The organism is Roseateles sp. GW823-FHT07B05 (genome assembly GCF_058794515.1).
On sequence record NZ_JBXAGX010000001.1, the window covers coordinates 561,226 to 615,430 of the forward strand.

At 69.8% G+C, this 54,205-nt stretch carries 55 protein-coding genes (2 of these 55 running past the window's edge); 27 read left to right on the forward strand and 28 right to left on the reverse strand.

Annotated features, from left to right (window positions below; all coding sequences use genetic code 11):
- Both AC1Q7O_RS02210 and AC1Q7O_RS02215 read left to right on the forward strand, forming a co-directional pair.
- Positions 1-1,870 carry the 3' portion of an alpha/beta fold hydrolase gene (locus AC1Q7O_RS02210; protein ID WP_492662658.1) on the forward strand. Its footprint begins 344 nt before the window's first position, so the window shows 1,870 of its 2,214 coding nt (coding positions 345-2,214); its start codon lies beyond the left edge, outside the window; it ends in the stop codon at positions 1,868-1,870.
- Positions 1,867-2,211 (forward strand): translation initiation factor Sui1, encoded by a 345-nt coding sequence (locus AC1Q7O_RS02215; protein WP_492658622.1) that lies wholly within the window; start codon positions 1,867-1,869, stop codon positions 2,209-2,211. The genes AC1Q7O_RS02210 and AC1Q7O_RS02215 overlap by 4 nt, the downstream gene beginning before the upstream one ends.
- Here AC1Q7O_RS02215 and AC1Q7O_RS02220 read toward each other — a convergent pair.
- From AC1Q7O_RS02220 to AC1Q7O_RS02245, 6 genes are all read right to left on the reverse strand, one after another.
- Positions 2,208-2,678, reverse strand: coding sequence for a DUF2269 family protein (locus AC1Q7O_RS02220; RefSeq protein ID WP_492658621.1), 471 nt, complete (start codon positions 2,676-2,678; stop codon positions 2,208-2,210). The genes AC1Q7O_RS02215 and AC1Q7O_RS02220 overlap by 4 nt on opposite strands.
- Positions 2,675-3,040 (reverse strand): DoxX-like family protein, encoded by a 366-nt coding sequence (locus AC1Q7O_RS02225; RefSeq protein ID WP_492658620.1) that lies wholly within the window; start codon positions 3,038-3,040, stop codon positions 2,675-2,677. The genes AC1Q7O_RS02220 and AC1Q7O_RS02225 overlap by 4 nt, the downstream gene beginning before the upstream one ends.
- Positions 3,037-3,855, reverse strand: coding sequence for an NAD-dependent epimerase/dehydratase family protein (locus AC1Q7O_RS02230; RefSeq protein ID WP_492658619.1), 819 nt, complete (start codon positions 3,853-3,855; stop codon positions 3,037-3,039). Before AC1Q7O_RS02230 ends, AC1Q7O_RS02225 begins: the two co-directional genes overlap by 4 nt.
- A gap of 3 nt (positions 3,856-3,858) precedes the next feature.
- Positions 3,859-4,248, reverse strand: a complete 390-nt coding sequence (locus AC1Q7O_RS02235) for a hypothetical protein (RefSeq protein WP_492658618.1) — start codon at positions 4,246-4,248, stop codon at positions 3,859-3,861.
- Between the two features lie 19 nt (positions 4,249-4,267).
- Positions 4,268-4,690 (reverse strand): thiol-disulfide oxidoreductase DCC family protein, encoded by a 423-nt coding sequence (locus AC1Q7O_RS02240; RefSeq protein WP_492658617.1) that lies wholly within the window; start codon positions 4,688-4,690, stop codon positions 4,268-4,270.
- A 71-nt stretch (positions 4,691-4,761) separates the two neighbouring features.
- Positions 4,762-5,343 (reverse strand): GbsR/MarR family transcriptional regulator, encoded by a 582-nt coding sequence (locus AC1Q7O_RS02245; RefSeq protein WP_492658616.1) that lies wholly within the window; start codon positions 5,341-5,343, stop codon positions 4,762-4,764.
- 104 nt (positions 5,344-5,447) lie between these two features.
- Between AC1Q7O_RS02245 and AC1Q7O_RS02250 the strand changes: the two genes are divergently transcribed.
- The 10 genes from AC1Q7O_RS02250 to ntrC all read left to right on the forward strand — a co-directional run bounded on the left by AC1Q7O_RS02250 (position 5,448) and on the right by ntrC (position 15,578).
- Complete coding sequence (locus tag AC1Q7O_RS02250; protein WP_492658615.1) at positions 5,448-6,269, forward strand: TIGR00266 family protein; 822 nt, start codon at positions 5,448-5,450, stop codon at positions 6,267-6,269.
- Between the two features lie 111 nt (positions 6,270-6,380).
- A complete protein-coding gene (locus tag AC1Q7O_RS02255; protein WP_492658614.1) occupies positions 6,381-7,367 on the forward strand; it encodes a YncE family protein in 987 nt (328 codons plus the stop codon).
- Positions 7,364-8,140 (forward strand): polysaccharide deacetylase family protein, encoded by a 777-nt coding sequence (locus tag AC1Q7O_RS02260; protein ID WP_492658613.1) that lies wholly within the window; start codon positions 7,364-7,366, stop codon positions 8,138-8,140. The genes AC1Q7O_RS02255 and AC1Q7O_RS02260 overlap by 4 nt, the downstream gene beginning before the upstream one ends.
- Positions 8,140-9,099, forward strand: coding sequence for a sterol desaturase family protein (locus AC1Q7O_RS02265; protein ID WP_492658661.1), 960 nt, complete (start codon positions 8,140-8,142; stop codon positions 9,097-9,099). Before AC1Q7O_RS02260 ends, AC1Q7O_RS02265 begins: the two co-directional genes overlap by 1 nt.
- 48 nt (positions 9,100-9,147) lie before the next feature.
- Positions 9,148-9,981: an EI24 domain-containing protein gene (locus AC1Q7O_RS02270; protein WP_492658612.1), complete on the forward strand. Its 834-nt coding sequence runs from the start codon at positions 9,148-9,150 to the stop codon at positions 9,979-9,981.
- Between the two features lie 5 nt (positions 9,982-9,986).
- A complete protein-coding gene (locus AC1Q7O_RS02275) occupies positions 9,987-10,778 on the forward strand; it encodes a competence/damage-inducible protein A (RefSeq protein WP_492658611.1) in 792 nt (263 codons plus the stop codon).
- A 162-nt stretch (positions 10,779-10,940) separates the two neighbouring features.
- On the forward strand, positions 10,941-12,356 hold the full coding sequence (gene glnA / locus AC1Q7O_RS02280) for a type I glutamate--ammonia ligase (RefSeq protein WP_492658610.1): 1,416 nt from the start codon (positions 10,941-10,943) through the stop codon (positions 12,354-12,356).
- A 111-nt stretch (positions 12,357-12,467) separates the two neighbouring features.
- On the forward strand, positions 12,468-12,950 hold the full coding sequence (locus AC1Q7O_RS02285) for a hypothetical protein (protein ID WP_492658609.1): 483 nt from the start codon (positions 12,468-12,470) through the stop codon (positions 12,948-12,950).
- Positions 12,951-12,973: 23 nt separating this feature from the next.
- Positions 12,974-14,071: a nitrogen regulation protein NR(II) gene (glnL, locus tag AC1Q7O_RS02290; RefSeq protein WP_492658608.1), complete on the forward strand. Its 1,098-nt coding sequence runs from the start codon at positions 12,974-12,976 to the stop codon at positions 14,069-14,071.
- A 34-nt stretch (positions 14,072-14,105) separates the two neighbouring features.
- Positions 14,106-15,578 carry a nitrogen regulation protein NR(I) gene (ntrC, locus tag AC1Q7O_RS02295; RefSeq protein WP_492658607.1) on the forward strand — a complete coding sequence of 491 codons (1,473 nt, stop codon included), beginning with the start codon at positions 14,106-14,108 and terminating at the stop codon, positions 15,576-15,578.
- A 64-nt stretch (positions 15,579-15,642) separates the two neighbouring features.
- On the opposite strand, the gene AC1Q7O_RS02300 is transcribed toward ntrC, so the two are convergent.
- The 6 genes from AC1Q7O_RS02300 to AC1Q7O_RS02325 form a co-directional block, all read right to left on the reverse strand.
- Positions 15,643-15,933, reverse strand: a complete 291-nt coding sequence (locus AC1Q7O_RS02300; RefSeq protein WP_492658606.1) for a hypothetical protein — start codon at positions 15,931-15,933, stop codon at positions 15,643-15,645.
- Between the two features lie 40 nt (positions 15,934-15,973).
- Positions 15,974-17,695 (reverse strand): bifunctional protein-serine/threonine kinase/phosphatase, encoded by a 1,722-nt coding sequence (locus AC1Q7O_RS02305; RefSeq protein WP_492658605.1) that lies wholly within the window; start codon positions 17,693-17,695, stop codon positions 15,974-15,976.
- Entirely contained in the window at positions 17,692-18,507 is an 816-nt protein-coding gene (locus tag AC1Q7O_RS02310) for a formate/nitrite transporter family protein (protein WP_492658604.1), read from the reverse strand. The genes AC1Q7O_RS02305 and AC1Q7O_RS02310 overlap by 4 nt, the downstream gene beginning before the upstream one ends.
- 156 nt (positions 18,508-18,663) lie before the next feature.
- Positions 18,664-18,996 (reverse strand): nitrite reductase small subunit NirD, encoded by a 333-nt coding sequence (gene nirD, locus AC1Q7O_RS02315; RefSeq protein WP_492658603.1) that lies wholly within the window; start codon positions 18,994-18,996, stop codon positions 18,664-18,666.
- Positions 18,997-19,016: 20 nt separating this feature from the next.
- The gene (gene nirB / locus AC1Q7O_RS02320) at positions 19,017-21,542 is read right to left on the reverse strand and encodes a nitrite reductase large subunit NirB (protein ID WP_492658602.1); all 2,526 of its coding nucleotides are present in this window, start codon (positions 21,540-21,542) and stop codon (positions 19,017-19,019) included.
- Between the two features lie 306 nt (positions 21,543-21,848).
- Complete coding sequence (locus AC1Q7O_RS02325) at positions 21,849-22,805, reverse strand: MBL fold metallo-hydrolase (protein ID WP_492658601.1); 957 nt, start codon at positions 22,803-22,805, stop codon at positions 21,849-21,851.
- A gap of 46 nt (positions 22,806-22,851) precedes the next feature.
- Between AC1Q7O_RS02325 and def the strand changes: the two genes are divergently transcribed.
- Together def and AC1Q7O_RS02335 are read left to right on the forward strand one after the other, a co-directional pair.
- On the forward strand, positions 22,852-23,391 hold the full coding sequence (gene def / locus AC1Q7O_RS02330; protein ID WP_492658600.1) for a peptide deformylase: 540 nt from the start codon (positions 22,852-22,854) through the stop codon (positions 23,389-23,391).
- Between the two features lie 76 nt (positions 23,392-23,467).
- Positions 23,468-25,369, forward strand: coding sequence for a DUF6600 domain-containing protein (locus tag AC1Q7O_RS02335; protein ID WP_492658599.1), 1,902 nt, complete (start codon positions 23,468-23,470; stop codon positions 25,367-25,369).
- An 18-nt stretch (positions 25,370-25,387) separates the two neighbouring features.
- Here AC1Q7O_RS02335 and AC1Q7O_RS02340 read toward each other — a convergent pair whose 3' ends face one another.
- Positions 25,388-25,981: an arylesterase gene (locus AC1Q7O_RS02340; RefSeq protein WP_492658598.1), complete on the reverse strand. Its 594-nt coding sequence runs from the start codon at positions 25,979-25,981 to the stop codon at positions 25,388-25,390.
- A 49-nt stretch (positions 25,982-26,030) separates the two neighbouring features.
- Between AC1Q7O_RS02340 and AC1Q7O_RS02345 the strand changes: the two genes are divergently transcribed.
- The gene (locus tag AC1Q7O_RS02345) at positions 26,031-26,702 is read left to right on the forward strand and encodes an ABC transporter ATP-binding protein (RefSeq protein WP_492658597.1); all 672 of its coding nucleotides are present in this window, start codon (positions 26,031-26,033) and stop codon (positions 26,700-26,702) included.
- Here AC1Q7O_RS02345 and AC1Q7O_RS02350 read toward each other — a convergent pair.
- From AC1Q7O_RS02350 to AC1Q7O_RS02375, 6 genes are all read right to left on the reverse strand, one after another.
- A complete protein-coding gene (locus AC1Q7O_RS02350) occupies positions 26,699-27,925 on the reverse strand; it encodes a cystathionine gamma-synthase family protein (protein ID WP_492658596.1) in 1,227 nt (408 codons plus the stop codon). The two genes, AC1Q7O_RS02345 and AC1Q7O_RS02350, sit on opposite strands and share 4 nt — an antisense overlap.
- A gap of 70 nt (positions 27,926-27,995) precedes the next feature.
- Positions 27,996-28,787, reverse strand: a complete 792-nt coding sequence (locus tag AC1Q7O_RS02355; RefSeq protein WP_492658595.1) for a peptidylprolyl isomerase — start codon at positions 28,785-28,787, stop codon at positions 27,996-27,998.
- A gap of 69 nt (positions 28,788-28,856) precedes the next feature.
- Positions 28,857-29,120 (reverse strand): BolA family protein, encoded by a 264-nt coding sequence (locus AC1Q7O_RS02360; protein ID WP_394511562.1) that lies wholly within the window; start codon positions 29,118-29,120, stop codon positions 28,857-28,859.
- The gene (locus AC1Q7O_RS02365; protein ID WP_492658594.1) at positions 29,117-29,746 is read right to left on the reverse strand and encodes a septation protein A; all 630 of its coding nucleotides are present in this window, start codon (positions 29,744-29,746) and stop codon (positions 29,117-29,119) included. The genes AC1Q7O_RS02360 and AC1Q7O_RS02365 overlap by 4 nt, the downstream gene beginning before the upstream one ends.
- Positions 29,747-29,802: 56 nt before the next feature.
- On the reverse strand, positions 29,803-30,204 hold the full coding sequence (gene msrB / locus AC1Q7O_RS02370) for a peptide-methionine (R)-S-oxide reductase MsrB (protein ID WP_492658593.1): 402 nt from the start codon (positions 30,202-30,204) through the stop codon (positions 29,803-29,805).
- 159 nt (positions 30,205-30,363) lie between these two features.
- On the reverse strand, positions 30,364-31,824 hold the full coding sequence (locus AC1Q7O_RS02375; RefSeq protein ID WP_492658592.1) for a protein adenylyltransferase SelO: 1,461 nt from the start codon (positions 31,822-31,824) through the stop codon (positions 30,364-30,366).
- 134 nt (positions 31,825-31,958) lie between these two features.
- On the opposite strand from AC1Q7O_RS02375, the gene AC1Q7O_RS02380 reads away from it, so the two are divergent.
- From AC1Q7O_RS02380 to AC1Q7O_RS02405, 6 genes are all read left to right on the forward strand, one after another.
- Positions 31,959-33,605, forward strand: coding sequence for a 3-(methylthio)propionyl-CoA ligase (locus AC1Q7O_RS02380; RefSeq protein ID WP_492658591.1), 1,647 nt, complete (start codon positions 31,959-31,961; stop codon positions 33,603-33,605).
- A 55-nt stretch (positions 33,606-33,660) separates the two neighbouring features.
- Positions 33,661-34,914, forward strand: coding sequence for a branched-chain amino acid ABC transporter substrate-binding protein (locus tag AC1Q7O_RS02385; RefSeq protein WP_492658590.1), 1,254 nt, complete (start codon positions 33,661-33,663; stop codon positions 34,912-34,914).
- A 71-nt stretch (positions 34,915-34,985) separates the two neighbouring features.
- The gene (locus AC1Q7O_RS02390) at positions 34,986-36,011 is read left to right on the forward strand and encodes a branched-chain amino acid ABC transporter permease (protein ID WP_492658660.1); all 1,026 of its coding nucleotides are present in this window, start codon (positions 34,986-34,988) and stop codon (positions 36,009-36,011) included.
- A 1-nt stretch (position 36,012) separates the two neighbouring features.
- A complete protein-coding gene (locus AC1Q7O_RS02395) occupies positions 36,013-37,311 on the forward strand; it encodes a branched-chain amino acid ABC transporter permease (protein WP_492658589.1) in 1,299 nt (432 codons plus the stop codon).
- The gene (locus tag AC1Q7O_RS02400; protein WP_492658588.1) at positions 37,308-38,081 is read left to right on the forward strand and encodes an ABC transporter ATP-binding protein; all 774 of its coding nucleotides are present in this window, start codon (positions 37,308-37,310) and stop codon (positions 38,079-38,081) included. Before AC1Q7O_RS02395 ends, AC1Q7O_RS02400 begins: the two co-directional genes overlap by 4 nt.
- A complete protein-coding gene (locus AC1Q7O_RS02405) occupies positions 38,078-38,788 on the forward strand; it encodes an ABC transporter ATP-binding protein (protein WP_492658587.1) in 711 nt (236 codons plus the stop codon). The genes AC1Q7O_RS02400 and AC1Q7O_RS02405 overlap by 4 nt, the downstream gene beginning before the upstream one ends.
- Positions 38,789-39,017: 229 nt before the next feature.
- Here AC1Q7O_RS02405 and AC1Q7O_RS02410 read toward each other — a convergent pair whose 3' ends face one another.
- Entirely contained in the window at positions 39,018-39,524 is a 507-nt protein-coding gene (locus AC1Q7O_RS02410; protein WP_492658586.1) for a diguanylate cyclase domain-containing protein, read from the reverse strand.
- Between the two features lie 245 nt (positions 39,525-39,769).
- Between AC1Q7O_RS02410 and AC1Q7O_RS02415 the strand changes: the two genes are divergently transcribed.
- Genes AC1Q7O_RS02415 through AC1Q7O_RS02425 form a run of 3 tightly spaced genes read left to right on the forward strand, consistent with a single transcriptional unit; the run spans position 39,770 to position 43,517 of the window.
- Entirely contained in the window at positions 39,770-40,324 is a 555-nt protein-coding gene (locus AC1Q7O_RS02415) for an ECF-type sigma factor (RefSeq protein WP_492658585.1), read from the forward strand.
- Position 40,325: 1 nt separating this feature from the next.
- Complete coding sequence (locus tag AC1Q7O_RS02420) at positions 40,326-43,046, forward strand: protein kinase domain-containing protein (RefSeq protein WP_492658584.1); 2,721 nt, start codon at positions 40,326-40,328, stop codon at positions 43,044-43,046.
- Between the two features lie 39 nt (positions 43,047-43,085).
- A complete protein-coding gene (locus AC1Q7O_RS02425) occupies positions 43,086-43,517 on the forward strand; it encodes a DP-EP family protein (protein ID WP_492658583.1) in 432 nt (143 codons plus the stop codon).
- Positions 43,518-43,535: 18 nt separating this feature from the next.
- On the opposite strand, the gene AC1Q7O_RS02430 is transcribed toward AC1Q7O_RS02425, so the two are convergent.
- Positions 43,536-44,378 (reverse strand): J domain-containing protein, encoded by an 843-nt coding sequence (locus AC1Q7O_RS02430; protein ID WP_492658582.1) that lies wholly within the window; start codon positions 44,376-44,378, stop codon positions 43,536-43,538.
- A 94-nt stretch (positions 44,379-44,472) separates the two neighbouring features.
- Positions 44,473-46,647 (reverse strand): sodium-translocating pyrophosphatase, encoded by a 2,175-nt coding sequence (locus AC1Q7O_RS02435; RefSeq protein WP_492658581.1) that lies wholly within the window; start codon positions 46,645-46,647, stop codon positions 44,473-44,475.
- A 153-nt stretch (positions 46,648-46,800) separates the two neighbouring features.
- Between AC1Q7O_RS02435 and ppa the strand changes: the two genes are divergently transcribed.
- The gene (ppa, locus tag AC1Q7O_RS02440; RefSeq protein ID WP_492658580.1) at positions 46,801-47,340 is read left to right on the forward strand and encodes an inorganic diphosphatase; all 540 of its coding nucleotides are present in this window, start codon (positions 46,801-46,803) and stop codon (positions 47,338-47,340) included.
- Between the two features lie 16 nt (positions 47,341-47,356).
- On the opposite strand, the gene AC1Q7O_RS02445 is transcribed toward ppa, so the two are convergent.
- Complete coding sequence (locus AC1Q7O_RS02445; RefSeq protein WP_492658579.1) at positions 47,357-48,520, reverse strand: GNAT family N-acetyltransferase; 1,164 nt, start codon at positions 48,518-48,520, stop codon at positions 47,357-47,359.
- Between the two features lie 103 nt (positions 48,521-48,623).
- On the opposite strand from AC1Q7O_RS02445, the gene AC1Q7O_RS02450 reads away from it, so the two are divergent.
- Entirely contained in the window at positions 48,624-50,618 is a 1,995-nt protein-coding gene (locus tag AC1Q7O_RS02450; RefSeq protein ID WP_492658578.1) for an NAD(+) synthase, read from the forward strand.
- 33 nt (positions 50,619-50,651) lie between these two features.
- The gene (locus AC1Q7O_RS02455) at positions 50,652-50,990 is read left to right on the forward strand and encodes a P-II family nitrogen regulator (RefSeq protein WP_268151514.1); all 339 of its coding nucleotides are present in this window, start codon (positions 50,652-50,654) and stop codon (positions 50,988-50,990) included.
- A 138-nt stretch (positions 50,991-51,128) separates the two neighbouring features.
- Here AC1Q7O_RS02455 and AC1Q7O_RS02460 read toward each other — a convergent pair whose 3' ends face one another.
- From AC1Q7O_RS02460 to AC1Q7O_RS02480, 5 genes are all read right to left on the reverse strand, one after another.
- Complete coding sequence (locus tag AC1Q7O_RS02460) at positions 51,129-51,740, reverse strand: LysE family translocator (RefSeq protein ID WP_492658577.1); 612 nt, start codon at positions 51,738-51,740, stop codon at positions 51,129-51,131.
- A gap of 64 nt (positions 51,741-51,804) precedes the next feature.
- Positions 51,805-52,590, reverse strand: a complete 786-nt coding sequence (locus AC1Q7O_RS02465) for an AraC family ligand binding domain-containing protein (RefSeq protein ID WP_492658576.1) — start codon at positions 52,588-52,590, stop codon at positions 51,805-51,807.
- An 18-nt stretch (positions 52,591-52,608) separates the two neighbouring features.
- Positions 52,609-52,986, reverse strand: a complete 378-nt coding sequence (locus AC1Q7O_RS02470; RefSeq protein ID WP_492658575.1) for a diacylglycerol kinase — start codon at positions 52,984-52,986, stop codon at positions 52,609-52,611.
- Positions 52,983-53,495, reverse strand: a complete 513-nt coding sequence (locus tag AC1Q7O_RS02475) for an RDD family protein (protein ID WP_492658574.1) — start codon at positions 53,493-53,495, stop codon at positions 52,983-52,985. Before AC1Q7O_RS02475 ends, AC1Q7O_RS02470 begins: the two co-directional genes overlap by 4 nt.
- Positions 53,492-54,205, reverse strand: the 3' portion of a protein-coding gene (locus tag AC1Q7O_RS02480) for a DUF3106 domain-containing protein (RefSeq protein WP_492658573.1). 108 nt of this gene lie beyond the right edge of the window; only the last 714 of its 822 coding nucleotides appear in the window; its start codon lies beyond the right edge, outside the window; it ends in the stop codon at positions 53,492-53,494. The genes AC1Q7O_RS02475 and AC1Q7O_RS02480 overlap by 4 nt, the downstream gene beginning before the upstream one ends.

Consider the following 54,205-nt stretch of genomic DNA (forward strand, 5'->3'; position numbering starts at 1 on the left):
CCAGTGGTGCGGGCAGGACGACGGCGCGCTGCTGTTCCCGCTGTCGGGCGACCTCTACGTCGTGCGCCTCACCGCCGCCGGCCCGCAGGCGCAGAAGCTGGCGCTGGGCGCCGGCGCGCCCAAGCTGGAGCCGCGCTGCGCGCCCGATGGCCGCAGCCTGGCCTATGTGCAGGGCGGCAACCTGTTCACGCTGCCGCTGGCGGCCGGCGCCAAGCCGCGCCAGCTCACCCGCGACGGCAGCGAGACGCTGACCTGGGGCCTGGCCGAGTTCATCGCCGCCGAGGAGCTGTCGCGCCAGCGCGGCTACTGGTGGAGCAAGGACGGCAAGTCGCTGCTGGCGCTGCGCGTGGACGAGTCCGGCGTGGCCGTGAAGACGCGTGCGCAGATCTTTGCCGACCGCACCGCGATGACCGAGCAGCGCTACCCCGCCGCCGGCGAGGCCAATGCCAAGGTCAGCGCGTTCGTCATCGACGCGGCCACCGGCCGCCAGCGCGCGCTGCCGCTGCCGGCCCAGGCCGAGTACATCTCGCGTGCCGGCTGGTTTGCCGACGGCACGCCGTGGCTGCAGTGGTTCACGCGCGACCAGACGCGCCTCACGCTGACCGAGTTCAAGCCGGGCGCCGCGCCGCGTGACATCACCACCGAGACCGACTCGGCCTGGGTGGAGGTGCATGACGACCTGACCGAGACGCCGCGCGGCCTGCTGTGGTCCAGCGAGGCGTCGGGCCGGCGCCAGCTGGTGCTGCTGGACCGCGCCAGCGGCGCCCGCACGCCGCTGACCGACATGGCTGAGCCGGTGGACCATGCCGTCTGTGCCAGCGATCAGGCCGTGGTGTTCACCGCGGCCGGTGACCGTGGCAAGGCGCAGGAGCTCTACACCGTGCCGCTGGCCGGTGGCCGGCCGCAGCCGGTGGCCGGTGCTGGCAACCGCCAGTGGCGCGATGCCAAGGCCGACGCCGCCTGCACGCGGCTGCTGGTGACGCGCTCGGCCTGGGGCGAGCCGCCGCGGCTGGAGCTGCGCACGCTGGGCCAGCAGACGGCCATCGCGCTGGCCGGCGACGCGCCGGACGCGGCGCTGCGCCAGTACACCAACCTGCCGCTGGCGCTGGAGCTGAAGGCCGCCGACGGCAGCACGCCGCTGAACGCGTTCTTCTTCCAGGCGCAGGACCGCCGCGAGGGCAAGCACCCGGTCATCGTGCTGGCCTACGGCGGGCCCGGCGCCGCCACGGTGAACTGGGGTTGGGGCCGCGACATGGCGCTGATCGCCTACTGGCAGCAGCGCGGCTACGGCGTGTTGACGCTGGACACGCGCGGCATGCAGCACCGCGAGCGCGACTTCACGCGCGCCCACCACCGCGCCTTCGGCAAGACCGAGGTGGCCGACCTGTTCGCCGCGGTGCGCCAGCTGCCCGGCACGGTGCCCTACGTCGACGCGGCGCGCATCGGCTTCTTCGGCTGGAGCTACGGTGGCTTCCTGGGCGCCCGCGCGATGCTGGACGCCGACACGCCGTTCGCCGCCGCCGTGGCCGTGGCGCCGGTGACCGACTGGACGCTGTATGACACCGCGTACACGGAGCGTTATCTCGGCATGCCCGACGGCGGCAAGGCCGAGGCCTACGCCAGCGCCAACCTGCCTTCCCGCGCTGCGCTGCTGGCCAAGCCGCTGCTGCTGGTGCATGGCACGGCCGACGACAACGTGCTGTTCGAGCACACGCTGCGGCTGGTGGAGTCTCTGCAGACGGCGGGCAAGACCTTCGACCTGCAGATCTACCCCGGCAAGGCCCACGGCATCGCCGGCCGTGCGGCGCGGCTGCACCTCTACCGCACGATGGACGCGTTCTTCGAGCGGCATCTGAAGCCGGGTCAATGAGCCTCGTCTACTCGACCGACTTCGGCCGCGCCTGCCCGGGCTGTGGCCAGCCCACGGCGCAATGCGTCTGCAAGGCCAAGACCCGCCCGGCGGGCGACGGCATCGTGCGCGTGCGCCGCGAGACGGCCGGCCGCAAGGGCAAGGGTGTGACGGCCGTGCTGGGCCTGCCGCTGGACGATGCCGCGCTGACCGCGCTGGCCAAGCAGCTCAAGGCCGCCTGCGGCAGCGGCGGCACGGCCAAGGACGGCGTCATCGAGATCCAGGGCGACCACCTGGAGAAGGTGGTGGCCTGGCTGCAGGCGCGGCCCGAGGGCTGGACCGTCAAACGGGCGGGCGGCTAGAAGTCCGGCTTGTTCACCATCAGGAAGAACACCGCCAGCATCGCCGCGAAGGCCGGGTAGCCCAGTGCTTCCCACGCGCGTTGCCAGCGCGCGTACTGCGCCGACAGCAGACGCCGCTCGGCCAGCGCGGCTTCCACGTCGCGTGCCATCTTCAGCTGCAGCCACAGCACCGGCAGCCAGCAGGCGCCGGCCAGCGCGTACAGCAGCAGCGAGGCCCGCAGCCAGGGCGTGCTCAGCGGCCAGCCGGCCGTGTGGGCCAGCCACAGCCCGGTGGCCGGCTGCACGATGACGGCCGGCGTCGTGAACCACAGGTCGGCGCGCACCACCAGCCGCGCCACCACCGCGCGGGCCTCCAGGCTGGCGCTGCGGTTGGCGAAGAACAGGTAGAACGCCGAGCCGAAACCGGTGCCGACCAGCAGCACGCTCGACACGATGTGCAGCCACTTCACGAGCAGGTAGGTGTTCATGCGCGTTCCTCCTTCGGCGTCATCAGGGTCAGCAGCGCCAGCACCGGCAGGTTCTTCAGCAGCGCGCCGAACGGGTCCAGCCACAGCGTGGGCACGAGGGCCGTGGCCAGCAGCGTCATGCCGATGACGCCGGCGGCCGCGAGGCGGTAGGTGAGGGCGCCGGGCCGCAGCAGGAGCAGCAGGCCGAGGGCGGCGTCCCACGCGCAGCCCAGCCCCACGACGGCCAGCGCTGCCTCGGGGCCGATGCCGGTGGCCCGCTGCAGCAGCGCGATGCCGGCGGCGCCGCCGTCGTGCAGGCTGGCCGCGACGGTGCCCCACCACAGCAGCACGAGCGAGGCCCGGGCCAGGTGCTCGCGGGTCATGCCCAGCCACCCTGCATCGCATCCCGCAGTGGCCGGCCCAGCGGCGAGGCGGCGGCGGGCTCGGTGCTGTCGTGGGCCAGCAGTTCCAGGGCCGTGCTGCACCATGGGCCCAGGGGCAGCAGGTCTCCGAGACGCGCCGAGGCGCGTGTCAGTGCGCCCGGCAGTGCGAGGCTGCGCGCCGGGCCCAGGCCGCGGGCCGCGCGGCGGCGGGCGATCCATTCGGCCACCGTTGCCGCCTCGGGGCCCACGGCCGTCCACGACGGCGTCGGCTGCGGCGCGGCCAGCGCGGCGACGATGCCGGCCGCCAGGTCCTCCACGCGGATGGGCTGCACGCGGCAGCGCGCCACCTCGGCCGGCAGCGGCAGCCAGGGCAGGCGGGCCAGCAGGTCCAGCATGCGGCTGCTGACGCCACCCACGCCGACGACGAGGCTGGGCCGCACGATGCAGGCGCGGCCGGCCAGCGCGACGTCGCCGGCATGCTTGCTGCGCGCGTAGGCGCTGACGCCGCCGCACAGCGCCGACACATGCACGAGGCGGGTGACGCCTGCCGCGTCGCAGGCGTCGGCCAGCGCCAGCGGCGCGCGGTGGTGCAGCAGGTCCAGCAGGCCGGCCACGCCGCCGGCCTGGTCGCGCAGGCAGCCGGCGGTGTAGACGACGCCGTCCACGCCGGCCAGCAGCGGCTGCCAGGCTGCAGCCCGGTCCCAGTCGGTGACCGGCCGCAGCGCGGCGCGCACCGCTTCATGGCCGGCATCGGCCAGTGCGCGGCAGACGTGGGTGCCGATGAAGCCACCGGCGCCGATGACGAGGATCTTCATGGCTCAGACCCACCGGTCGGCAGCGGCCACGGGCGCGACCGGCGGCCGGGGTGCTGCGGGCCGGGCCTGGCGCTCGCGCACGGGCGCCCAGACCCGGCGCGTGATGATGGCAATGCTGACGAAGCTGCCCGCCGCCGCCAGCCACAGCGCGCGGTGCAGCGCGTCCATCACGCTGCCGTGGAACTCGCCGAAGGTCAGCGCCAGCACCAGCGTGCCGGCCAGCGCGAGCACGTAGGCGCTGCGAATCCAGAAATGCGCGCCGACCTTGCCGGGCAGCGGATCGACGCACAGCGCGTCCAGCACCACCAGCAGGATGGGCTTCAGGTAGCTGATGGCCAGCAGCGGGCCCAGCACGGCGACGACGAGGGTGAGGACGAAGTTCAGTTCCGACATGGTGCTCTCCTTGGGTAAATCAGTGGGTGCGGCAGGCGCCGTCGGGCGCGCAGCTGCCGGTGTGCAGGTGGGCGACGCGCAGCAGCCAGCGCGGCAGGCGGTAGCGGTGGTCGGCCAGCCAGGCATAGGCCGGGCGCGCGAGGCGGGCGACGATGGGGTGGCCCAGCGCAGCGGCGATGCGGTGGTGGCCCGTGGCCGCGTAGGCCGCCTGCACGGCTGGCACGCCGATGAGCCAGCTGCCGTCGGGCGTCTGCACGTGCAGTCGGGCCATCAGGGCCTGCTGCGTGAGGCCCAGCGCCGCGGCGTCGAAGCCGGGTTGCGAGATGTCCGTGAAGCGCAGCAGGCCGGCCGTGTTGTCGCGCATCAGCACGCCCATCTCGCTGCGGCACAGCGGGCAGGCGCCGTCGTAGTAGACCGTGTGGGGACGTTGGCTGGTGGTCATGGCAGTTATTTCTGTCAAAAGAGAAATGTTTGGGCAAAAAAAGAGGCCCCGTTGCCGGCGCCTCGCGGTGTTCATCCCATCGGCGGCATGGGTGGGGTGACGGGGTAGACGCTGGCCGGCTCGGCTGCGTCGGCTGGCCGCACGAAGCGCTGCACCTGGGCGCCCAGGCGCAGGATCTTCTCCAGCGTGGCGGGCGACAGGCGCAGCATCTCGTCGCTCCAGCTGCCCAGCGTCTGCATCAGCGACAGCGTGCTGCGCAGCCGGTCCTGCACGGCGGGCGGCTCGCGCTCCAGCGCCGGGTCGGCGGACAGTTCCTTGAGCAGCGCCACGGTGGGGTCGAACTCGCGCTCCTTGCGCTCGCGCACGATGATGCGGAACAGCTCCCACACGTCGCCGGAGGTCTCGTAGTAGTCGCGCCGGTCGCCCAGCACATGGGTCACGCGGATGAGCCGCCAGTTCAGCAGCTCCTTCAGGCTGTTGCTGACGTTGGAGCGGGCCAGCACCAGCGTGTCCGCCAGGTCCTCGGCATGCAGCGGCTGGCCGTGCACGTACAGCAGCGCGTGGATCTGCGCCACGCTGCGGTTGACGCCCCAGTTGCTGCCCATCTCGCCCCAGTGGACGATGAAGCGGCGGGCGATGTCGGTGAGTTCCATGGCTTGTAGCGTACGCCGTCTGAAATTTCTGTCAACAGAGAAATTTGTGGTGTTGCCGCCTCGCTATCATGCGCCCCGTCGTATGTTTAGCCGGGAGAGCCGTCATGGCCATGGATGTAGTGGATTTCGAAATCAAGGGCGCCGAGATGCAGTTCGTCGAGGTCGAGCTGGACCCCGGCGAGGCGGCCATCGGCGAGGCGGGCTCGATGATGTTCATGGACGCCGGCATCGCCATGGACACCGTGTTCGGCGACGGCTCGGCCAACCAGGGCGGCGGCTTCTTCGGCAAGCTGCTGGGCGCCGGCAAGCGCCTCATCACCGGTGAGTCGCTGTTCACGACGGTCTACACGAACAATGGCTCGGGCAAGCAGCGCGTGGCCTTTGCCGCGCCTTACCCCGGCAAGATCCTGCCGATGGATCTGCGCCAGCTGGGCGGCACGCTGATCTGCCAGAAGGACGCCTTCCTGTGCGCCGCGCGCGGCGTTTCTCTCGGCATCGCCATCCAGCAGAAGCTGTCCACCGGCTTCTTCGGCGGCGAGGGCTTCATCATGCAGAAGCTCGAAGGCGACGGCCTGGCCTTCGTGCATGCCGGCGGCACCGTCGTGCGCCGCACGCTGCAGCCGGGGCAGACGCTGCTGGTGGACACCGGCTGCGTGGTGGCCTACACGCCCAGCGTCAACTTCGAGATCCAGTACGTCGGCAAGATCAAGACGGCGCTGTTCGGCGGCGAGGGGCTGTTCCTGGCCAAGCTGACCGGCCCGGGCGAGGTGTGGCTGCAGAGCCTGCCGTTCTCGCGCCTGGCCTCGCGCATCTTCGCGGCGGCGCCGCAGACCGGCGGCGGCGGCCGCGAGGAGGGCTCGGTGCTGGGCGGCTTTGCCGGCGCTGGCCTGCTGGGCGGCCTGCTGGGCGGCGACAACGACGACTGACACCGCAGCCGGCTTGACCTGGGACAGGGGTTGTGCAGACACCCCCCGGGTAAACTGGGCTTCGCAGGGCGGCATCGGGCCGCCCTTTTGCTTTTTCGACGGGAGTACGGGATGTTGCGCAGTTGGGCGATGGCCTTGGCAATGGTGACGGCGCTGGGCGCGCAGGCCCAGCAGGCGCGTCCGCCGGTGTTCGTGCTGAACTCGCTGGACGCCGACATCGCCGTCATCGACCCGGTCAGCTTCACCGTCGTCAAGCGCATCCCGACGGGCAAGGAGCCGCACCACCTCTACCTGTCGCCCGACGAGAAGTCGCTCATCGTCGCCAACGCGCTGGGTGACTCGCTGACCTTCCTGGACCCGCGCACGGCCGAGGTCCAGCGCGTGGTGCGCGGCATCCCCGACCCCTATCACCTGCGCTTCTCGCCGGACATGAAGTGGTTCGTCACCGCGTCCAACCGGCTGGACCGCGTGGACCTGTACCGCTGGCAGGGCAGCGCTGCGCCTGAGCCGCTGCAGCTCGTCAAGCGCATCCCGGCGCCCAAGACGCCCAGCCACCTGAACATCGACACCAAGAGCACGACGCTCTACGTCAGCCTGCAGGACAGCGACGAGCTGCTGGCCATCGACCTGGCGACGCAGGCCGTCAAGTGGAAGACGCCGGTCGGCAAGATGCCCGCCGACATCTACCTGACGCCGGACGACAAGCACTTGCTGGTGGGGCTGACGGGCGACAAGTTCGTCGAGGTGTGGGACGTCAGCGGTGCGGCGCCGAAGCTGGCGCGCCGCATCCAGACAGGCAACGGCGCGCACTCCTTCCGCGCCTGGGGCGACAAGCGCCACGTGCTGGTGTCCAACCGCGCCGGCAACACCATCAGCAAGATCGACCTTGCGACGTTCACGGTCGTCGACCAGTTCGCCGCGCCGGCCGGCCCCGACGACATGGAGCTGCTGACCGACGGCAAGACGCTGCTGGTCACGTCGCGCTGGGCCGGCAAGGTCACGCAGATCGACACGACGACGCGCAAGGTCGTGCGCCAGGTCAAGGTCGGCAAGTCGCCGCACGGCATCTGGACGCTGGACCATCAGCCCAGGCTATGAAGGCGTTGCTCCTGGCGCTGGTGGCCACCGCGGCCACTGCGCAGCCGAGCTGCGACAAGCCGGTCTACCTCACGTTCGACACCGGCCACATGGGCGTGGCGCCGCTGATCGCGGAGACGCTGAAGCGGCACAACGCGAAGGCGACGTTCTTCCTCGCCAGCGAGCCCACCAAGACCGGCGGCACGACGCTGGACGAGACCTGGGCGCCGTGGTGGCGCGAGCGCGTGGCCGAGGGCCATGACTTCGGCTCCCACACCTGGGACCACGACGTGTTCCTGGAAGACCTGCCGGACGCTGACGGCAAGGTCACGCGCTTCAAGGTGCGCACGCAGGCGGGCATCCAGCCGCCGGTGGTCCGCGAGGTCACGGCCGAGCAGTACTGCGCCAGCCTGAAGAAGGTCGGCGAGCGCTTCATGGCGATGACCGGCAAGCCGCTGTCGCCGATCTTCCGGTCGCCGGCGGGCCGCACGTCCGCCGCGCTGCTGAACGCGGCCAAGGCCTGCGGCTTCACGCACGTGGGCTGGAGCCGCGCGGGCTTCCTGGGTGACGAGCTGCCCAGCCAGAGCAACCCGAACGCGGTGCTGCTGGAGAAGGCGCTGCGCGACATCCGGCCCGGCGACATCCTCGTGGCCCACCTGGGCATCTGGGAGCGGCAGGACCCCTGGGCACCCGCCGTGCTGGAGCCGCTGATGACGGGCCTGGAGCAGCGCGGCATGTGCTTCGCGCCGTTGCGCGATCATCCAAGATACGCACCCCTTCTCAAGAAGCCGTGATCGACTGGATCTCCAACACCTTCGACAGCCTGCAACTCGCGCTGTACGAGTCCGTCGTGCAGCCCATCGTGTTCGGGCTGGGCCTGGGCAACCTGCTGGAGGACGCGTTCGATGCGACCGGCTGGCTGCTGCTGGGGCTGCTGCAGATCGTCGTGCTGCTGGTCGGCATCCGGCTGCTGGAGCGCCGCTGGCCCGTGGAGCCGGTGACCGATCGCGCCGGTGTGCGCACCGATGTCCTCTACACGCTGATCCACCGGCTGGGCCTGGTGCGGCTGGCGATGTTCTTCACCATCCAGCCGCTGTGGGACGGGGCCGCCGCGCAGCTGCGCCTGGCGGGGCTGTCCACGTGGCAGCTGGACGGCATCTGGCCCGGCGTCACCGACATTGCCTGGGTCAGCCTGCTGCTGTACCTCGTCGTGTTCGACTTCGCCGGCTACTGGCTGCACCGCTGGCAGCACAGCATGAACTGGTGGTGGGCGCTGCACAGCCTGCACCACAGCCAGCGCCAGATGACGATGTGGAGCGACAACCGCAACCACCTGCTGGACGACGTCATCCTCGGCACCGCGTTCGCGCTGCTGGCCCGCTTCATCGGCGTGGAGCCGGGGCAGTTCGTCGCCATCACCGTCATCACGCAACTGCATGAGAGCCTGCAGCACGCCAACGTGCGGCTGAGCTTCGGCGCCCTCGGCGAGCGGCTGCTGGTCAGCCCGCGCTTCCACCGGCTGCACCACAGCATCGGCATCGGGCATGAGACGAACGGCCGCGGCACGCTGGGCGGGCACAACTTCGGCATCCTGCTGACGGCTTGGGACCAGCTGTTCCGCACGGCCAGCTTCGACAACCGTTTCGACCCCACCGGCGTGCGCGACCAGTTGCCCGAGGAGGGCGGCCGCGACTACGGCCGCGGCTTCTGGCGCCAGCAGTGGCTGGGGCTGGTGCGGCTGGTGTGGCACTGACCATGCCCTGAGTCACGCCAGGCCGTGCGCGGGGATACTCCGGCCCCGATGAACAGCTTGATCGACTCCTTCTGGCGCGCCGCCGCCTATTGCCTGCATCCGCGCGTCATCGGCCTGTCGCTGCTGCCGCTGGTCGTCTCCGGCGTGCTGGCGTTCGGCTTCATGTTCTTCTTCTGGGAAGGCGCCATCGCCAGCGTGCGGGCCACGCTGGAGAGCTGGCTGCTCGTCGAGAGCCTGCTGCGCTGGCTGGACTCGTTCGGCCTGCAGTCCTTCCGCAGCGTGCTGGCCAACATCGTCGTGCTGGCCGGGGTGCTGCCCGTCGTCATCCTGCTGAGCCTGCTGCTGGTGGCGCTGTGCATGACGCCGGCCATCGTGCGGCTCGTCGCCGAGCGGCGCTTCCCGTTGCTGGAGAAGAAGCGCGGCGGCACGCTGGCGCAGAGCGTCTTCGCGTCGCTGGGCGCCACGCTGCTGGCGCTGGTGCTCATCGTGCTGTCCATGCCGCTGTGGCTGGTGCCGCCGCTGGTCATGGTGCTGCCGCCGCTGATCTGGGGCTGGCTGACCTACCGCGTGTTCGGCTTCGACGTGCTGGCCGAGCACGCCTCGGCCGACGAGCGCCGCGCGCTGCTCAAGGTCCACCGCGTGCCCATGCTGGCCATGGGCGTCGTCTGCGGCTACCTGGGCGCCGTGCCGTCGCTGGTCTGGGCCGTCTCCGGCGTGGCCGGCATCATCTTTGCGCCCTTCACCGTGCTGCTGGCCATCTGGCTCTACACGCTGGTGTTTGCGTTCTCCACGGCCTGGTTCACGCACTACGCGCTGGCGGCGCTGCAGGCGCAGCGGGCCGGTGAGCCGGTCGTCATCTCCGAAGTTCTCCCGGGAGCCTGAAGCCCATGCAAGTTGGACTGATCATCATTGGCGACGAGATCCTGTCCGGCAAACGCCGCGACTCGCACCTCGCCAAATTCATCGAGCTGCTCGCCGAGCGCGGCATGCAGCTGTCCTGGGCGCAGTACCTGGGCGACGACCGCGAGCAGCTGACCGCCCGGCTGCGCGAGGCCTTCGCCAGCGGCGACCTCGTCGTCAGCTGCGGCGGCATCGGTGCCACGCCGGACGACCACACCCGCCAGTCCGCCGCCGCGGCGCTGGGCCGGCCGCTGGCGTTGCACGCCGAGGCGCGCGAGCTGATCTGGCAGCGCGTGCAGCAGATGGCCGCCGAGCAGGGCCAGACGGTCGACGCGGATCACCCCGATACGGTGCGCCGCTTCGAGATGGGCGTGTTTCCGGAGGGCGCGGGCATCGTTCCCAACCCCTTCAACAAGATTCCGGGTTTCTTCGTCGGCAACGTCCACTTCGTGCCAGGTTTCCCCGTCATGGCCCATCCGATGATGGCCTGGGTGCTGGACCGCTACCCGCAACTGCATCGCCAGGTCGGGGTCACGGAGCGCTCGCTGATCGTCCAGGGGGCCATGGAAGCCAGCCTCACGCCTCTGATGGAGCGGGTGGAGGCCGACTTCGCCGGCATCAAGGTGTTCAGCCTGCCGAGCGTCGACCACCCCCAGTGGGGCCGCTGCATCGAGCTGGGCGTGAAGGGCAGCGCTGAGCAGCTGGAAGCCGCCTATTCCGCACTGAAAGAGGGCGTGATTCAGTTTGGTGCATCCATCAGCACCGAGATGGTGCGATAGAACCCTGGCCATCACCGGCCCCACAACGATAATGACCCGAGCAGCCGAGCTGCAACCCATGTCGGTGCATCTGGCATGCAAACTGCTTTGCTTTCCCCCGTGGCTGGGGCGCGTGTGCGCTTCCAGCGGCAACCCACCCCCTCGATCCCGTAGGAGCAATTGATGGCCAAGACCGTCGCCGATGTGATGAACCTGGTGAAGGAGAACGAAGTCAAGTTCGTCGACTTCCGCTTCACCGATACCCGTGGCAAAGAACAGCACGTCACCGTGCCGGTCTCCCATTTCGACGAAGACAAGTTCACGTCGGGCCACGCGTTCGACGGCTCCTCGATCGCCGGCTGGAAGGGCATCGAAGCCTCGGACATGCTGCTGATCCCGGATCCCAACTCGGCCAACATCGACCCCTTCTTCGAAGAGCCGACGCTGATCCTGACCTGCGACGTCATCGACCCGACCGACGGCAAGGCCTATGAGCGCGACCCGCGTTCGCTGGCCAAGCGCGCCGAGGCGTATCTCAAGTCCTCCGGCCTGGGCGACACCGCTTTCTTCGGCCCGGAACCCGAGTTCTTCGTGTTCGACAGCGTCCGCTGGGGCAACGAGATGTCCGGCTCGTTCTTCAAGATCGAATCGGAAGAAGGCGCCTGGAACTCGTCCAAGGAATACGAGCACGGCAACTCCGGCTACCGTCCCACCGTCAAGGGCGGCTACTTCCCCGTGCCCCCGGTCGACAGCGGCCAGGACATGCGCTCGGAGATGTGCCTGATCCTCGAACAGATGGGCATCCCCGTCGAAGTTCACCACCACGAAGTGGCGAACGCCGGCCAGATGGAAATCGGCACGAAGTTCAGCTCGCTGGTCGAGCGCGCCGACTGGACGCAGCTGCAGAAGTACATCATCCAGAACGTCGCCCACGCCTACGGCAAGACCGCGACCTTCATGCCCAAGCCCCTGGTGGGCGACAACGGCTCCGGCATGCACGTTCACCAGTCCGTCTGGAAGGACGGCAAGAACCTGTTCGCCGGTGACGGCTACGCCGGCCTGAGCGACTTCGCGCTGTACTACATCGGCGGCATCATCAAGCACGCCCGCGCGCTGAACGCCATCACCAACCCGGGTACGAACTCGTACAAGCGTCTGGTGCCTGGCTTCGAAGCCCCGGTCAAGCTGGCCTACTCGGCCAAGAACCGCTCGGCCTCGATCCGCATCCCGTACGTGGCGAACCCCAAGGGCCGCCGCGTCGAGGCGCGCTTCCCGGACCCCTCCGCCAACCCGTACCTGTGCTTCGCCGCCCTGCTGATGGCCGGCCTGGACGGCGTGGAAAACAAGATCCATCCGGGCGAAGCCGCCACGAAGGACCTGTACCACCTGCCGCCGGAAGAAGACGCGAAGATCCCGACCGTCTGCCACAGCCTCGACCAGGCGCTGGAATACCTGGACAAGGACCGCGCGTTCCTGACCAAGGGTGGCGTGTTCACCGATGCCTACATCGACGCCTACATCGACCTGAAGATGCAGGAAGTGACCCGCTTCCGCATGGCCACGCACCCGGTCGAATTCGACATGTACTACGCGCTGTGATGGCCATGGGCAGCCTCACCGCTGCCTGGGTCATCCCCGCAAAAGGGGGCCGCTGCTGCGGCCCCTTTTTCATGTCCATTGCTGCCCATGCTCCTGGTCCACAATGCCGCCATGCTGAACCGACTGCTGGCCCCGCTGCTCGTCCTTGCCAGCCTGGGCGCGCAGGCCCAGGGCACGGTGTACCGCTGCCCCGGCCCGCCGGTGCTCTACACCGACGCGCTCTCCGCCAAGGAGGCGCACGACAAGGGCTGCCGCACGATCGAGGGCACGCCCATCACCGTCGTGCAGACGGCCAAGCCGCGCGCGCCGGCCGCCGCATCGTCCTCGGAGGCGCGCGGTGCTGAAGGCCGCGTGGATGCCGGCCAGCAGCGCGTGCGCGACGACGAGCGCCGCCGCGTGCTGCAGACCGAACTGCGTCAGGCCGAGGAGCGCCTGGGCAATGCGCAGAAGGAGTTCGCTGCCGGCCAGGAGCGCCGCGGCGACGAGCGCAACTACCAGAAGTACCTCGACCGCATGGCCGAGCTCAAGGACAACGTGGCCCGCTACGAGGCCGACGTGCAGGCGCTCAAGCGCGAAATCTCCAAGCTTCCCTGAGGCGCACGGCGCCTCGGCGCCCCATGACTGAAACCTCTTTGCTGCCGGCCGAATTCGCCGGCCTGGACCTGCTGGCGACCATGGTGGTCGTCGTCAGCGCCGACGGCGAATGCCTGTTCGCCAACGCGGCCTTCGAGAACACGATGCGGCTGTCGCGCCGCGCGGTGCACAAGGCCCAGCTGCCCGACTGGTTCGACGACGCCCACCGGCTGCTCGACACGCTCGCCGGCGTGGCCGCCAACCAGTACTCCAGCAGCCGCTTCGACGCCCAGCTGCGCCGCGGCGCCTGGGCGCATGAGGACGGCCTGCCGGTGCACGTCATCGTGTCGCAGATGGACGCCGCCGACGACGGCGCGCCGCGCGTGCTCGTCGAGCTCATCGACATCGCGCAGCTGGCCCGCCAGGACCGCGACGAGCGCAACCACGACCAGGTGCAGGCCACCAAGGAGCTCACGCGCAACCTCGCGCACGAGATCAAGAACCCGCTGGGCGGCATCCGCGGCGCGGCGCAGCTGCTGGCGCTGGAGCTGCAGGACGGCAGCCCCGAGCTGACCGAGTACACCCAGGTCATCGTCCACGAGGTCGACCGGCTGCAAAGCCTCGTCGACCGGCTGCTGGCGCCGCACCGCAAGGCCCAGGTGGTGGGCGACGTCAACATCCACGAGATCTGCGAGCGCGTGCGGGCGCTGGTGCTCATCGAGCATCCCAAGGGCCTCACGCTCACGCGCGACTACGACACCTCGCTGCCCGACTTCCGTGGCGACCGCGAGCAGCTGATCCAGATGGTGTTGAACATCGTGCAGAACGCCGCTCAGGTGCTGGGGCCGCGCATCACGGCCGGTGACGCGCAGATCGTGCTGCGCACGCGCGTGGCCCGGCAGGTCACGATCGGCAAGCAGCGCTGGCGCTTGGCATTGGAATTGCATATCGAGGACAACGGTCCCGGCGTCCCCGCCGAGATCCGGGATCGCATCTTCTTCCCCCTGGTCTCCGGGCGGGATGGCGGCTCGGGGCTCGGACTCACGCTCGCGCAGACGATTGCCCAACAGCACCAGGGGATGATCGATTGCGAGAGCGAGCCGGGCCTGACGAACTTCAGAATCACATTGCCCTTGCCCTGATCTCACAAGGCCCAGGGTGCGGCAGAGGAAACGCATGAAATCCATCTGGGTTGTAGACGACGATCACTCGATCCGCTTCGTGCTCGAAAAGGCACTGGCCCGCGAGGGCCTGCCGGTGCGGTCATTCAGCAATGCGCGCGACATGCTCGCCGCGCTGGCCGACGACACGCCGCAGGTGCTGGTCTCCGACATCCGCATGCCCGGCGGCTCGGGGCTGGAACTGCTGGCCAAGGTCAAGGCGCAGCTGCCCGCGCTGCCCGTCATCATCATGACGGCCTACTCCGACCTGGACAGCGCCGTGTCGGCCTTCCAGGGCGGCGCGTTCGAGTACCTGCCCAAGCCCTTCGACCTGCCGCGCGCCGTGGAGCTGATCCGCCGTGCGCAGGAGGAAAGTCAGCGCGAAGCCGGCGAGCAGGAAGCCGCCGCGCAGGTGCCCGAGATGCTGGGCCAGGCGCCGGCGATGCAGGACGTGTTCCGTGCGATCGGCCGGTTATCGCAGAGCAACGTCACCGTGATGATCACGGGCGAGAGCGGCTCGGGCAAGGAGCTCGTCGCCCGCGCGCTGCACAAGCACAGCCCGCGTGGCGAGGGGCCGTTCGTGGCCATCAACACCGCGGCCATCCCGAAGGACCTGCTGGAAAGCGAACTCTTCGGCCACGAGCGCGGCGCGTTCACCGGCGCGCAGGCGTCGCGGCGCGGCCGCTTCGAGCAGGCGGACGGCGGCACGCTGTTCCTGGATGAGATCGGCGACATGCCGTTCGAGCTGCAGACGCGGCTGCTGCGCGTGCTGTCCGACGGCCAGTTCTACCGCGTCGGCGGCCACAGCCCGATGCGCAGCAACGTGCGCGTCATCGCCGCCACCCACCAGAACCTGGAAGAGCGCGTGCGCCAGGGCGTGTTCCGCGAGGATTTGTTCCACCGCCTCAACGTCATCCGCCTGCGCCTGCCGCCGCTGCGCGAGCGCAAGGAAGACGTGCCCTCGCTGGCCCGCCACTTCCTGCAGCGCAGCGCGACCGAACTGGGCGTGGAGCCCAAGCGCCTCAGCGATGCCGCGCTGGCGGTGCTGACCAACTTCGAGTTCCCCGGCAACGTGCGCCAGCTGGAGAACATCTGCCACTGGCTCAGCGTCATGGCGCCCAGCCAGGTCGTCGAACCCAAGGACCTGCCGGACGAACTGCAGCCGGGCTATGTGCCCGCGCCGTCCGTCACGGCGATGACGAGCGCGCCGGTGGCGCAGCCCAGCGCCAGCGCGCCGCTGCCGACGGCCGCACCGGCCAGCACCAGCAGCGGCGAAGGCTGGCTGGCCGACATGGCCGCCGACGCCCGCGCCCGCCTGGCCGCCGGCGAGACGGACGTGTGGGACGCGCTGACCAAGCGCTTCGAGGCTCAGCTCATCCTGACCGCGCTGGACATCACCCGCGGCCGCCGTATCGAGGCCGCGCAGAAGCTCGGCATCGGGCGGAACACGATCACGCGGAAGATTCAGGAGTTGGGGCTGGACGTCTGAGGTTCGGGTGGGGTGTATCGCGGTCTGTTGAGGTGAGCACCGCGTTCACTCAATACCTCTGGCTTCACTGCGATTGGCTTGAGATCGCGTTTCCGATCAGCATCAGTGCGCGAGCAAGTAGCTCGGTCGTGGCAAATGCGAGCGCCGCGAAGCCACCTGCGTAGCCGGCCAGCAGAAGGATGTCCGTAGAGATGAGGCAGGCGACGGGAAGGAGGAGCAGTAGCAGTACGCCGAAGACTCTTCCAACGATGCCGATGCTCTTGCCTATCTTGAATACAACTGAGCCGAAGTCTTCTGTGGTGTTCGACCAGCCTTCCATCAAGAGATAGCGAAGCATTGATTTGACCCTGCGCATGATGTGCAGCTGATGATGCCAGTCCTTGCTGTCGTCGCCTTCAACGTCCGCTAACGCGTAGCCCCAGCAGCACCACCGTCGCCAGCCCAAACACCACCGTCAACGCCCGCCAGAACAGCAGCGGATGCCGTTGCTGCAGCGGCGTGCGGTCCCGAGTCATGAACTCAGCCCCCGGCGCGTGCAGGTCGTGCAGGAACTCCGACAGCGCCTGCTGTCGCCGCGCCGGCTGTGGTTGCAGTGCCTTCTTCAGCACGCGGTCCAGCCATTCCGGCAGGTCGGGGCGGCGCGTGCGCAGCGGCACGTATTGCAGCTTGTGCAGGTCGCGCTCGCCGCGCACCTGCGGCACCTGCAGGCCGTAGGGCAGGGCGGCGGTCAGCATCTGGTAGACCAGCACGGCCAGCGAGAACAGCTCGCTCAGCGGTGAGCCGCCGTCGCCCGTGAAGTACTCCGGCGCCGTGTACTGCAGTGTGCCGGCCAGCGCCAGCGCGCGGGCGTCCCCCAGCCCTTCGCTCAAGCCGGCCACGTGGGCCGAGGCCAGGTCGATGAGGATGACCGTGCCCTGCCTGTCGATCATCAGGTTCTCGGGCCGCAGGTCCTGGTGCAGCATCTCTTTGCGATGCAGCGCCTGCAGGCCGCGGGCGATCTGGTCGGCGATGCCGCGCACCTCGTCCAGCCCCGGCTGCGGGTGGTCAGTCATCCACTGGGCGAGCGTCTGGCCGTGGACGAACTCGACAGCGGTGAACAGGTGCTCGCGTTTCGCCTCTGCCGGCGCGGCCTTGATGACGTGCGGGCTGTCGACGCGGCGCGCCACCCATTCCTCGGTGGCGAAGCGGTCCAGCTCGCGCGCGTTGCCGGCCAGCTCGGCCGTGGGCAGCTTGAGCGCCCATTCGCGCCCGTCGGCATCGACAGCCATGACGACCTGGCTGCGGGCCGTGTGCTGCAGCTCGCGCACGACGCGGTAGCCCTCGAACTGCTGGCGCGGCGACAGCTGGGGCGGCAGGCGCAGGTCGTCGCGGCTGACAGGCGGCGCGATGTCGCGCGGCAGGGACTCCACGCACACCAGCATGACGGTCACGTTGTCCTGGCTGCCCCGCGCCAGCGCGGCGGCCACCAGCGCCTCGGCGGCGGCCTGCAGGTTGGCGCCGTGCGTGGCCAGCGTGTCGTTGACCAGCGCCGCGTCGATGTGTTCGTAGGCGCCATCGGTGGCCAGCAGCAGCGTCTCGCCGATCTCGGCGGGCCAGCAGGCGTGGTCGATGTCGAGGTGGGCGCTCAAGCCCAGCGCGCGGCCCAGGTAGGTCTGCCCGCCGTAGACGCGCACGCGGTGGTCTTGCGTCAGCGGCTCCAGCGCCGTGGCGTGCACGCGGTAGACGCGCGTGTCGCCCACGTGCAGCAGGTGCACCTCGCGGCCCTTGAAGACGAGGGCGCTGAAGGTGCAGACATGGCCGCGGTCCTTGTCGAAGCGCCCCTCGCCGCGCTGGCTCTCGGCGTGCAGCCAGGCGTTGGTGGCGGACAGCACGCAGTGCGCGGCGCGGCGCACGGTCCATGCGTCGGAGGTGCCGTAGTAGTCCTCCAGGAAGCCGCGCACGGCGGCCGCGCTGGCGACCTGGCTGACCGGGCTGCTGCTGATGCCGTCGGCAATCGCCAGCGCGATGCCGCGTGAGCGGGCTTGAGCGTCGGTCGGTTGCGCGACGCCGTGGAAGTCCTGGTTCAGGGCTTTCAGGCCGGCGTCGGAGTGCTGGCCGACGGCCAGCCTCAGCGTCACTTGACCAGCACCCGCTTCGGGGCCGTCTTGTAGTGGGTCGAGTACAGCGTCAGCCCGACGAACGTCAGACCGCCCACGAGGTTGCCGACGACGGTGGGGATCTCGTTCCAGATCAGGTAGTCCATCAGCGTGAACTGGCCGCCCAGCATCAGGCCCGACGGGAACAGGAACATGTTGACGATGCTGTGCTCGAAGCCCATGTAGAAGAACACCATCACGGGCATCCACATGCCGATGGCCTTGCCCGACACGGACGTGGACATCATGGCCGCGACGACGCCGGTGGACACCATCCAGTTGCACAGCACGCCGCGGATGAAGAGGGTCAGCATGCCGGCGGCGCCGTGGGCCGCGTAGCCCACCGTGCGGCCCTCGCCGATGTGGCCGATCTTCTGGCCGACGGCATTGGGCGCCTCGCTGAAACCGAACGTGAAGATGATGGCCATGAAGACGGCCACCGTCAGCGCGCCGGCGAAGTTGCCGAAGAACACCAGCGTCCAGTTGCGAAACACGCCGCCCCAGGTGGCGCCGGGCCGCTTGTCCAGCACGGCCAGCGGCACCAGCGTGAACACGCCGGTCAGCAGGTCGAAGCCCATCAGGTACAGCAGGATGAAGCCCACCGGGAACAGCATGGCGCCCACCAGCGGGTTGCCGGTGTTGACCGTGACGGTCACCGCGAAGGCGGCGGCCAGCGCGAGGATGGCGCCGGCCATGTAGGACCGGATCAGCGTGTCGCGGGTGGACATGAGCAGCTTGGATTCACCGGCGTCCACCATCTTGGTGACGAACTCGGTCGGGACGACGTAGGCCATGGTCTTGTCTTTCGTGGAGGGGCAAGAGGGATGAACAAGCGCAAACGCCCCAGCCGGTGCGGCGGGGGCGTTTGCGGTTCGAGGTCGAAGCGGTGGCGTCGTTGCCACCGGGGAGAAGGTCTTGGCGCGGCCCTCAGGCCTGCCGGGGCCGTGGCGTCAGGCCAGCGCGACGAGCACGCGACCGTCCTGCACCTGCACGGCGTGCGCGCGCACCGACTGCTCGGGCGCTTCCAGGCACTCGCCGGTGCGGAGGTCGAAATGGTTCTTGTAGAGCGGCGACGCGACGACGATGCGCTCGCCGAGGTTGCCGACGAGGCCGCGAGACAGCACGCTGGCGCCGGAGCGCGGGTCGATGTTGTCGATGGCGTGGAAGCGGTCCGCGCCGACGCGGAACACGGCCACGTGGCGGCCGTCCACCAGCGCGGCGACGCCGGTGTCGGGCAGGATCTGGTCGACGCTGCAGATGGGGGTGAAGGTCCTGTTGCTCATGCGGTACTCCTTGGCTGGGCTCAGGCGGGTTGGGCTTCTTCGGCGCGTTCTTCCGGCCGCGCCGGGCGGATCTGGCCGCGCTCCTCGACGAAGATGATCTTTTCGTCGGCCTTGTCGCTGTTGACGAAGCTGCGGAAGCGCTGGCGCACTTCAGGCGTCGTCACGGCGGTTTTCCATTCGCATTGGTAGGTGTCGACGACGGCCTGCATCTGCGCTTCCAGTTCGGCACCCAGGCCCAGCTTGTCGTCGATGACGACGCTCTTCAGGTAGTCCAGGCCGCCCTCCATGTTGTCGCGCCAGGTGCTGGTGCGTTGCAGGCGGTCGGCCGTGCGCACGTAGAACATCAGGAAGCGGTCGACGTACTTGATCAGGTCGGCCTTGCTCAGGTCGCTGGCGATCAGCTCGGCGTGGCGCGGCTTCATGCCGCCGTTGCCGCAGACGTAGAGGTTCCAGCCCTTGTCGGTGGCGATGATGCCGACGTCCTTGCCCTGGGCCTCGGCGCATTCGCGCGTGCAGCCGGACACGCCGAACTTGATCTTGTGCGGCGCGCGCAGGCCCTTGTAGCGGTTCTCGATCTCGACGGCCAGGCCGACGGAATCGTCCACGCCATAACGGCACCACGTGCTGCCCACGCAGCTCTTCACCGTGCGCAGGCTCTTGCCGTAGGCGTGGCCGGATTCAAACCCGGCGGCGATCAGCTCCTCCCAGATGAAGGGCAGCTGCTCCACGCGCGCGCCGAACATGTCCACGCGGGCGCCGCCGGTGATCTTGGTGTAAAGGCCGTACTTCTTGGCGACCTGGCCCACGGCGATGAGGCCGTCGGGCGTCACCTCGCCGCCCGGCATGCGCGGCACGACCGAGTAGCTGCCGTCCTTCTGGATGTTGCCGAGGTAGTAGTCGTTGCTGTCCTGCAGCGCGGCCAGTTCGGGCTTGAGCACGAAGTCGTTCCAGCACGACGCGAAGATGCTCGCCGCGGCGGGCTTGCAGATGTCGCAGCCCAGGCCCTTGCCGTGCTTGGCCAGCAGCTCGCTGAAGGTCTTCAGGCCACCGACGCGGATCAGGTGGTACAGCTCCTGGCGCGAGTGCGGGAAGTGCTCGCAGAGGTGGTTGTTGACGGCCATGCCGCGCTTGGCCATCTCCAGCTTCATGACCTGCGTGACCAGTGGCACGCAGCCGCCGCAGGTGGCGCCGGCCTTGGTGCAGGCCTTGATGTCGCCGATGGTCGCGCAGCCCTCGCCGACGGCCGCGCAGATCTGGCCCTTGGTGACGTTGTTGCACGAGCACAGCTGCGCGCTGTCGGGCAGCGCGTCGGGGCCGATGCCGACCTTGGCCTTGCCGTCACTGCTCGGCAGGATGAGGAACTCGGGGTCGGCCGGCAGCTTGATGCCGTTCAGCGCCATCTGCAGCAGCGTGCCGTACTCCTCGGCGTCGCCCACCAGCACGGCGCCCAGCAGGAACTGGCCGTCCTCGCTGACGACGATCTTCTTGTAGACCTGCTTGCGCTCGTCCACGTACTGGTAGCTGCGGGCCTTGGGCGTCTTGGCATGCGCGTCGCCGATGCTGGCCACGTCCACGCCCATCAGCTTGAGCTTGGTGCTCATGTCGGCGCCGGGGAAGCTTGCTTCGGCGTCGCCGGCGATGTGGCGGGCCACCACGCGGGCCATCTCGTAGCCGGGGGCGACGAGGCCGAAGGTCTGCTCTCGCCACGACGCCACCTCGCCGATGGCGTAGACGTTGCGGTCGCTGGTGCGGCAGTGGTCGTCGACGGCGATGCCGCCGCGCGGACCCGTGGCCAGCACGCACTGGCGGCCCAGTTCGTCCCGCGGGCGGATGCCGGCGGAGAACACCAGCATGTCGGTCTCCAGCCAGGTGCCGTCGGTGAACACGAGGCGGTGGCGGGCCGACACGCCGTCGGTGATCTCGACGGTGTTGCGGTTGGTGTGCACCTCCACGCCCAGCGCCTCGATCTTCTCGCGCAGCACGCGGCCGCCGGTCTCGTCGATCTGCACCGCCATCAGGCGCGGCGCGAACTCGACGACATGCGTGTGCAGGCCCATGTCGCGCAGCGCCTTGGCGCATTCCAGCCCCAGCAGGCCGCCGCCGATGACGACGCCGCTCTTTGACACAGAGCCGCTGGCCTGCATGCCTTCCAGGTCCTCGATGGTGCGGTAGACGTGGCAGTGCGGGCGGTCGCGGCCCGGCACGGCCGGCACGAAGGGGTAGGAGCCCGTGGCGATGACCAGCTTGTCGTAGGCGATGACCTCGCCGTCGGCCAGCTTGAGCGTGTGGTCGCGCCGCTCGATGGACGCGACCTTGGCGCCCAGGCGCAGGTTGAAGCCCGTCTTCTCGAAGAAGCCCGCGGGCACCAGCGACAGGTCCTCGGCCGACTTGCCCGAGAAGAACTCGGACAGGTGCACGCGGTCGTAGGCCGGGCGCGGCTCCTCGCACAGCACCGTCACCTGCACCTGGCCGGCGGCCGGGCCTTCAGCGAGGCATTCGAGAAATTTCTGGCCCACCATTCCGTGGCCGATGAGGACGATGTGCATGGTCTGTTCTTGCGAAGCGGGTGCCGCCGTCCGGGTCGCGGGCGATCGATTCGGAGGCACCAAAAAGAAAAGCCCCGCAAGCAGCTGTCTGCTCGGTCGGGGCCGGTCGGTTGGGGGTCGCCACCGTTGGCGAGACATCCCAAGGGGCCGGCGCAAGCGCGACCTCTCGAACCATTCTTCGCAAGACGCGTGCCTGCACAGGCGCCCGCGTCCTCCGGGGGCTTGGCCGCCCCCATCCCGGGGTGCGGCGGCCGGGAAATGCCCCGTGGCAGCGCGTGGTGCACCGCCGCGGGGCGCTTCGCCCTGTCAGCGGGCCGGCCGGTCCAGCCAGACCTCCAGGCCTTGTGCGTTCAGCTCGGCGTCCATCGCCAGCCACTGGGCAGCGGCGGCACCGTCGCGGTGCCCGTGCGCACGCAGATGGGCCAGGTAGCCGTCCAGCAGCGCCGCCTTCAGTCGCTCGTGCCGGTCGGGCGCGGTGCGCAGCGACTCGGCCAGCGCCACCATCTCGTCCACCTGCGCCAGCATCACCGCGGCCAGCCGCTGCACCTCGTCCACCGAGCCGCCGATGCGGCCGTAGTGCGTCACCTGCATGGCCAGCGGCTCGGCGGCCAGCAGCCGCGCGACGGTGGCCTTCAGCGCCTCGGGCTCGAACTGCACCGGCGTGCTGGTGGGCAGGATCCAGGCGCGGCCGTCCACGTCGAAGTCGCGGTAGGACAGGCCGAAGGTGTCGCCCGTGAACCAGCTGCGGCTCTTCTCGTCCCAGATCGCGTGGTGATGCCGGGCATGGCCCGGCGTGTCGATGAGGCGCAGCGGCCGCCCGGCCAGGTGGATGACCTGCTCGTCGTGCGACGCGTCGGCGCGCTCGGCCGGCACCGGCACCAGCTTGCCGTAGCTGCGCTGCATCTCGTCCTCGCCGTAGACGCTCAGCGCGCTCAGCCACAGCGCCGTCGGGTTCACCAGGTGGCGCAGGCCGCGCGGGTGCACGAGCGCGCGGGCCTGCGGCAGCGCCTCCATCAGCAGGCCCACGCCGCCGGCGTGGTCCAGGTGCACGTGCGTCGGGATGACCCAGTCGACAGCCTCCGGCGCCAGGCCCAGTGCGTTCAGCGCCGCCAGCAGGCGCGGCACGGCGTGGTTGGTGCCGGTGTCGATGAAGGCGGCCCGGCCGCCCTCGACCATCAGGAACGCGGCGTCGAAGCGCGGGCGCTGGAAGCCGGTGTCGATGGCGTAGATGCCGTGGCCGAGGTCGTCGATGAAATCAAGCAAGAGCGCTTCCTAAAATCACCACTCACGATAGCCCAAGGAGCCCGCGGTGGCGGTTCACGAGATTCTGAAGATGGGCGACCCGCGGCTGCTGCGCGTCGCCAGGCCGGTCACCGAGTTCGGCACGCCCGCGCTGAAGGCGCTGATCGCCGACATGTTCGAGACCATGGCCGCCGCCAACGGCGCCGGCCTGGCCGCGCCGCAGATCGGCGTCGACCTGCGGCTGGTCATTTTCGGCTACTCGAAGAACGTGCGTTACCCCGACGCGCCGCCCGTGCCGCCCACCGTGCTCATCAACCCCGTCATCGAGGTGCTGGACGGCGGGCGCACCGAGGGCTGGGAGGGCTGCCTCTCCGTGCCCGGGCTGCGCGGCGTCGTCGCGCGCGACGAGCGCATCCGCTACAGCGGCTTTGATGCGGACGGTCAGCCTATCGACCGCATCGCCGACGGCTTCCACGCCCGCGTCGTGCAGCACGAGTGCGACCATCTGGACGGCATCCTGTACCCGATGCGCGTTACCGACTTCACGCGTTTTGGCTACACGTCCGTGCTGTTCCCGGAGCTGGACCCGAACGCCGACGACGATTGACCCTTGAAACACTTGTAAGCGCGGTGCACCGCCGCGGCGTCTGCCGCGTTGCGCAGGCGCAAAGGAGCACAGGCTCATGACCCAGTCCACCGAATCCAGGCTCGTCCTGTCCCGCCGCCACTGGCGCATCCTCGCGATGGCGCTGCTGGTGGCCGTCGTGCCCGCGGCCAAGGCGCAAGACGGTGACCGCGATCCGCCGTCGCGCGCCGGTCGGGTTGTCAGCGTCGTCGGCGACGCCTGGCTGTTCGACCACGACAGCCGCGAATGGACACGCCTGACCCGCAACCAGACCGTCGCCGAGGGCGACCGCGTGCGCACCGACGAGCGCGGCCGCGTGTCGCTGCGCGTGGGCTCCACGACCGTCTGGGTGGACGAGCGCAGTGACCTGGAACTCGCCCAGCTCGACGACGGCCAGACGCTGCTGCAGATCGACCGCGGCGACGTGGCCATCCGGCTGCGCAATGCCGAGAACGTCGCCGAGACGCGGCTGCGGACGCGCGAGGGCACGGCCCAGCCCGAGCGCGAAGGGCTGTACCGCGTCGAGCAGCTGGATCGCGGCAGCAAGATCTACGTGCTGCAGGGCCGCATGCGCTTCGAGTGGGCGCGTGCCGCCGCCCCGGTGGTCATGGGCACCGGCGAGCAGGTGGAGCTGTGGTGGCCCGACGGCCCGCGCGCCGAGCGCGGCCCGCTGTACAGCGACGGCTTCGGCGACTGGGTGCTGGCCGAGAGCCGCGACGAGGGCGACCGGCCCGTGGCGCGCTACGTGTCCGCCGAGATGACTGGCGCCGAAGACCTGGACCGCTACGGCCGCTGGGAGACCGCGCCCGAGTACGGCACCGTGTGGGTGCCGACCACGCTGACCGTCGTCGACTGGGCGCCGTACCGCTACGGCCGCTGGGTCTGGTCGCGCCACTGGGGCTGGACCTGGGTGGACGACGCGCCGTGGGGCTTCGCACCGTTCCATTACGGTCGCTGGGTCAGCTGGGGCGGGCGCTGGTGCTGGTCGCCAGGCGCCTACGTGCACCGTCCCGTCTACGCGCCGGCGCTCGTCGGCTGGGTGGGCGGCGGCTCGGTCAGTGTGGGCATCAGCATCGGCAGCCGTCCGCCGCCGCCGCGCTACGGCTGGTACCCGCTGGCGCCGCGCGAGGTCTACCGCCCCGCCTACCGCCACACGCCGCGCTATGAGCACCGCGTGAACGATCCGCGCGACCTGCGCGACCCCGTCACCGTGCAGCGCCCGCACCGCTACCGCGACACGCCGTCGGCCGTCAGCACGCTGCCGGCGCCGGGCGCCGCCATCCAGCCGTTGCCCGTGCGCGGCCCCGACCGCAAGCCCGAGCCGGGCTGGAGCCGCCCGCTGCCCGTGGCCCCGGGCCGTGGCGACCTGACCACCGTGCTGCCGCCCGTGCCCACGCGGCCGGCCGACAGCGACGTGCCGCGCCACCGCGAGCGCGAACGTGACCGCGAGCCCGGCATGGGCTGGCGCAGCGACAACGCGCTGCCGATCCGCCGCGAGGCCCAGCCGCGGGCCCCCGAGGTCGTCGGCCCGCAGCCTGCGATGCCCGCGGTCGTGCAGCCGCAGGCACCCGTGGCCCAGCCGCGCCCGTCCTTCGAGCCGCCGCGTGCGGGCGGCGACAACAACATGCCCTGGCGCCAGCAGCAGCCGCAGCGCGAGGAGCGCCGGGAGGACCGTCGCGAGGAGCGGCGTGAAGAAAGGCGTGAAGAGCGCCGCGACGAGCCGCGCCGCGTGCAGCCGCCGCAGTTCGAGCAGCCACGGCCCGCGCCCATGCCCGAGCAGCGCGCGCCGGCGATGGAGCCGCCGCGCCGCGTCGAGATGCCGATTCGCCAGCCCGAGCCGCCGCGCGCGCAGATGCCGCAACCCCAGCCGCAGCCGCAGGCCCAGCCGCCCCGCAACGACGGCCCGCAGCGCGGCCGCCAGGACGGCCCGCGCCGCAACCCGAACCAGAACGAGAACTGAGCGCGCGGCCGGCTGCTGCTACAGCAGCGGCTTCAGCGCCGGCCAGACGTTGTCCAGCATCGCCGGATGCGCCTTGGCCAGCGGGTGGATGCGGTCGGGCTGGAACCAGTCCATCGCATCCGCACGGTCCGCCACGCCCTTGAGCAGGAAGGGCACCAGCGCCGCCTGGGCCTGCTTCGCGACATCGGCGAACAGGCCCTCGAACTCGCGGCCGTAGCTGGCACCGTAGTTGGGCGGCACCTGCATGCCCACGACGATGACCTTGGCACCGGCGGCCTGGGCCGCCTTCGCCATGGTCAGCAGGTTGTCGCGCGTGCTGCTGAGCGGCAGGCCGCGCAGCGCGTCGTTGCCGCCCAGCTCGATGACGACGATGGCCGGTTTGTGCGTGCGCAGCGCGGCGGGCAGACGGCTGCGGCCGCCAGCCGTCGTGTCGCCGCTGATGCTGGCGTTGACGACGCGGTGCGGCTTCTTCTGCTGTGCCAGCCGCGCCTGCAGCAGCGCCACCCAGCCGTCGCCGGCCTTCAGGCCGTACTCGGCCGACAGGCTGTCGCCGACGACGAGGATGACGGGCGCCTCGGCCGCGGCCACCACCCCTGACGACCAGCTGGCCATCACCCCCAGGCTAAAGTGCGCCAACACCCCACGACGCCGCAGTCCCGACATGCCCGAAGCCCTTGTCCAAGTTGATCAGATCACCAAGCGCGTGCGCGACGCGACCGGGGAGCTGACGATTCTGCATGACATCAGCTTCACGCTGGCCGCGCGGGAGTCGGTCGCCATCGTTGGCGCGTCCGGCTCCGGCAAGAGCACGCTGCTGGCCATCCTCGCGGGCCTGGACGTGCCCAGCGGCGGCACCGTCAAGCTGCGCGGGCAGGACCTGTTCACGCTGGACGAGGACCAGCGCGCCGCGGTGCGGGCGAAGGAGCTGGGCTTCGTGTTCCAGAGCTTCCAGCTGCTGCCCAACCTGACGGCGCTGGAGAACGTGATGCTGCCGCTGGAGCTGCGCGGTGCGCGCGATGCCCGCGAGCAGGCCGCGGCGATGCTGGACCGTGTGGGCCTGGGCGAACGCCTGGGCCACTACCCGCGCGTGCTGTCGGGCGGCGAGCAGCAGCGCGTGGCGCTGGCGCGTGCGTTCGTGCAGCGGCCGGCGCTGCTGCTGGCCGACGAGCCGACCGGCAGCCTGGACTTCGCGACCGGCGCGGCGGTGATGGAACTGATGTTCGAGCTGAACCGCGAGGCCGGCACGACGCTGGTGCTGGTCACGCACGACCGCGAGATCGCGGCGCGCTGCGAGCGGCAGCTGCGCATCGAGGCGGGGCGGCTCGCGGCTTAGGCCAGCGCCTGGTCGAAGTCGGCGATCAGGTCTTCCGGGGCTTCCAGCCCCACCGACAGCCGCACCAGCCCGTCGGCGATGCCCATCGCGGCGCGGGCCTCGGCGCCCATCTCCCAGAAGATGGTCGGCGCCACCGGGATGATGAGCGTGCGCGTGTCGGCCAGGCCGGTGGCCTTCAGCGGCAGGCGCAGGCGGTTCAGCACCTCGACGAGGCGGCCGGCGTCGCCCAGCTCGAAAGCCATCATCCACGAGCCGCCGCCGAACCAGTCGCGGGCGCGGGCGTGCTCGGGGTGGCTCTCCAGCATCGGGTAGTGCACCTTGGCGATGGCCGGGTGGGCGGCCAGGTGACGGGCCAGCGCCAGCGCCGTGTCGCTGCTGCGGCGCAGGCGCAGTTCCAGCGTCTCCATGCCAACGAGGATGCGGTGCGCCGCTTCGCTGGACAGCGTGCCGCCCATGTCGCGCAGGCCCTTCTTGCGGATCTGCTGCAGGCCCCAGCCGCGCGGGTCGCCCTGGCGGTAGGCCGGGAAGATGTTGGGGTAGCTGGCCCAGTCGAAGCAGCCCGTGTCGGTGACCATGCCGCCCAGCGCCTCGCCGTGGCCGGCCAGCGTCTTGGTCAGCGAGTTCATGACGAGGCCGGCGCCGAAGCGCTTGGGCCGGCACAGCGCCGGTGACGTGACCGTGTTGTCGACGACGTACAGCAGGCCGCGCTCGCGGCACAGCGCGCCGATGCCTTCGAGGTCGGGGATGCGCGTGCTGGGGTTGGCGATGGTCTCGGCGAACACCATGCGCGTCTCGGGCCGCAGCGCGGCCTGCACGGCGGCCACGTCGCCGGCATCGACGCGGCTGACGGCGATGCCCAGCCCCTCCAGCGTCTGGAACAGGCTGTTGGTGTTGCCGAACACGCGGGCGCTGGTGACGAGGTGGTCGCCGGCCTTCAGCAGCGTCAGGAACAGCGCCGTCAGCGCCGCCATGCCGGTGGCGAAGCTGATGCTGCCGGTGCCGCCCTCCAGCTCGGTGACGACGGCCTCCAGCGCCGCCGTCGTCGGCGTGCCCTGGCGCGCGTAGTTGAAGCTGCCCTTGACCTTGCCCTGGAACACGCCGATCAGGTCCTCGACGTTCTCGTAGGCGTACTGCACGGACGGATGGACGGGCACGTGGACGCCGCCGGAATGGCGGTCGCCACCGGTGGCGTGGACGAGGCGGGTGCTGAGGGCGTCGGACATGGTGGGGCTTGGGTCCAGATGGCAAAAGACCCGCCGGAGCGGGTCTCGGGGCAGGCGAGGCCGGCGGGCCTTACTTGCTGAAGGTGTAGTCGGTCTTGGCCTTCTTGATCAGGCCGTCCTGGAACTCGGCCATCTTCTGCTGCTCGATGCGCTGCTTGATCTGCGCCTTGACGTCGTCGAAGGCCGGGAACGTGGCCGCGCGGATGTCTTCGAGCTTGATGATGTGGTAGCCGAACTGGCTCTTCACCGGTTCCTGCGTCATCTCGCCCTTTTGCAGCGCCGTCATGGCCTTGCTGAATTCGGGCACGAAGTTGTTGGGGTTGGCGAAGTCCAGGTCGCCGCCGTTCTGCGCGGAGCCGGTGTCCTTGGAGTTCTTCTTGGCCAGTTCCTCGAAGTTGGCGCCGCCCTTGATCTGCGCGATCAGTGCCTTGGCGTCTTCTTCCTTCTCCACCAGGATGTGGCGGGCGCGGTACTCGTTGCCGGTGTTGGCGGCCTTGAACTTGTCGTACTCGGTCTGCGCGTCGGCGTCGGAGACGGGGTTCTTGGCCTTGTAGTCTTCCATCAGGCCGCGGATCAGCAGCATCTGGCGGGCCAGGTCCAGCTGGGCCTTGTAGTCGGCGCTCTGCGGGATGCCGCGGGCTTCGGCGGCCTGCATGAAGATCTCACGGCGGACCACTTCGTCCTTGACCTGGGCTTCCAGCTCCGGCGAGCGCTGTTGCTGGCCGCTCTTGGTGACCTGCTGGATCAGCGTCTCGACGCGCGCCTTGGGCACGGGCTTGCCGTTGACGGTGGCGACGTTCTGCGCAATGGCAGCGGCCGGAACCAGTGCCGCGACGATGGCGGCGAGCGCAAACTTCTTCATGGGTGGGATGAGGTGGTGCTAAAAAAATCGCGCCCGGAACGGGGCGCGCGGTTCGATCATGCTCGACCTTCAGGATTCGCCCGGCGCCTTGGCATCGATCGCCAGGGCGTGGATTCCGCGCTGCATCAGGTCGGACAGGCAATGATAGACGAGGCGATGCCGCGCCAATCTTTGCAGACCGGTAAAGCGGGGTGACACGACAGTCACATGAAAGTGACCGCCTTCGCGGGCCCCGGCATGGCCGGCGTGATCGGCGCTGTCGTCGCGGATCGTCAGCAGCGACGGGGCCAGCTCGGCCTGCAGCCGGCGCTCGATGTCGGCGGCGATGGTCATTTGCCGTCCTCTTCCGGCGGCAGGTGCTTGCCGAGGTACAGGCTCTGCGCGACGGTGAACAGCAGGATCAGGCCCGTGACGCCGAAGACCTTGAAGTTGGCCCAGGCCGACGTGGAGAAGTTGTAGGCGACGTAGAGGTTGACGACGCCCATGGCCGCGAAGAACAGCACCCACGCGCGGTTGAGCTTGCCCCAGATGGCGTCGGGCAGTGCCAGCTGCGCGCCCAGCATCGCCTGGATGAGGTTCTTGCGGAACATCGCCAGCGAGATCCACAGCGTCAGCGCCATGGCCCAGTACAGGCCGGTGGGCTTCCATTTGATGAAGGTCTCGTTGTGGAACCAGATCGTCGCGCCGCCCAGCACGACCACCAGCGCCAGGCTGATCCACAGCATCAGGTCGATCTTCTGGCCGCGCACTTTCAGGATGGCGGCCTGCGCCAGCGTGGCCAGCATGACCACCACGGTGGCCAGCAGCACCGGCGCCTCCGTGGGGCCCACGACGCCGCCCTGGACGAGGAAGCCGAAATGCTGCGTCGCGAACGCAGCCGCGGCGTCGGGGTTGCCTTCCGCGCCCTTGAAGGCGACGAAGAAGAGGATCAGCGGAAGAAAGTCGAGCAATAACTTCATGTTGAATCAGTCGAGGGCAGGGCGCCGAGCGCCGCTCGGGCGATCTGTCCCCGAGCTCAAGGATTGTCTTTCACGAAGTCGATGGCGGCCGAGTTGATGCAGTAACGCTCACCGGTCGGCTCCGGGCCGTCCGGGAACACATGGCCCAGGTGGCTGCCGCAGTTGTTGCAGCGCACCTCCACGCGCACCATGCCGTGGCTACGGTCGACGATGCGCTCGATGACTTCGCTGTTGACCGGCGCCCAGTAGCTGGGCCAGCCGCAGCCGGCGTCGAACTTGGTGTCGGCCTCGAACAGCGGCGTGCCGCAGCCGATGCAGTTGTAGTGGCCGTCCTGGAAGTGGTCCCAGTACTTGCCGGTGAAGGCGCGCTCCGTGGCCGCGTGGCGGGCGACCTGGTACTGCATGGTGTCCAGCTGCTCGCGCCATTCGGCGTCGGTCTTTTGGATGGGGTAGGTCATGTCAATGGGCCTTTCCGAGGATGAGGATTTCGGGCCGAGCGCCGGGCCGCTCCCTAGCCGGCCCGTCATGGCGATGTGCCGCGCGGTCAAGCCGGGCGGCATCGCCGTCCCCAAGGGGGACCGGCCAAGGTACTCCTTGGACGAGGGGCTTCAAGCTCTTCATGATGAACAGGAGACTTCGAGGCCTTGGGCCCAGTCGGGCGGCAGGGCCGCGTCGCCGGGGTTCTCGGGTTCGTCGAACGGGCGGCTCAGAACTTTCAGCAGCCGCTCGGTTTCGCTGAAGTCGCCGTGATCTGCGGCACGGATGGCGCCCTCGGCGAGGTGGTTGCGCAGCACGACGGCGGGGTTGACGGCCAGCATGCGCGCCTCGGCGTCGGGCGACACGCGGGTGCGCCAGCGGGCCAGCCAGGCGTCCAGCGCGTCGCGGTCCAGGAACATGTCGCGCAGCGGCTCGGGCGTGCTCAGCGCCCGGGACAGGCGGCGGAACGTGATCGTGAAGTCGGCGCGCGACGCGGCCATCAGCTTCAGGAAGTCGTCGGCCAGCGCCTGGTCGCCGGCGTCTTCGCCCGTGAGGCCCAGCTTGGCGCGCATGCGGGCGAGCATCTGGCTCGCGAAGCGGCCGCGGAAGGCCTCGACGGCTTCCAGCAGCCGCTCGCCCGACGCCTCGGCGGCCTGATCGGTGTCGATGGGCAGCAGCGGCAGCAGCGCTTGCGCGAGCGCATGCAGGTTCCAGAACGCGACGCCGGGCTGGCGCGCGTAGGCGTAGCGGCCGCGGTCGTCGCTGTGGTTGCAGATGTGGCCAGGGTCGAACGCATCCATGAAGCCGAACGGGCCGTAGTCCAGCGTCAGGCCCAGCATGGACATGTTGTCGGTGTTCATGACCCCGTGGCAGAAGCCGATGGCCTGCCAGTGCGCGACGAGGTCTGCCGTCTGCAGCGCCACCTTCTCCAGCAACGCGACGGCAGGCTCGGGCGCGCTGGCGCATTCGGGTGCGTGGTGCGCGATGAACCAGTCGGCCAGTCGGCGTAGCGCGTCCAGCTGCTCGTGGTGCGCGAAATGCTCGAAGTGGCCGAAGCGGATGAAGCTGGGCGCCACGCGCGTGACGACGGCGGCGGTCTCGATGGACTCGCGCCGCACCGGCAGCCGCGAGCCGGTGATGCACAGCGCGCGCGTCGTCGGCACGCCCAGGGCGGCCATGGCCTCGGAGCACAGGAACTCGCGGATGGACGAGCGCAGCACGGCGCGGCCGTCGGCGCGACGGGAATAGGGCGTCATGCCGGCGCCCTTGAGCTGCAGCTCCAGCGGGCCGGCGGGCGCGTCGACCTCGCCCAGCCACAGCGCGCGGCCGTCGCCCAGCTGGCCGGCCCACACGCCGAACTGGTGGCCGCTGTAGACGGAGGCCAGCGGCCGCATGCCGGGCCAGGTGGCATTGCCGGAGAACACGCCCAGCGCGCCGTCGCGCGCGGCCCAGTCGGCGGGCCAGCCCAGCAGCTCAGCGCAGGCGGGGCTGGTGGCGACCCAGTGCGGGTTGGGCAGGCCCTGGGCCGGCAGTTCGGTGTAGAAATCGGGTCCCAGCGCCGCGAAGCGGTTGGGCCAATGCAGGCCATCCAGCGGTTTCATCGCACCAGTTTAGTGAGGCGCTCTTTGGCCTCGCTGGCCTGGGTGTTTCCCCGGGGGCTGAGGGTCGCGGTTGTGACGTTCCTCGCTTGAAACCGCGGGCTAGACTGGACCGATAACACCGCCAGGAGACAACCATGGCATTGATGGGCCGGATGATGTCGGACCCGCTGCTGATCTCGTCGTTGCTGAAGCACGCCGAGCGGCATTCGGGAGAGACCGAGATCGTCAGCAAGCGGGTCGAGGGCGACCTGCATCGCAGCAATTGGCGCGAAGTCGCGCTGCGTTCCCGCCAGGCCGCGCAGGCCTTCGCGCGGCTGGGCTGCCAGCCCGGCGACCGCGTGGCCACGCTGGCCTGGAACGGCCACCGGCATCTGGAGATCTACTACGGCGCCTCGGGCTCGGGGCTGGTCTGCCACACGATCAACCCGCGGCTGTTCCCCGAGCAGATCGTCTGGATCGCCAGTGACGCCGAGGACCGGGTGCTCTGCTTCGACGCCACCTTCCTGCCGCTGGTCGAGAAGATCGCGCCGGCGCTGAAGACGGTGCAGCACTTCGTGCTGATGACGTCGCGCGCCCACATGCCGGCGGCCAGCGCCATTCCTGGCCTGCTGTGCTTCGACGACCTGCTGGCCGCTGAAGACGGCAACTACGCCTGGCCGGCGCTGGACGAGAACACCGCCTCCAGCATCTGCTACACGTCCGGCACCACGGGCAACCCCAAGGGCGCCGTCTACAGCCACCGCTCCACCGTACTGCACGCCTACGCGGCGGCGCTGCCGGACGCGATGGACTGCTCCAGCCGCGACGTGGTGCTGCCGGTCGTGCCGATGTTCCACGTCAACGCGTGGGGGCTGCCGTACAGCGCGGCGCTGGTGGGCTTCAAGCTGGTGTTCCCGGGCCCGCACCTGGACGGCAAGAGCCTGTACGAACTTTTCGAAGGTGAGCAGGTCACGTTCTCGGCCGGTGTGCCCACCGTGTGGCTGGGCCTGCTGAACTACGTGAAGGCGGGCGGCCTGAAGTTCTCCAGCTTCAAGCGCACCGTCATCGGCGGCGCGGCCTGCCCGCCGGCGATGATGAAGTCGCTGCAGGACGACTTCGGCATCGAGGTCATCCACGCCTGGGGCATGACGGAGATGTCGCCGCTGGGCACGCTGTCCAAGCTGACGACGCGCCAGCTGAGTCTGCCGGCCGAGGCGCAGCAGCGCCTGCTGGAGAAGCAGGGCCGCGTCATCTACGGCGTGGACATGGCCATCATCGACGACGACGGCCGCTCGCTGCCGTGGGACGGCTCATCAGCCGGCAACCTCGTCGTGCGCGGCCACTGGGTCATCAGCCAGTACTTCAAGAACGATGCGTCGCCTCTGGTCAGCGTGGACGGCGAGCCGGGCTGGTTCCCGACCGGCGACGTGGCCACCATCGATGCCGACGGCTTCATGCAGATCACCGACCGCAGCAAGGACGTCATCAAGTCCGGCGGCGAATGGATCTCATCCATCGACCTCGAGAACATCGCCATGGCCCACCCGGCCGTGCATGAGGCGGCCGTCATCTCGGCACGCCACCCGAAGTGGGACGAGCGCCCGCTGCTGGTGGTCGTGAAGAAGCCCGAGGCCACCGTCACGCGCGAGGAACTGCTGGCCTTCTACGAGGGCCGCATCGCCAAGTGGCAGGTGCCGGACGACGTCGTCTTCGTCAGCGAGATCCCGCACACCGCCACCGGCAAGATCCAGAAATTGAAGCTGCGCGACCAGCTCAAGGACCACCGCCTGCCGACGGCGTGATCCGCGGTCGCCCGGCGCCTACATTTCCGTTCCCATCCACAACAAGGAGACAAGCATGTTGGACATCACCTCGGTCCGCTTCCCGGTGCGCGCACTCACGGCCGCTGCGGCCCTTGCGCTTGCCGCGGGTGCCGCGCACGCCCAGAAGGGCGAGACGGTCAAGCTGGCCTACATCGATGCGCTCTCCGGCCTGATGGGCCCCGTGGGGCAGAACCAGGTCAAGACCTTCCAGTTCCTTGGCGAGAAGTTCAACAAGAGCAACCCCGCCGGCGTGAAGTTCGAGGTCGTCACCTTCGACAACAAGCTGAGCCCCGCCGAGTCGCTGAACCTGCTGAAGGCTGCGGCCGACCAGGGCATCCGCTACATCATGCAGGGCAACGGCTCCAGCGTGGCGCTGGCGCTGAGCGACGCCGTCACCAAGCACAACGAGCGCAACCCCGGCAAGGAAATCGTCTACCTGAACTACTCGGCGGTGGACCCGGACCTGACCAACAGCAAGTGCAGCTACTGGCACTTCCGCTTCGACGCCGACACGTCGATGAAGATGGAAGCCATGTCGTCGTTCATCAAGGACCAGGCCGACGTCAAGAAGGTCTTCCTGCTGAACCAGAACTACGCGCACGGCCACCAGGTCGCCAAGTACGCCAAGGAAACGCTGGCCCGCAAGCGCCCCGACATCCAGATCGTCGGCGAGGACCTGCACCCGCTGGCCCAGGTGCGCGACTTCGCGCCCTACGTCGCCAAGATCAAGGCCAGCGGCGCCGACACCGTCATCACCGGCAACTGGGGCTCCGACCTCGCGCTGCTGGTGAAGGCCGCCAACGAGGCCGGCTACAACGGCAAGTTCTTCACCTACTACACCGGCGTGACCGGCACGCCGACGGCGCTGGGCTCCGGCGGCGCGGGCCGCGTGTTCCAGGTGGCCTACAGCCACTACAACATGGGCGGCCAGGCGCAGAAGGATGCCGAGGAGTACAACAAGCGCTTCAGCGACGACATGTACACGCTCAGCATCCAGAACATCTACACGATGCTGAGCCAGGCCATGGCGAACGCCAAGTCCACCGACCCCGTGAAGGTGGCCGCGGCGATGGAAGGCCTGACGGTCAAGGGCTTCAACGGCGAAGTGACGATGCGCAAGACCGACCACCAGCTGCAGCAGCCGCTGTTCATCTCGGTCTGGCAGAAGGCCGATGCCAAGTACCCCTACAGCCCGGAGAAGACGGGCATGACGCTGGCGCCGGTGAAGCAGTACGACTCGTACGTGTCTTCCACGCCGACGTCCTGCCAGATGAAAAGGCCCGGCTGATCGCCTGAGCGCCTGATCCGACCGCGCCGCCGCTTCATCTCGGCGGCGCGATCCCTGAACCTTGCTGGCTGCTGCCCTTGGATCAACTCTTCATCAACCTGCTGAACGGCCTGTCGTCCGGGCTGCTGCTGTTCATGCTCAGCTCGGGCCTCACGCTGATCTTCAGCATGATGGGCGTGCTGAACTTCGCGCATGCCAGCTTCTACATGGTGGGCGCCTACGTCGCCTACTCGCTGGTGGGCGTGCTGGGCTTCTGGCCGGCGCTGCTGCTGGCGCCGCTGGCCGTGGGCGTGATGGGTGCGGGCTTCGAGCGGCTGGCGCTGCGGCGCGTGCATAAGTTCGGCCATGTGCCGGAGCTGCTCATCACCTTCGGCCTGTCCTACGTGATCCTGGAGCTGGTGCAGCTGGTGTGGGGCCGCACGGCCGTGCCGTTCACGCCGCCGCCGGAGCTGCAGGGCTCGGCGTTCACCATCGTGTCGCACGCGGCGCAGGGCATGTCGCTGGTGCTGGGCAAGGCCGGGCCGGAGGTCTGCGCGGCGGCGGTGTCCTGCAGCAATTTCCCGCTGACCAAGGTCTTCATGATGGCCGTGGCGCTGCTGATGCTGCTGGCCTTGTGGCTGCTGCTGACACGCACCCGGGTCGGCCTGGTCATCCAGGCCTCGCTGACGCACCCTGAGATGGTGGAGGCGCTGGGCCACAACGTGCCGCGCGTGCTGATGCTGGTGTTCGGCAGCGGCTGCGCGCTGGCGGGGCTGGCCGGTGTGGTGGGCGGCATCACCTTCGTGACCGAGCCCAACATGGCGGCCTTCATCGGCGCCATCATCTTCGTCGTCGTCGTGGTCGGCGGCATCGGCTCGCTGGCCGGCGCCTTCGTCGGCTCCATCGTCGTGGGTCTGCTGCAGACGCTGCCGCTGACCGTCAACGGCTCGCTGGCGACGCTGCTGACGTCGCTGGGCTTCACCGTCACGCAGACCACGCCGGGTTACCCGCTGCTGCGCCTGACGATGGCCGAGGTGGCGCCCATCCTGCCCTACCTGCTGATGGTGCTGATCCTGATCTTCCGGCCCAAGGGCCTCCTCGGCACGCGGGAGGACTGACATGAGCAAGGTCAAGGAATTTCACTTCAAGCCGCTGAACGTCGGGCGCTGGATCATCTGGGGCTTCTTCGCGCTGGCCCTGCTGGTGGCGCCGAAGATCTGGACCAGCGGCCTCGCGCAGACCATGCTCACGCAGATGGGCATCGGCATCATTGCCTGCCTGGCCTACAACATCCTGCTGGGGCAGGGCGGCATGCTGAGCTTCGGCCACGCCGTCTACAGCGGCATGGGCGCCTTCCTGGCCATCCATGCGCTGAACAAGGTGGGCGCGGGCACGCTGGGCCTGCCGGTCAGCCTGATCCCGCTGGTGGGCGGCATGGCCGGCCTGCTGTGCGCGGTGCTGCTGGGCTACGTGTCGACGAAGAAGGCCGGCACGCCGTTCGCGATGATCACGCTGGGCATCGGCGAGCTGGTGTTCGCGCTGGCGCTGATGCTGCCGGAGTTCTCCGGCGGCGAGGGCGGCGTGTCCAGCAACCGCGTCGTCGGCCAGCCGGTCATGGGCATCTCGTTCGGCCCGCAGATCCAGGTCTACTACCTCGTCGCCGTCTACTGCTTCGTCTGCACGGCGCTGATGTTCGCGCTGACGCGCACGCCACTGGGCCGCATGCTGAACGCGGTGCGCGACAACCCCGAGCGCGTCGAGTTCATCGGCTACGACACGCACTGGGTGCGCTTCCTCGCGTTCGCGATTTCCGGCTTCTTCGCCGGCATTGCGGGCGGCCTGGGCGCCCTCAACACCGAGATCGTCAACGGTGGCGACGTGCTGCATGCCGCGCGCTCGGGCGCCTTCCTGCTGTTCACCTTCCTGGGTGGCGCGATGTTCTTCTTCGGCCCCATCATCGGCGCGGTGCTGATGGTGTTCTGCGGCGTCATGCTGGCGGAGCTGACCAAGGCCTGGCTGCTGTACCTGGGGCTGATCTTCCTGTTCATGGTCATGTACGCGCCGGGCGGCGTGGCCAGCCTGATCCTGATGAACCTGCGCGTGGCGGCCTTCGGCAAGCTGGGCAGGATCTGGACGTCCTACCTCGCGCTGGGCGGCGCGGCGCTGGCCGCGCTGGTGGGTGCGGCCGCCATGATCGAGATGCTGTACCACCGCCAGCTCAACGAGGCGCTGGGCCCCGAGCTGCGCTTCCTGGGCGCGACGCTGGACAGCGGCGGCATCGATGCGTGGTTCGGCGCCGGCTTCATGATCGTCGTGGGTGTCGGCCTGTTCGAGCTGGCGCGGCGGCACTACGTGCACCAGTGGGGCGAGATCCAGGAAGACATCGAAAAAGAGATCAAGCGGAGGGAAGCGCTGTGAGCAGTTACGCCCTCGAACTGCGCGATGTGCGCAAGAGCTTCGGCAAGAGCGAGATCATCCGCGGCGCCAACCTGGCCGTGCAGGCCGGCGAGCGCGTCGCCATCATCGGCCCCAACGGCGCGGGCAAGAGCACGCTGTTCAACCTCATCAGCGGCCGCTTCGCGCCGACCTCGGGCGAGATCCACCTGCACGGTTCCCGCATCGACGGCAGGAAGCCCTACGAGATCAACCGCCAGGGCCTGTCGCGCAGCTTCCAGGTGTCCAACCTGTTCACGCGGCTGTCGGTGTTCGAGAACATCCGCTGCGCCGTGCTGTGGAGCCTGGGCCATCGCTACGCGTTCTGGAAGTTCCTGGCCGACCTGGACGACGCCAACGACCGTGCCGAGCAGATCCTGGAGATGATCAAGCTCGACAAGCGCCGCGACGTGCTGGCCATGAACCTCACCTACGCCGAGGCGCGGGCGCTGGAGATCGGCATCACCATCGCCGGCGGCTCCAGCGTCATCCTGCTGGACGAACCCACGGCGGGCATGAGCAAGAGCGAGACCAAGCGCTTCATCCAGCTGATCCGCGAGGTGACCGTCGGCAAGACGCTGCTGACCGTGGAGCACGACATGGGCGTCGTCTTCGGCCTGGCCGACAAGATCGCCGTGCTGGTCTATGGCGAGGTCATCGCCTTCGACACGCCGGACGCCGTCCGCGCGAATGCGCGGGTGCAGGAGGCCTACCTGGGCTCCGTGCTCGCAGAAACACAGGCGGCGGCAGCATGACCCAGCAGCGCACACTCAAGCTGGACAACGTCCACGCCTTCTACGGCAAGAGCCATGTGCTGCACGGCGTGAGCCTGCAGGTGAACCCGGGCGAGATCGTCAGCCTGCTGGGCCGCAACGGTGCGGGCCGCTCCACGATGGTCAAGACCATCATGGGCCAGGTCGACGCCAAGGGCTCGGTCAAGTTCGGCGACATGGAGCTGGTGGGCCGCAAGGCCTACGAGATTGCTCATCTCGGCATCGGCTACGTGCCCGAGAACCGCGACATCTTCCCCAAGCTCACGGTGCACCAGAACCTGATGCTGGGCGAGAAGGGCAAGCAGGCCAAGCCGCGCTGGAGCTTCGACGACATGTACCGCATGTTCCCGCGGCTCAAGGAGCGCCAGCACACCGAGGCCGGCGTGCTGTCAGGCGGCGAGCAGCAGATGCTCACGCTGTGCCGCACGCTGATGGGCGACCCCGACCTCATCATGATCGACGAGCCCACCGAGGGCCTGGCGCCCAAGATCGTCGAGCTGGTGGCCGAGTACCTCAAGGAGCTGAAGAACCGCGGCATCGCCGTGCTGCTGGTGGAGCAGAAGCTGGCCATCGCGCTGGAGATCTCCGAGCGCTGCTACGTGATGGGCCACGGCCGCATCGTGTTCGAGGGCACGCCGGCCGAGCTGCGCGGCAATGCCTATATCCGCAAGGAGTGGCTGGAGGTGTGAGGAGCCCCTCGCTCAGCCCGCCTCGCTGAACGCGGGCGGTCTGATCGGTCTTGCAGACCGCGCTGCGGCAGCGCCGCAGCCCTTCGGCAGGCACATGCCGCCCACTGGGCGCCCTGTGTTCGGCCTCAGCCCCCGAGGGGACGGCGATGCTGGCGGCGTCGAGCCGCCAGCACATCGCCCGGTGGGCCGGCTTAGGGCGGCCCGGCGCTCGGCCCGAAATCTCTGCGTTTCAGCCGCGCATCGCGAGGTTCGCGCGCGCTGCCTCGGCCAGCTCGGCGCCGTTGCGCCCGGCCTGCGGGAACAGCGCGGTGCCCAGCTGCACGCCCAGCTGGATCAGCCGGCTGTCCACACAGTAGGCGCCGCGCAGCGCCTGCAGCAGCCGCTGCTCCACGAGGCGGGCCTCGGCGGCGCCGGCCGCCAGCAGCAGCACGGCGAAGCTGTTGCCGGCCATGTAGACGACCTCGTCCGAGCCGCGCACCCGGTTGCGCAGCCGCAGGCTGACGGTCTGGATCAGTGCGTCGTGCTCGGCCGGGTCCAGCCCGCCGTCGGCACGTGCCAGCGCGTCCACCTCGATCCACACCAGCGCCAGCTGCCCGCTCTCGCGCCGGCATTGCGCGAAATGGCGCGACGTGCGCAGGCCGAACGCGGCCATGGACTCGGCCTGCGGCAGCCGCGTGGACGAGCCGGCGCGCTGGCTGGGGGCTGGGGTGTCGGCGAGGAGAGGCGCTGGGGACATGGCGTTTTTTGCAAGGGCGGTTGCGTCGCGCGCGCGGCCACGGGCCGCAGGCGGTGGGTGAGGGGCGATCGCCCGACGGCCCCGGCTTGCGCCGCCTCCCGGGCCGGGCGCGCGATCGGCCCTCATCTGACAGAACGCCGGGGCGACACGAAACCCGACACGCCGCCTGAAAAAAATATTCAAAACGCGGCGATCACCGCTGCCGTGCTGTCGCTCCGCCGCAGCCAGCCGTTAGAGTCCGGCCGGTGCAAGCCATCACCCAACTGCTGCAGGCCGCCGGGCAAGGCGACCGCGCCGCCGCCGACCAGGTGGTGGCGCAGCTCTACGTGGACCTGCAGCGCCTGGCCCGCCGCCACGTGCGCCAGGCGGGCCATGTCACGCTGCTGGACACCACCGCCTTGGTGCACGAGGCCTGGCTGCGCCTGGCCGGCGCCGACGGCGCCAGCTTCCCCGACCGCCGCCATTTCCTGGCCTACGCGGCCCAGGCCATGCGCTCCGTCGTCATCGACCTGGTGCGCGCCCGCCAGGCCGAGCGCCGCGGCGGCGGCGTGGGTCACCTGACGCTGGACACGGCGCTGGCCGATCAGCTGCCGCAGGCCGACGACGACCTGCTGCGCGTGCACGAGGCGCTGGACGAACTGGCCCAACTGGAGCCGCGGCTGGCCAAGGTCGTGGAGATGCGCTACTTCGCCGGCCTGCGCGAGCAGGAGATCGCCGACGCGCTGGGCATCACCGAGCGCACCGTGCAGCGCGACTGGCAGAAGGCGCGGCTGTTCCTGTCCATGAGCCTCGGGGGCTGACATGGCTGCGCTCGACCGGCAACGCTGGCTGTCGCTGAGCCCGCTGCTCGATGAGCTGCTGGACCTGGCCCCGCCGGCCCGTGCCGAGCGCCTGAACGCGCTGCAGGCCGACGACGCCGCCACGGCCGACCAGCTGCGCCGCCTGCTCGCGCAGGCCGACGCGCTGGAGGCCGAAGGCTTCCTCAGCGAGCCGGTGGTGGCGCAATGGCAGGAGGCACTGGCCTCCGTGCCCGACGACGAAGCGCCGCCGGACCTCGCCGGCCAGGCCCTCGGCCCCTACGTGCTGGAGCGCCAGCTGGGGCAGGGCGGCATGGGCACCGTGTGGCTGGCGCGTCGGGCCGACGGGCGCTTCGAGGGCCAGGTGGCCGTCAAGTTCCTGACCACCGGCCTGCTGGGCCGCGGCGACGCCGGCCGCTTCGCGCGCGAGGGCGAGATCCTTGCGCGGCTGTCGCACCCGCACATCGCGCGGCTGCTGGACGCCGGGCTGCACCAGGCCGGCCAGGGCAGCCAGCCCTACCTGGTGCTGGAGTACGTCGATGGTCGGCCCATCGACGCCTACTGCCGCGCGCACCAGCTGGGCGTGCAGGACCGCGTGCGCCTGTTCCTGGACGTGCTGGCCGCCGTGGCCCACGCGCATGCGCGGCTCATCCTGCACCGCGACCTCAAGCCCAGCAACATCCTCGTCACCGAGCAGGGCGACGTGAAGCTGCTGGACTTCGGCATCGCCAAGCTGCTGGCCGACGCCACCCAGGCCAGCCAGGGCGCTGCTGCCACCGAGCTGACGCAGCGCGCCGGCAGCGCCTTCACGCCGCAGTTCGCCGCGCCCGAGCAGGTGCAGCAGGCCGACGTGACGACGGCCACCGACGTCTACGCGCTGGGCGTGCTGCTCTACCTGCTGCTGGGCGGCCGCCACCCGACGGCCGACGACACGCAGACCCAGTTGGACCGGCTCAAGGCCGTGGTGGAGCTGGTGCCCAAGCGGCTGTCCGACGTGGCCGTCGACCACGAGGACGACGCCATCGCCCGCCAGGCCCGCGAGCTGCGCGGCGACCTCGACACCATCATCGCCAAGGCGCTGAAGAAGTCGCCCGCCGAGCGCTACGCCAACGCGCAGGCGATGGCCGACGACCTGCAGCGCTGGCTGGACCACGAGCCCATCATGGCCCGGCCCGACAGCCGGCTCTACGTGCTGAACCGCTTCGTGCGCCGCCACCGCGTGGCCGTGGCCGCGGGGGCGGCGGCGGTGCTGGCGCTGGTGGGGCTGACGACCGTCAGCGCGCTGCAGGCCCGCCGCGCCGAGGCCGCCGAGCAGCAGGCCCAGGCCCGCCGCCAGCAGGCGGAGGACCTGCTCAGCTACATGCTGGGCGAGTTCGCCGACAAGCTGCGGCCCATCGGGCGGCTGGAGCTGCTGGACAGCGTGGGTGCCAAGTCGCTGGGCTTCCTGGCCGAAGACGCCGAGGCCGGCCCGCTGGCCCGGCTGCAGCGCGCCAAGGCCTTGACGGTGATCGGCGAGGTGCGCGTCTCCAAGCGCGAGCTGGACGCCGCCATCGAACCGCTGACGGCCGCCAACGCGCTGCTGCAGGGCGATCCGCCGCAACCGCAGATGCTGGCGGCGTGGCGCAAGGCGCAGGGGCAGGCGGCGTTCTGGCTGGGGCACATCCACTACACGCAGCGCCGCTTTGCCGAGGCGAAGGTAGCCTGGGATCGGTACCGGGACGTCAGCCAGCGCTGGCTGCAGGCCATGCCGCAGGACGACGACGCCACGGCGGAAGTGGGGTATGCGGAAAACAACCTCGGGTCGCTGGCGCTGGACCAGGGGCAACTGGCCGAGGCCGAGCAGTCCTTCCGCCATTCCGTCGCGCTCAAGCTGGAAGTGCTGCAACGCAAGCCGGGTGACGCCGCATTGACGGCCGAGTGGTCCGACAGCCTGAGCTGGCTGGGCTCCACGCTGGCGCAGCGGGGCCGCTACGTCCAGGCGGAAGCCGTGTTCAGGCAGGCCCTGGAGACGGCCGAGGCGCTGTGCCAGAAATTCCCTGCCGATCAGGGGTGGCTGGAGGAACTGGGCAATAGCGCTTACGCCCTTGGCGATGTACTTCTCCAGTCAGGGCGCAAGGAGGATGCGGCGGGCATGTTCGGGCGCGCCATCCGGGCCTTCCGGGCGTTGCACGACATTGATCCCAAGAACCGCAAGGCGGTCTACCGGCTCATTCGGACGGAGGCCGGCCTGCTGCGCAGCCAGGTTAAGCCGCCGTCTGCGGCGGTCGTGGCGGCGCTGCAGCAGCGGCTGGCCGAGCTGGAGGCTGGCAAGCGCTCCCCGCGTTGGCATCCGCTGCGCGCCGAGCTGAACCAGATGCAGGCGCGAGCCTTGCTGGCGACGGGCGGCGTTGCGGTCGCGCAAGACAGCTTGCGCGCCACGGTGGAACTGCTGCAAACCGATCAGCGGGCTTCGCCGCTGGACTTGAACCTGCGCCAGTCGCTGCTGGAGCTTCGCCTGCTGGCGGCGACCGAACTCACGCCAGAGGCTGCGCAGCGTGCGCAGCGCTGCCAGGAGCTGGCCACCGAATTGCAGAGCCCGCTGCTGGCGCCCCTGCATCACGTTCACGCCGGCTTGACCCAGGTGGCCGCCCAGGTGGCGCGCTGCCTGGGGCGGGCCGGCGATGTGCAGAGCCATGAGCAATGGCTCCAGGCACAAAGTGCGTTGACGTCGAACGCTTCTCCCTGACCATCCCTCAACCCCAACCTGTGACCGAAAGGTGAACCCATGCCCTCTGCTTCCGCCATCTATGTGACCGCTGTCACTGCACAAAACCCGGTGACCTACTACGTGCAGGTCGCCCCTTCGCTGACTGATCCCAACAGTGCGGCCTGCCTGTTCTTCTCCGACAGTGCCTGCAAGAAGCCCGCGACGCAGCCGTTGAAGATCAAGCAGTCCTCCGGCGGCATCACCTTCGCGATGGCGTCACCGCAGCAGAGCGGCTGCAACTGGGTGCTGGTGGGCGCGGTGTCGGACCGCACGGACACGGTGGCGGTCGACCCCAGCTTCATTCCGTCGGCCGATCAGAAGCAGGTGACGGTGCCGGTCACGACGCAGGCGCAGGTCACCGTCGGCGTGCTGCTGATCTTCTCCAGCACGCAGGCGCCCACGCAGCTGTACTCCAGCGCCGACCCGCAGGTCAAGAACGACGGCGCTTGAGCGCGCTGCGGCCTCGGCTCAACCGAGCCCGAGGCCCGTCACCCGCTGATACCGCTTCCTCAGGAAGTCCGCCGCCAGCCTCGCATCGCTGCCCACGCGCTCGCCGATGTAGAGCTCCTGGCGGCGCTCTGCGATCTGCGCACGCAGCCGGTTGGCCATGATGTCCAGCGGCTTCATGCCGCCAGTCTCGGCGCGCTCGATGGCCACGCGCAGCTGGTGCATTTGCAGGTTCTGCAACACCAGCGTCTGCGCCTGCACGACGCGAATGCGGCCCTGCACCATGTGCTCGCACAGGCCCAGCCAGGCGCGCACCGCGTCCGCCGGGCCGCCAATCACCTTTTCGGGCAGCTCGCCCGCGGCCAGCAGCAGGCTTTCCAGCCGGGCGCGGTCGCTGTTCGCGTAGGCCTCGTTGACGACCATCATGCGTTGCTCGCACACCTCGCGCTCCGGGCCCGAGGGCGCCAGGTCGGGGTGAAAGCGCATGGCCGCGCGCCGGTACAGCGTCTTCAGGCTGGGCGGCGGCAGGTCGGTCATGGGGCCCGTGGGCTCGGGCGGCAGCGGCACCGGGTCGGGCAGGGCGGGGACGTCGGGCCAGGGCCGGGCGCGCGGCGCGGCCGGCATGGGCGCGTCGACGCCCTGGCGCTTGAGCGCCTCGGCCAACAGCGCGGTGGCCTGCTGCAGCTGGGCTTCCAGCGCGTCCAGCTCCTGCATCAGCGGGCCTAACGCCTCCAGGTAGCGCAGCCGGAACCCCAGCAGCTTGGCGCGAGCGCCGTCGTGGTCGGCCTCCAGCACCGCGAGGTAGCGTTGGAGGTCCTGCAACTGCTCGCGTCGCCGCGTCAGTTCGTGCCTCGTGATCGCCATGCTCGCCATGCGTGCAATTTTGCCGTGGGCCCGATGCGAAAAAAGCCCGCGAACCGTGAATTCGCGGGCCTTTCGGGCTTGAGCTTCTCGGGGTTTACTGCGATGCCGCGGAGGCGGGCGCCTCGCTCAGGCTGGCGGCGGGTGCCGCGGGGGCAGCCGCCGTGGCTGCGGCGGGCGTCGGCTCCGGCGCCTTGCTGCCAGCGGGCAGCGGCAGCAGCGGCACGATGAGCAGCGCCACGATGTTGATGATCTTGATGAGCGGGTTCACGGCCGGGCCGGCGGTGTCCTTGTAGGGGTCGCCCACGGTGTCGCCGGTCACGGCGGCCTTGTGCGCCTCGCCGCCCTTCTTGTGGACGACGCCCTTGTCGTCCTTGAAGCCTTCCTCGATGAGCTTCTTGGCGTTGTCCCACGCGCCGCCGCCGGTGCACATGGAAATGCCGACGAACAGGCCGGTGACGATGGTGCCCATCAGCAGGCCGCCCAAAGCGGCCGGGCCGAGCACCAGCCCGACGATGACGGGTGCGGCCACCGGCAGCAGCGACGGCACGATCATTTCCTTGATGGCCGCGGTGGTCAGCATGTCGACGGCCGCGCTGTAGTCGGGCTTGCGCTGGCCGGCCATGATGGCGCCGTCGGCGAACTGCTTGCGCACTTCCACGACGACGGCACCCGCCGCCCGGCCCACGGCTTCCATCGCCATCGCGCCGAACAGGTAGGGGATCAGCCCGCCGAGGAACAGGCCGAGGATGACTTTGTGGTCCGACAGGTCGAACACCACGTGCATGCCGCGCGCCTCCAGCGCGTGCGTGTAGTCGGCAAACAGCACCAGCGCCGCGAGGCCGGCCGAGCCGATGGCGTAGCCCTTGGTGACGGCCTTGGTGGTGTTGCCCACGGCGTCCAGCGGGTCGGTGACGTCGCGCACGCTGTCGGGCAGCTCGCTCATCTCGGCAATGCCGCCGGCGTTGTCGGTGATGGGGCCGTAGGCGTCCAGCGCGACGACGATGCCGGCCATGCTGAGCATGGACGTAGCCGCGACGGCGATGCCGTACAGCCCCGCCAGGCCGTAGGCCGAGTAGATGGCCGCGCAGACGAAGAGCACCGGCCAGGCGGTGGACTTCATCGACACGCCCAGACCCGCGATGACGTTGGTGCCGTGGCCGGTGGTGGAGGCCTGCGCGACGTGCTGCACCGGGTGGTACTGCGTGCCGGTGTAGTACTCGGTGATCCACACCATGGCCGCGGTCAGCAGCAGGCCCACGGTGCAGGCGCCGAACAGCGCCATCGCGTTGGTGGTGCCGCCGCCGGCGAGCTGGATGTCGCCGGGGAACATCGCCCGGGTGACGAAGAAGAAGGCGATCAGGCTCAGCACGCCGGCCACGATGAGGCCTTTGTAGAGCGCCGGCATCACGTTCTTCATGCCGTCGCTGGCCTTGACGAAGTAGCAGCCGATGATGGACGCGATGATGGAGACACCGCCGAGAGCCAGCGGGTAGATGACGCCGGCCGCGGCCGAGTCGCCCACCACCATCAGCGCGCCCAGCGCCATCGCGGCGATCAGCGTGACGGCGTAGGTCTCGAACAGGTCGGCGGCCATGCCGGCGCAGTCGCCGACGTTGTCGCCGACGTTGTCGGCAATCACCGCCGGGTTGCGCGGGTCGTCCTCGGGGATGCCGGCCTCGACCTTGCCGACGAGGTCGGCGCCGACGTCGGCGCCCTTCGTGAAGATGCCGCCGCCCAGCCGCGCAAAGATCGAGATCAGCGACGAGCCGAAGGCCAGGCCCAGCATGGGCTTGAGCGCCGCGCTGTCATGCCCGCCACCGATGGCGAGGTAGAACCCGCCCACGCCCAGCAGGCCCAGGCCCACGACCAGCATGCCGGTGATGGCGCCGCCCTTGAAGGCGACGTCCAGCGCCGGGCCGATGCCCTTGGTGGCGGCCTGCGCGGTGCGCACGTTGGCGCGCACCGAGATGTTCATGCCGATGAAGCCGCAGATGCCCGAGAGCACCGCGCCGACGACGAAGCCGACCGCCGTCGTCATGCCGAGGCCCGACGCCGCGATGGCGATGGCCAGCACGACGCCGACGATGGCAATGGTGCGGTACTGCCGGCCCAGGTAGGCGGCGGCACCTTGCTGGATCGCAGTCGCGATCTCCTGCATGCGGGCATTGCCCGCGTCCTGGCTCAAGATCCAGCTGCGCTGGATGAACCCATAAAGAACGGCCGCGAGGCCACAAGCCAGCGCGAAATACAGCGCCATCTCCGTCGACATGTATTCGTCTCCTCAGGTGCGTGTGATCTGGTGGGCCCACGCGGGCTGCGAGGGGCCTGCGCGGCGGAGCTTAAGGGCGGGTCTTGCGCTGTAAGGGGAGCGTTTACCAGCAAAACTAGAATGCGGGTTTTCCAGCCCCTAAGAACGACGACCATGAGCCTGCACAACGTGTCCCCCGGCGCCAAGGCGCCCGACGAGTTCAACGTCATCATCGAGATCCCGATGAATGCCGACCCGATCAAGTACGAGGTCGACAAGGAAACCGGCGCGCTGTTCGTCGACCGTTTCCTGACCACGCCGATGTACTACCCGTGCAACTACGGCTACATCCCGCGCACGCTGGCCGATGACGGCGACCCGGTGGACGTGCTGGTCATCACCCCGTTCGCGCTGACGCCTGGCGTCGTCGTGACCTGCCGCCCGCTGGGCGTGCTGATGATGGACGACGAGGCGGGTGGCGATGCCAAGCTGCTGGCCGTGCCCACCAACAAGATCCTGCCCATGTACAGCCACTGGGAAAAGATCGAGGACGTGAACCCGATGCGCCTGTCGGCCATCCAGCACTTCTTCGAGCACTACAAGGACCTGGAGAAGGGCAAGTGGGTCAAGGTCAAGGGCTGGGAAGGCCCGGAGAAGGCCAAGTCGGAAATCACCGAAGGCATGGCCAACTACGCCAAGGCTGAGCAGAAGTAATCAGGCCCGCGCCCGATCATGAAGACGCCGCATCCGCGGCGTCTTTTGCTTTGTACGGCGCATGCTCGTTGAGTTCGCTCAGATAGCCCGTCATGGCCTCGCCCTCGCGCGCCAGGAAGTCGTTGACGGCATCGGCAAATGCCGGATGCGCCAGCCAGTGGCTGGACGCGGTGGGCGTGGGCATCAGGCCGCGCGCCATCTTGTGCTCGCCCTGCGCGCCGCCCTCGAAGCGCAGATAGCCGTTCGCGATGCACCAGGCCAGCGGCTGGTAATAGCAGGCGTCGAAGTGCAGGTTGGGGATGTGCGCGGTGGCGCCCCAGTAGCGGCCGAAGGCGGCGCGGTGCGCCGGATCCAGCGCGATCAGCGACGTGGCGACGCGCTCGCCCTCGCGATACGCGACAAACATCAACCAGTGCTCGGGCATGTCGCTCGCCATGCGGGCGAAGAAGTCGCGGCTCAGGTAGGGCGTGCTGTGATGCTCGCGGTAGGTCTGCTGGTAGCAGCGGTAGAAGTAGTCCCAGTCCTCGGCCGAGATGGCCGCGCCCTCGCGCGCCTGGAACTCGACGCCGGCCTCGCGCACGCGGCGTTGCTCCTGCTGGATCTTCTTGCGCTTGTCGCGTTGCAGCCGGGCGAGGAAGGCGGTGAAGTCGGCATCGCCCTCGGCCGTCCAGTGGAACTGCACGCCGTGGCGCGCGGTGCAGCCGGCGGCGGCCAGCGCGGCCTGGTCGGCTGCGTCGCCGAACAGCACGTGCAGCGACGACGTGTCCGCCTCTCTCGCCAGCGCGCGCAGGGCCTGCGCCAGCAGCGCACGGGCGTCGTCGTCCACCGCCAGCAGCCGGCTGCCCGCCACCGGCGTGAACGGCACGGCCACCAGCAGCTTGGGGTAGTAGGCGAGGCCGTGGCGACGATAGGCGTCGGCCCAGGCCCAGTCGAACACGTACTCCCCGTACGAATGGCCCTTCAGCCAGGCCGGGCAGGCGGCCAGCAGCTCGTCGCCCTGCCACAGCGACAGGAACTGCGGCTGCCAGCCGGTGTCGGCGGTGGCCGAGCCGGAGTCGTGCAGCGCCTGCAGGTACTCGTGGCGCATGAACGGCGTGGGACGGGGCGATGCCGCCAGCAGGCGGTTCCAGGCTTCGCGAGGCAGGGCAGCGGGTGAGTCGTCGACGCGGAGGGTGGGCATGGCGCCGTATTGGAACGGCAGTTGGCATTCACGCCCGCGGGGCGGGGCTTCTTGCGTGCCCCGCCAGCTGCCGGCGGGCCCGCTTGATGGCAGGATGCGGCCCATGCGTTTCGACAACCTCTACAGTCATGATTTCGCCCGCCTCGCCGTGGGCGTGCCCCTGTGCCGCGTGGCCGATCCGGCGTTCAACGCCGAACAGACGATTGCGTTGCTAAAGCAGGCCGCGGGCGAGGGCGCCGCCGTCGTGGCCTTCCCCGAGCTGGGCCTGTCGGCCTACAGCTGCGACGACCTCTTCCACCAGCGCGCGCTGCTCGACGGCTGCGAGGCAGCGCTGGCCGCCGTGCTGGCCGCCACCGTGGATCTGCCCACCGTCGCCATCGTCGGCCTGCCGCTGCGCGTCGAGCAGCGCCTGTTCAACTGCGCCGTCGTGCTGCTGCGCGGCCGCATCCTCGGCGTCGTGCCCAAGACCTATTTGCCGAACTACGGCGAGTTCTACGAGGCGCGCCAGTTCGCGTCGGGCGAGGAGGCGACGGTGGACAGCGTCGTGCTGCTGGGCCAGCAGGTGCCGTTTGGCAGCCGCCAGATCTTCGCGGCCGACGACCTGCCGCTGCTGCGCCTGCACGTGGAGATCTGCGAGGACGTGTGGACGCCCATCCCGCCGTCCTCGTTCGCGGCGCTGGCGGGGGCAACGGTGCTGGTCAACCTGTCGGCGTCCAACGTCGTCATCGGCAAGGCCGGCTACCGGCGCCAGCTGGTGTCGCAGCAGTCGGCACGCTGCCTGGCGGCCTACGTCTATTCATCGGCCGGTGCGGGTGAGTCGACGACCGACCTGGCCTGGGACGGCCAGGCCCTCGTCTGCGAGAACGGTGAGCTGCTGGTCGAGTCCGAGCGCTTCCAGCGCCGCTCGCAGCTGGTGACGGCCGACGTGGACCTGGAGCGCCTGGCCCGCGAGCGCATGCGGCAGACGAGCTTTGGCCAGTCCGTGCGCGTGCACGCCGCGCAGCTGAGCGCCTTCCGCCACGTGGGCTTCCAGCTGGGCCTGGTCCGCGACCGGCCGCTGGCCCTGCGTCGTCGTGTCGAACGCTTCCCCTACGTGCCCGCGGACCACAGCCGCCGCGACGAGCGCTGCGAGGAGGTCTACAACATCCAGGTGCAGGGCCTGACGCAGCGCCTGGCCTCCAGCGGCATCCACAAGCTCGTCGTCGGCATCTCGGGCGGGCTGGACTCCACGCATGCACTGCTCGTGGCCGCCCGCGCGATGGACGCGCTGGGCCTGCCGCGCACCAACATCATCGGCGTGACGATGCCCGGCTTCGCCACCGGCGAGCGCACCCGCGCCCAGGCGCTGCGGCTGATGGCTGCCGTGGGCTGCGAGGCGCGCGAGATCGACATCCGCCCCAGCTGCACGCAGATGCTGCAGGACATCGACCACCCGCACCGCGACGAGCAGCCGGTCTACGACGTCACCTTCGAGAACGTGCAGGCCGGCGAGCGCACCAGCCACCTGTTCCGCCTGGCCAACCTGTCGGGCGGCCTCGTGCTGGGCACGGGCGACCTGTCGGAGCTGGCGCTGGGCTGGTGCACCTACGGCGTGGGCGACCACATGTCGCACTACAACGTGAATGCCAGCGTGCCCAAGACGCTGATCCAGCACCTGGTGCGCTGGGTGGCCGAGACCGGGCAACTGGGCGCCGGCACGGACACCCAGGTGCTGCTGGACATCCTCGACACCGAGATCAGCCCCGAGCTGATCCCGGGCAGCCTGCAGAGCACGGAGGGCACCGTGGGCGCCTACGCGCTGCAGGACTTCAACCTGTTCTACACGCTGCGCCACGGCTACGCGCCGGCCAAGATCGCCTTCCTGGCGCGCCACGCCTGGCAGGAGGCCTACGCGCTCGCCGAGATCAAGCGCGTGCTGCGCATCTTCGTGCAGCGCTTCTTCAAGGGCAGCCAGTTCAAGCGCAGCTGCGTGCCCAACGCGCCCAAGGTCGGCAGCGGCGGCTCGCTGTCGCCACGGGGCGACTGGCGCATGCCCAGCGATTCCGAAGCGGCCGTCTGGCTGGCCGATCTGGATCGCGTGCCGGATGAACATGCTTAAATCGACGCCAGACGAAACCAGGAGCCTCGCCCCATGAAGCAGATCACCGCCATCATCAAACCCTTCAAGCTCGACGAAGTCCGCGAGGCGCTGGCCGAGGTGGGCGCCTCGGGCCTGACGGTCACCGAGGTCAAGGGCTTCGGCCGCCAGAAGGGCCACACCGAGCTGTACCGCGGCGCCGAGTACGTCGTCGACTTCCTGCCCAAGGTCAAGGTCGAGGTCGTCGTGAAGGACGACGAGGTCGACCGCTGCATCGACGCGATCCTGAAAGCCGCCAAGACCGGCAAGATCGGCGACGGCAAGATCTTCGTCGTGCCGGTGGAACAGGTCATCCGCATCCGCACCGGCGAGACGGACGAAGCCGCCGTCTGACGTGCCCCTCGCCCAGCTGCGCAGGCTGAACGCCGCGCATCTGGTCGGTTCCCTGATGTGACGGCGATGCTCGCGGCATCGCCAGACGGGCCGGTTTGGGAGCGACCCGGCGCTCGGCCCGAGATACGCCGGATCGCTTCAACGCGACGTGAAAGCCAGCTTCGCCCCGAGCGCCACGAACGTGGCCGCGAAGCTGCGCCGCAGCCAGGCCATGGCCGTCGCGCTGCCCAGCACCCGCTCGCGCATGCGCGCCGCGAAGGCACCGTAGAGCGCGAAGACCGCGAAGGTCATCGCCATGAAGATGGCCGACAGCTGCAGCATCGCCAGCATCGGTGCCGCGTCATCCTTGGCGATGAACTGCGGCAGGAAAGCCAGGAAGAACATCGACAGCTTGGGGTTGAGCAGGTTCACGAGCACGGCGTGCCGGATGACCTGCCAGTCGGAGCGTTCGGCACCGTCCAGCTCGATCGCCAGCACGCCCTGCTCACGCCACGTCAGCCACGCCAGGTAGAGCAGGTAGGCCACGCCGGCGAACTTGACGGCGTCGAAGGCGAGGGCGCTGGCGTGCAGCAGCGCGGCCAGGCCCGTCACCGCCGCCAGCATGTGCGGCACGATGCCCAGCGTGCAGCCCAGCGCCGCGACGGCCGCCGTGCGTGCGCCGCGCGACAGGCCGGTGGCGATGGTGACGGCCGCGCCCGTGCCGGGCGAGGCGATCACGAGCAGCGAGACGGTCAGGAATTCGAGGTTCATGCAGGCACTCCGTTGTGGGAGGGCCATGCTGCGGCGCCATTGCCGCGCGGTCTTGAACGAAATTTCAGCGCGGCGCGAACGCGCCGGGCGTCAGGCCGAAGCTGCGCACGAAGCAGCGCGTCATGTGCGGCTGGTCCGCGAAGCCGCTGGCCGCGGCGGCCTCGGCCAGCGGCAGGCCGGCACGCACCAGCCGGCGGGCCCGCTGCACGCGGCGCTGCAGCAGATAGGCATGCGGCGGCAGGCCGGTGAGGCGCGTGAAGGCACGCAAGAACTGGTAGCGGCTCAGGCCCGCGTCGGCGGCAAGCCCGGCCAGCGTCAGCGCCGTGGCCGGGTCGTCGTCCATGCGCTCCCGGGCGGCCGCGACGCCTGCGCCGACGGCGGCCGGCCGGCGCGCGGGCTTCAGCAGCCCGGCCACCAGGGCCAGCAGCGCGGCGTCCGAGCGCAGCACGTCGCCCGGCGCCGTGGCGGCGTCGAACAGGGCGGCAAAACGCGCCATCAGCGGAGCGCCACGCAGCACCGGCGCGGTGAATTCGAAGGCCGCTGCCGGGGCGATGTCGGCCGCGGCGTCCTGCAGCACGGCCGGGTCCAGGTACAGCATGCGCCAGCGCCGCCCGCTGGCGTCGAAGGGCTTGCCGTCGTGCACTTCGCCGGGGTTGACCGTCACCAGGTCGCCGGCCAGCGCCTCGACGGTGCCGCGCCCGCTGGCCGACTTCTGCGCGCCGCGCTCGATGAGGCCGATGCCGAACTGGTCGTGCGTGTGACGGCCGAAGGTGTGGGCCGAGTCGGCCGCCACGGCCTGCACGCCGGCCATGCCGGATGGCAGCAGCTGGAAGCCCCGGGCCGACGTCATGGCCCGCGTGTCACCGCGTCAGCGCAGGTGCTGCCAGATGGCCGCGCCCCAGATGCCGGCGGCCAGCACCAGCGCCATCAGCACGGCGGCGCTGGCGATGTCCTTGGCGCGCTTGGACAGCTCGTGCCGCTCGAAGGACACGCGGTCGACGACCGCTTCCACGGCCGAGTTCAGCAACTCGACGATGAGGATGAGCAGCAACGAGCCCAGCAGCAGCGCCGCCTGCTCCCAGGTGCGGGCCAGCCAGAATGCGAACGGCGCGGCGACGATGCACAGCCAGGTCTCCTGGCGGAAGGCGCTCTCGCCGGTGTAGGCGGCCTTCAGGCCTGCCCAGGAATAGCCGGCGGCGTGGATGATGCGGTCCAGGCCGGTGCGGCCCTTGTGGGGGTTGGTCATGGGCGCACGGGAAGTTGAGTGATGACGCGCGAGCCACAGATCGCGTCGTGCAGGAATTGTCGCTGCGGGTGCAGGCGCGCGATGAGCAGGTAGCCGCCGATGCCGGCCATCAGGCTGCCGATGATGGCGGCGCCGCCATGCAGGCCCAGCGCCCAGACGCTGACCAGCGCCGGCATGAACCACAGCCAGCTGAACAGGTAGCGCAGCAGCGCGCGGCCCCAGCCCAGCGGTCGGCCGGCGGCGTCGGTGACGCGCAGATGCCAGGTCTTCATCGCCAGCGTCTGGCCCGAGCGCGTCCAGAAGCCGACGAAGTACAGGCCCAGCACCAGGAACAGAAACAGTCCCAGGCCCACGCGGCCTTCCAGCGCGTGCTGCTGGCGCGTCAGCACCGAGTACAGGAAGCCGGCGAAGAAGATCACGCCGAACAGCAGCACGCCTTCGTAGAGGAAGGCTGCGAAGCGCCGCGCCAGGCCCGGGGGCGTGGCGCTTGGGTCGGCCACCGCCGTCATCGGCCGGGCGCGGACGCGGGCGGCGCCTTCAGCGAGCGCGGCAGCAGCGTCTGCGGGTCCACCAGCGCCGGATCGGCGATGACCTTGGTCTCGCCGGCCGCCAGGTGGCGCGGCGGCGTCGGCCGGCGCGAGATCAGCACTGTCGTGGCGCCGGGCTTGGCCTGCACGAGGCCGGCCGTCACGGGCACCGACGGCTGCAGCTTGGGCGCCGTCGGCACGATGTTGGACTTGGGCTTGGCCTCCATCGACTTGGGCGAGGTGCGCGGCGCGGCCTGCGCCTCGCGGCGCGCGATGGCCTTGTCGGCCAGTGCCTGGCGCTCCGCGGCGGGCAGCGCCTGGTAGGCCTCCCAGCGGGCCTGGCGTTGCTCGGCGGTCAACTGCCGCGCGACCTGGAAGCCGATGCGCGCATTCAGCCGGTCGGCCGTGCTCAGTTGCGCCCAGTCGCGCATGCGGTCATGCACGCGCTTGATTTCCTCGCCCGACATGGTGGCCAGCGCCGGCGTGGCGCTGAGCCACTTGCTGCGCTGCGGGTCGGAGATGCCGGGCCAGTCGCGCTCCAGAGGCGCCAGCAGCGCCTGCTGCTTGGGCGTCAGGCCGCTCCAGTTCGCCGGCGGTGCGCCGAGCGAGGTGGGCGACACCGCCCTGGGCAATGGCTTCGTCTTGGCAGCCGGCATCGCCGCGCTGGCCGCCGCCTGGGGCGCCGATGCCGC

What these genes read in the sequence shown, in the direction of transcription:
- AC1Q7O_RS02215 (WP_492658622.1), top strand. Translation starts at nt 1,867, where the DNA reads ATGAGCCTCGTCTACTCGACCGACTTCGGCCGCGCCTGCCCGGGCTGT.
- AC1Q7O_RS02220 (WP_492658621.1), bottom strand. Translation starts at nt 2,678, where the DNA reads ATGAACACCTACCTGCTCGTGAAGTGGCTGCACATCGTGTCGAGCGTG.
- AC1Q7O_RS02225 (WP_492658620.1), bottom strand. Translation starts at nt 3,040, where the DNA reads ATGACCCGCGAGCACCTGGCCCGGGCCTCGCTCGTGCTGCTGTGGTGG.
- AC1Q7O_RS02230 (WP_492658619.1), bottom strand. Translation starts at nt 3,855, where the DNA reads ATGAAGATCCTCGTCATCGGCGCCGGTGGCTTCATCGGCACCCACGTC.
- AC1Q7O_RS02235 (WP_492658618.1), bottom strand. Translation starts at nt 4,248, where the DNA reads ATGTCGGAACTGAACTTCGTCCTCACCCTCGTCGTCGCCGTGCTGGGC.
- AC1Q7O_RS02240 (WP_492658617.1), bottom strand. Translation starts at nt 4,690, where the DNA reads ATGACCACCAGCCAACGTCCCCACACGGTCTACTACGACGGCGCCTGC.
- AC1Q7O_RS02245 (WP_492658616.1), bottom strand. Translation starts at nt 5,343, where the DNA reads ATGGAACTCACCGACATCGCCCGCCGCTTCATCGTCCACTGGGGCGAG.
- AC1Q7O_RS02250 (WP_492658615.1), top strand. Translation starts at nt 5,448, where the DNA reads ATGGCCATGGATGTAGTGGATTTCGAAATCAAGGGCGCCGAGATGCAG.
- AC1Q7O_RS02255 (WP_492658614.1), top strand. Translation starts at nt 6,381, where the DNA reads ATGTTGCGCAGTTGGGCGATGGCCTTGGCAATGGTGACGGCGCTGGGC.
- AC1Q7O_RS02260 (WP_492658613.1), top strand. Translation starts at nt 7,364, where the DNA reads ATGAAGGCGTTGCTCCTGGCGCTGGTGGCCACCGCGGCCACTGCGCAG.
- AC1Q7O_RS02270 (WP_492658612.1), top strand. Translation starts at nt 9,148, where the DNA reads ATGAACAGCTTGATCGACTCCTTCTGGCGCGCCGCCGCCTATTGCCTG.
- AC1Q7O_RS02275 (WP_492658611.1), top strand. Translation starts at nt 9,987, where the DNA reads ATGCAAGTTGGACTGATCATCATTGGCGACGAGATCCTGTCCGGCAAA.
- glnA (WP_492658610.1), top strand. Translation starts at nt 10,941, where the DNA reads ATGGCCAAGACCGTCGCCGATGTGATGAACCTGGTGAAGGAGAACGAA.
- AC1Q7O_RS02285 (WP_492658609.1), top strand. Translation starts at nt 12,468, where the DNA reads ATGCTGAACCGACTGCTGGCCCCGCTGCTCGTCCTTGCCAGCCTGGGC.
- glnL (WP_492658608.1), top strand. Translation starts at nt 12,974, where the DNA reads ATGACTGAAACCTCTTTGCTGCCGGCCGAATTCGCCGGCCTGGACCTG.
- ntrC (WP_492658607.1), top strand. Translation starts at nt 14,106, where the DNA reads ATGAAATCCATCTGGGTTGTAGACGACGATCACTCGATCCGCTTCGTG.
- AC1Q7O_RS02300 (WP_492658606.1), bottom strand. Translation starts at nt 15,933, where the DNA reads ATGCGCAGGGTCAAATCAATGCTTCGCTATCTCTTGATGGAAGGCTGG.
- AC1Q7O_RS02310 (WP_492658604.1), bottom strand. Translation starts at nt 18,507, where the DNA reads ATGGCCTACGTCGTCCCGACCGAGTTCGTCACCAAGATGGTGGACGCC.
- nirD (WP_492658603.1), bottom strand. Translation starts at nt 18,996, where the DNA reads ATGAGCAACAGGACCTTCACCCCCATCTGCAGCGTCGACCAGATCCTG.
- nirB (WP_492658602.1), bottom strand. Translation starts at nt 21,542, where the DNA reads ATGCACATCGTCCTCATCGGCCACGGAATGGTGGGCCAGAAATTTCTC.
- AC1Q7O_RS02335 (WP_492658599.1), top strand. Translation starts at nt 23,468, where the DNA reads ATGACCCAGTCCACCGAATCCAGGCTCGTCCTGTCCCGCCGCCACTGG.
- AC1Q7O_RS02340 (WP_492658598.1), bottom strand. Translation starts at nt 25,981, where the DNA reads ATGGCCAGCTGGTCGTCAGGGGTGGTGGCCGCGGCCGAGGCGCCCGTC.
- AC1Q7O_RS02345 (WP_492658597.1), top strand. Translation starts at nt 26,031, where the DNA reads ATGCCCGAAGCCCTTGTCCAAGTTGATCAGATCACCAAGCGCGTGCGC.
- AC1Q7O_RS02350 (WP_492658596.1), bottom strand. Translation starts at nt 27,925, where the DNA reads ATGTCCGACGCCCTCAGCACCCGCCTCGTCCACGCCACCGGTGGCGAC.
- AC1Q7O_RS02355 (WP_492658595.1), bottom strand. Translation starts at nt 28,787, where the DNA reads ATGAAGAAGTTTGCGCTCGCCGCCATCGTCGCGGCACTGGTTCCGGCC.
- AC1Q7O_RS02360 (WP_394511562.1), bottom strand. Translation starts at nt 29,120, where the DNA reads ATGACCATCGCCGCCGACATCGAGCGCCGGCTGCAGGCCGAGCTGGCC.
- AC1Q7O_RS02365 (WP_492658594.1), bottom strand. Translation starts at nt 29,746, where the DNA reads ATGAAGTTATTGCTCGACTTTCTTCCGCTGATCCTCTTCTTCGTCGCC.
- msrB (WP_492658593.1), bottom strand. Translation starts at nt 30,204, where the DNA reads ATGACCTACCCCATCCAAAAGACCGACGCCGAATGGCGCGAGCAGCTG.
- AC1Q7O_RS02375 (WP_492658592.1), bottom strand. Translation starts at nt 31,824, where the DNA reads ATGAAACCGCTGGATGGCCTGCATTGGCCCAACCGCTTCGCGGCGCTG.
- AC1Q7O_RS02380 (WP_492658591.1), top strand. Translation starts at nt 31,959, where the DNA reads ATGGCATTGATGGGCCGGATGATGTCGGACCCGCTGCTGATCTCGTCG.
- AC1Q7O_RS02385 (WP_492658590.1), top strand. Translation starts at nt 33,661, where the DNA reads ATGTTGGACATCACCTCGGTCCGCTTCCCGGTGCGCGCACTCACGGCC.
- AC1Q7O_RS02395 (WP_492658589.1), top strand. Translation starts at nt 36,013, where the DNA reads ATGAGCAAGGTCAAGGAATTTCACTTCAAGCCGCTGAACGTCGGGCGC.
- AC1Q7O_RS02405 (WP_492658587.1), top strand. Translation starts at nt 38,078, where the DNA reads ATGACCCAGCAGCGCACACTCAAGCTGGACAACGTCCACGCCTTCTAC.
- AC1Q7O_RS02410 (WP_492658586.1), bottom strand. Translation starts at nt 39,524, where the DNA reads ATGTCCCCAGCGCCTCTCCTCGCCGACACCCCAGCCCCCAGCCAGCGC.
- AC1Q7O_RS02420 (WP_492658584.1), top strand. Translation starts at nt 40,326, where the DNA reads ATGGCTGCGCTCGACCGGCAACGCTGGCTGTCGCTGAGCCCGCTGCTC.
- AC1Q7O_RS02425 (WP_492658583.1), top strand. Translation starts at nt 43,086, where the DNA reads ATGCCCTCTGCTTCCGCCATCTATGTGACCGCTGTCACTGCACAAAAC.
- AC1Q7O_RS02430 (WP_492658582.1), bottom strand. Translation starts at nt 44,378, where the DNA reads ATGGCGATCACGAGGCACGAACTGACGCGGCGACGCGAGCAGTTGCAG.
- AC1Q7O_RS02435 (WP_492658581.1), bottom strand. Translation starts at nt 46,647, where the DNA reads ATGTCGACGGAGATGGCGCTGTATTTCGCGCTGGCTTGTGGCCTCGCG.
- ppa (WP_492658580.1), top strand. Translation starts at nt 46,801, where the DNA reads ATGAGCCTGCACAACGTGTCCCCCGGCGCCAAGGCGCCCGACGAGTTC.
- AC1Q7O_RS02445 (WP_492658579.1), bottom strand. Translation starts at nt 48,520, where the DNA reads ATGCCCACCCTCCGCGTCGACGACTCACCCGCTGCCCTGCCTCGCGAA.
- AC1Q7O_RS02450 (WP_492658578.1), top strand. Translation starts at nt 48,624, where the DNA reads ATGCGTTTCGACAACCTCTACAGTCATGATTTCGCCCGCCTCGCCGTG.
- AC1Q7O_RS02455 (WP_268151514.1), top strand. Translation starts at nt 50,652, where the DNA reads ATGAAGCAGATCACCGCCATCATCAAACCCTTCAAGCTCGACGAAGTC.
- AC1Q7O_RS02460 (WP_492658577.1), bottom strand. Translation starts at nt 51,740, where the DNA reads ATGAACCTCGAATTCCTGACCGTCTCGCTGCTCGTGATCGCCTCGCCC.
- AC1Q7O_RS02465 (WP_492658576.1), bottom strand. Translation starts at nt 52,590, where the DNA reads ATGACGTCGGCCCGGGGCTTCCAGCTGCTGCCATCCGGCATGGCCGGC.
- AC1Q7O_RS02470 (WP_492658575.1), bottom strand. Translation starts at nt 52,986, where the DNA reads ATGACCAACCCCCACAAGGGCCGCACCGGCCTGGACCGCATCATCCAC.
- AC1Q7O_RS02475 (WP_492658574.1), bottom strand. Translation starts at nt 53,495, where the DNA reads ATGACGGCGGTGGCCGACCCAAGCGCCACGCCCCCGGGCCTGGCGCGG.